The sequence below is a fragment of the Flaviflexus massiliensis genome, from assembly GCF_001375495.1.
GTDB lineage: Bacteria > Actinomycetota > Actinomycetes > Actinomycetales > Actinomycetaceae > Flaviflexus > Flaviflexus massiliensis.
In genome coordinates, this window is sequence record NZ_LN831058.1 from 1,499,034 (window position 1) to 1,556,704 (window position 57,671).

The following is a 57,671-nucleotide window of genomic DNA, read 5'->3' on the forward strand; positions in this document are numbered from 1 at the left end:
TGACCGAGATGCTGCTCGTCATGCTTGAAGACGGCGTCATCATGCCGAAGCAGAAGCTCCGCGATCCCATGCAGGCAATCCGGGACATCTCCCACGACATCACCCTGACCGCGCGGGTGGAGTTGGAAGATGGAGGGTACCGGACCGCTCTCGAGATCCAACGTGAATTCGCTGAGGCAGCTCACTCGCACTATGAGTCCCTCAACTACTTCACAGAACTCGACGAGACCCGAATATCGCTCGCAAACCTCTGGCTCGAGGCACTCGATGCGCTCGAGCAGCGCAACCTCGACAAGGTGTCGACCAAGCTTGACTGGGTGGCGAAACTTCACCTGCTTGACCGGTACCGGACCAAGGCCGGCACCGGATGGGACGATCCGAGACTGGCACGCCTTGAGCTCGCCTACCACGATATTTCACCCACCTCGGGACTCTTCCTCACCATGACAAACCAGGGCCTGCTCGACCGGCTCGTGTCAGAAGAGACCGCCCGCCACTTTGTTGACCACCCGCCCGCAACCACCCGTGCGGCACTGCGCGGCAAGTTCGTCAAGGCAGCGACCGATGCTCGCAGGGACTTCATGGTGGACTGGATGAATCTGCGCCTACTGGAGGCGGATGGGGCGCGCACCGTTGTGCTCAAGGACCCGTTCTCGGCGGTGGATGAGCGGGTGGATGAACTCCTGGAGCACGTGTGAAACGTGTCCTCGCCACACTCGTTCTAGCCCTGGGAGCCTGCTCCCAGGGACCGGGCGAGGAGCCGACTGATGATACCCCTTTCTCAGTCGAAACCGGGGGAGACCTCGGTTCCCCTACCATCACCACCGTGTCGGGAGAGCTCCCGAGCGAGCAAACCCGCCTCGTTGAGGAGGGAAGCGGGAGAGCCATCGCGGCCGACACAACCATCCTCTACACCGCAACTTCTTTTGATGACGATGGTCAGGTCCTTGCGGGAGGTGACATCATCCTCGGCCCAGCAGAAGAATCGCCCCTGGAGACGATCGGTGAGAGCGAGGGTACACGGATCATCGAGGTGAATCCCCAGGAGGGCGGAGCCGAAATCATTGTCCTCGACCTGCTCTACACCACCGCCCACGGCGAGGATCGCGAGATCACGAGCGAACCGGTGATCCAAGTAAACGAAGCCGGAGTGCCCGAACTGTCGGGCCCCGGCACAGTCAACTCTCTGAGCACCACAATCGCCATCCGAGGCACCGGCCCCCAGATTGCAGCGGATGACGAAGTTTACGTTCAATACTCCCTGTACGAGGCGTCCACGGGGGACCTCCTGGACTCGACCTGGGAGCAGGGCCCCATCCTGCTGGATCTGGAGGGAACCATGGAGGGGATCAGAACCGGGGTAACCGAAACACCGGTTGGTTCACGGCTTCTCATCAAGATCCCGGCCGGACAAGCCCAGGGCACACGCGATCTCATCGCGATTGTCGACCCCCTCGCAATCAACTGAAGCACGCAGCCTCACAAACCAAGTTTTCCTGAACTGTGGTGACAACGATCAAACGCTCGTAATGATAGTGGTCGATATTGTGCGAAACGGGCGACCCACCCATGTCGACGGAAGCGGCACGTCAAATCACTGGCAAAGTCCGAGTGAGCCAGTCAGGACGGATGTGACCAAACATAACCATCCACCAGATGGCCGAGAGGGCTTACCTGGGGCCCTGCGCGTTACCATGACGTGGCGAAAGGAGCCCCATGAGTGTGAAAACTGAAGACGTGGCAACAAAAGATCAGCCGATTGGCTGGAACGAGGTGATGCCGCGTCACGCGCTCATCACAATCGTCAGCCTGGGACTGGTGTACGGACTGTTTGAGATCACCGGCCATCACGTCAATGCCGTCGTGCTCGCCATCATTGCCATGGCCGCGCTCTGCCTCATCAAGGTTCCGGTCACGATCGCACTCCTGGTAGCTGCGATGCTAGGCGGTTTGCAGGCGGGCATGGGAGTTGAAGGCTCCCTGACTGCCTTCAACGACAACCTCCTTGTTGGCGCACAGGTTGGTCTCACCTACATCATGGTCGGTGCTCTAGCCGTTGCACTATCCCGCAGCGGACTGATCGAAATGTTCGCGACTTGGGTCTCGCGCAAGGTCGGAACCGACGAAGGAAAAACGTCGACCGGCGTGAAGTGGGCCCTGTACGGAATTCTTATTCTTGCCTCACTCCTGTCACAGAACCTCGTCCCGGTTCACATCGCCTTCATCCCCATCCTCATCCCACCCCTCCTCGGAGTGTTCAACAGATTGCAGGTTGATCGGCGTGCAGTTGCGTGCATCCTCGCTTGCTCGATGAGTGCCTCGTACCTGCTTCTTCCCACCGGTTTTGGTGCGATCTACCTGAACGAGATCCTGCTGGCTAACGTTAACGAGTTCGGTGCCAAACACGGCCTCACCGCCACCGCCACCATGGCTCCCAAGGCCATGTTCTGGCCCGTCATGGGCCTCGTGGCCGGCATGATCGTCGCCGTCACAATCAGCTACCGCAAGAAGCGCACCTACGAAGCACCCGTCCGGGGCTCCGTCGTGACGGAGGCTACCGAAACAACGTCGATCAGGCCGTTCCCGCTGATCATGACCGCGGCAGCACTTGCTGCCGTTCTCTACTTCCAGATCGCCTTCGACTCGCTCCTGCTTGGAGCCATGGTCGGCTTCATTCTGCTCAGCATCGGCGGCATTTTCCGGTGGAAGGAGCAGGATGATGTCTTCACTCAGGGCCTGCTCATGATGGCAACGATCGGTGTCATCATCACCGTTGCCTCCGGCTTCGCGGGCCTCCTTGCCGAGACCGGTGATATTGAGCCCCTCATTAGTGCCACCGCAGATTTTGTTGGTGGTAACAAGGTGTTCGGTTCCTTCCTCATGCTTGCCATCGGCCTCTTCATCACCATCGGCTTCGGTGACTCCTTCGCATCCGTTCCGATCCTCGCACCGATCTACATTCCGCTCGCACTCGAGCTCGGATTCAGCCCTCTGGCCACGATCTGCCTCCTCGGTGCAGCAGCCGCATTGGGTGATGCCGGGTCACCAGCCTCGACGATCTCCCTCGGAGTGACGGCGGGTCTGAATGCTGATGGGCGGCACGACCACATCAAGGACTCCGTTATCCCCACCTTCCTGCATTGCAACATCGGCATGCTTCTCTTCGCCTGGATCGCGGCACTGATGCTATAAAACAGTTCCCCTTCCTGTCCGTCAGTAGACAGGGGAATCGAGATGCTCGTGGGCCCGTCAATGACGGGCCCGCAGTCTTATCTCTAAGAACTTCTACGACTCAATCATCGCGAACCGGGTTCTGTTCAACCTGAGTATTCTTGAACTCTCACGAGTAAGGGAGCATTGTTCCTGGTATTTACCGGTTGGGGAGTGGGAGCCGGGCGCGCAGCTACTAATCGGAAATTCGAACACCTGGTTCGGATTACACAAATCGAAAACTGATCCCCCTGTTCGCCGTTTGTCAGGCGACTGGGGGATTTGTTTGTGACAGGCTCGGTCAACGAATTGTGTAACCTGCAAGCCAATCCCCAGTGATTTCGCAATCGCCCTATCGCAGTTTCTCTATCTGAGCCGAGCTGCGGACCGTAGCCTACTAATTGATCGCTTGGGCTTCGGAAGTGAGGTGCTGGTTGACGGGTACCGGACGGGGGTGGAGGGTGGAAATGCCCCAGGTGACCGTCATGACAAGCAGTGCCGCCAGCACCATGTGGACTGCAACGAGAGCCTCGGGAAGGTTCGTTGCGTGCTGAATATAGCCGACGATGCCCTCGAGGATCGTAACGGTGAGAATGCCGTACCAGGCTTTCTTCGCAGTCTCGACGTCTGTCGTGGGGTGAGTTTTCTGGTGGCGAATGATGAGAACGAGGCCGATGAGGGTGATGGCGGTGAAGAGCCATGCCGATCCGGAATGGGTGCGGGTGATGGCAACGGTATCCATCGCCCACCGGTAGGGAGCATTCTCATCACCCGAGTGCGGGCCGGCACCCGCGACGACAACACCGAGACTGACGAGCAGGGTCGCAGACAGGCCGAGAACAATGCTGAGCGGACGGGTGAAAAAAGCGAGCTGGATGGGCTTCGTATCGGGACTCTCAAGACGCCAAATCAGGTAGGCGGAGACCGCGACGAGAGCGAGGGAGATCAGCATGTGGCTACCAACAACGGCAGGATGCAGATCAACCCAGACGGTAACGCCGCCAACAACAGCCTGGAGAATGATGCCGGCAAGGGGCAACCACGACAGCTTCTTGATCTCGGGACGCGAAGCGGTTGGTTCTCTCTTGTAGACGGCAACAATGAGGAGCACGGCAATGATGCTGAGCACGAACGTGAGAAGCCTGTTGCCGAACTCAATGTACGGGTGGATGGTTAGTGCTTCGTGGAACTCTGGGGTGAAGCTACCGGGTTCGCACATGGGCCACTGGGAGCATCCCAGTCCTGAACCGGTGAGACGAACGAGTCCGCCGGTGAGAATAATGCCGATCTGTGCAATGAGATTCGCTATCGCGAGATTACGGGTGGTCTTGTCGACGTACATGTTTTCCTACTTTGAGTCCCACTGGAAGCGGGAGGCTGCGAGCAGACCCCCACCCACTGCCCATCCTGCCAGAACAACGAGATAGTTCAGGTATCCCTCACCGCTCGCAAGGGAGCGGAGTCCCTCACCAAGAGCGCCCGGGGGAGTGTAGCTCAGGACAGTTCCCCACCAGGACGGATACTCAGACAAGGGGAGGAGCAGTCCTCCGAGTCCGGCCATGACCACCCACAGCAGATTCGCGACAGCGAGCACAGCTTCGGGCTTCATCGTGCCGCCAATCAGTAGCCCGAGTCCGAGGAAACCGGCGAGCCCCAGAATGAGGAACAGGGCGCCGGGAGCAACCGCCCCCACATTGATCCCGAAGCCAAGGAACAGTCCGACGAGGGTGAGGATGGCGGCCTGGACGAGGGCGACGATGGTGATGGCACCGAACTTGCCGGCGAACAGGCCGCGGGCACCGAGTGGCGTTGTGGCAAGCATGCGGAGCACGCCCCAGCGCCGATCAAAAGCCACGGCAATCGCCTGCGAAGAAAACGCGGTGGACGCCCATGCGAGCGCCAGAGCCGAGGCGTATGCGAGATTGATGGGCAACGACTGCCCGCCGATGACGGGAACCTTGGTCAGAGTAACGAGAGCTGCAATGGGAAACAGAATGTTGAGAAGAAGCTGTTCCCCGTTGCGGAGAATCGTGGCTGTCTCAAACTTTGTTTGTGCGAGGACTGTCATACCGTCTCCACCAGGTCAAAATAGAGATCTTCAAGGGAGCGGGCGCGCAGGGCAACACTGACATCGAGGATGCCGTGATCGGTGAGAACGGCTGCTACGCGGCCGAGGTCTTCCGTGGTGGCGGCACCGTCCCGATACATTTCCAGATAGGAATCCCGAATCCGGGAACGGAAGCCCGGCAGGGCACCCGTGAGAAGCGATTCGATCTGAGCGGCTGAGTCCGACTCGATCCAAATGGAACGCCCACCGAGGAGACCGTCCGCCGGGCCATCAGCAATGATGTGCCCACCCCTCATGACAATCACCTGATCCGCCAGTGCCTCTGCCTCATCCATCTGATGCGTGGTGAGCACGACCGTGGTTCCAGAGTCAGCGAGATCCCGCACGATTGCGTGCATGGTGCGCCGCGAGGCGGGATCCATGCCGGCCGACGGTTCGTCAAGGAAGACAAGTTCAGGATTACCGACGAGTGCGCAGGCCAGTGAGAGCCGTTGGCGCTGACCACCGGAAAGGTGCCGCACCTTCGTGTTCGCATGTTCCCTCAAGGCAAGCAGGTCGAGGAGCTCGTCAACTGAGCGGGGGTTGCGGTGCAGGCGTGAGATGTGCGTGAGGACGGTACCGGCCTTGACTGCCTGGGGGAGTCCGCCATCCTGCAGCATGACTCCGACGCGCTCCCTAATCTCGGCATCCTCGCTGACTCTGTCACGCCCCAGCACCGTAATGGTTCCGGACGTGGGGGTGCGGAGCCCCTCACACGATTCAACGGTCGTCGTCTTCCCAGCCCCGTTCGGACCAAGGATCACCGCGATACGACCCGATTCAACGCTAAACGACACGTCATCAACGACAGTGCGATCGCCGTAGGTCATGACGAGGTTCTTGACCTCGAGTGCGTGCGTGAACATGACTCCCATTGTAGGACGTGCGGCAGGCAGTCTCGGACGGGGTGATCATCGCCTCATTAAACACTGATAGGACGGTGATAATTCTTCGTTCGAGACAGGCTCCACGTTCGGTATGCTTGCAATTACGTAAATAAGCAAGGAAACTGTTGTGTAAAGAAGTCGAGTGAAAGGAGGAGGTTATGACAGTCGTTCAGGAACCAGAATCCGGCACGAGAGACACAATTTTAGAGCTCATCGTTGAGCGAGGACCGATCACGGCCGCCAGTCTCGCAAAGATTCTTTACCTCACACCAGCAGCTGTTCGCCGGCACATCGGTGTGCTCGAAGAAGACAGCCTCATCGAGGTGCACGAAACCGGCCCCTCAACGAAGGCCCGCCGCGGACGCCCTGCCCGTCACTACGTTGCCACGAAGGATGGGCAACTGCAGCTGACCAACGAATACTCCGAACTTGCCGCCCACGCGCTCTCCTTTATCCGCCAGTCACTCGGTGACGACAAGGTCGAGAAGTTCGCGACCGAACGGAGTAACGAGCTTGAACGCCGCTACAGCAAGGACCTCAACCAGGTAGGCGAGGATCCCGCAGCGCGCGCCAAAGTGCTCGTGAAGAAGCTCTCACAGGACGGCTACGCAGCATCGCTCCGCAGCGTCGGCCCGAGGGGAATGGCGCTTCAACTCTGCCAGGGGCACTGCCCGGTCCAGCAGGTTGCTGGAGAGTTCCCGGAACTGTGCGAGGCGGAGACTCAAGCATTCTCACGACTGCTTGGCGTTCACGTCCAGAGACTCGCTACGCTTGCTGGCGGAGACCACGTTTGTACTACCCATATTCCACTGCTGATCCCATCCCGCTCCGCGGGAAAACCAACGCGTAACAACGCAACGGAAGGAAATCAATGACACAGACACGGCCTGATGCCGGTGTCGGCGAGCCGATGACACAGGAAGAGACGATCGCTTCGATCGGCAACTACAAGTTCGGCTGGCATGACTCTGATGATGCGGGTGCGAATGCGCGCCGCGGTCTGAACGAAGATGTGGTTCGGAGCATCTCTGACATGAAGGACGAGCCCGAGTGGATGCTCGAGCGTCGCCTCAAGGCACTGAAGCTCTTCGACAAGAAGCCGCTTCCCATGTGGGGTGCTGACCTGACCGATATTGATTTTGATCAGATCAAGTACTTCGTGCGCTCCACGGAGAAGCAGGCCACGTCGTGGGAAGACCTGCCGGAAGACATCAAGGAGACCTACGACCGTCTCGGTATTCCCGAGGCTGAGAAGCAGCGTCTCGTTGCAGGTGTTGCTGCTCAGTACGAGTCCGAAGTGGTTTACCACCAGATCCGCGAGGACCTCGAAGAGCAGGGTGTCATCTTCCTCGATACCGACACGGCTCTCAAGGAACACCCGGAGCTCTTCAAGGAGTACTTCGGCACCGTGATCCCTGCGGGCGATAACAAGTTCGCTGCACTCAACACCGCCGTGTGGTCGGGTGGCTCCTTCGTGTACGTCCCGCCGGGCGTTCACGTTGAGATCCCGCTCCAGGCCTACTTCCGTATCAACACGGAAAACATGGGTCAGTTTGAGCGCACTCTGATCATTGCTGATGAGGGCTCCTACGTTCACTACGTTGAGGGCTGCACGGCACCGATCTACAAGACCGACTCCCTGCACTCGGCTGTTGTCGAAATTATCGTGAAGAAGGACGCTCGCGTCCGTTACACGACGATCCAGAACTGGTCGAACAACGTCTACAACCTCGTCACCAAGCGCACCACGGTGGAAGAGGGCGGCACCATGGAATGGATCGATGGCAACATCGGCTCCAAGGTCACCATGAAGTACCCCGCTGTCTACCTCATGGGTGAGCACGCACGCGGCGAGACCCTGTCCATTGCCTTCGCGGGTGAGGGACAGCACCAGGACACCGGTTCGAAGATGGTGCACATGGCTCCCTACACGTCCTCGTCGATCGTGTCGAAGTCCGTTGCACGCGGTGGTGGCCGCGCCTCCTACCGCGGTCTTGTCCAGGTCATGCCCGAAGCCGAGCATTCGAAGTCGACCGTGCTCTGTGACGCGCTCCTTGTCGATACCGAGTCCCGCTCCGACACGTACCCGTACGTGGACGTCCGCGTTGACGATGTTGAGATGGGCCACGAGGCCACCGTCTCGAAGGTCTCGGAAGACCAGCTGTTCTACCTCATGTCGAGGGGCATGGAAGAAGCCGAAGCTATGGCAATGATTGTCCGTGGCTTCGTTGAGCCGATCGCTCGCGAGCTTCCCATGGAATACGCCCTCGAACTCAACCGTCTCATCGAGCTTCAAATGGAAGGAGCCGTCGGCTAATGACGACGAACTTGTCTACCGATCATTCGCGCGCCGTTTTGGCAAACGACGACCCGACGCTGAACAAGCAGGTTATCGGGACGTCCCGTGGCGACCGTGAATCCTCGTTCAACCTAGCCGACTTCCCGGTCCCCAACGGATCCGAAGAGGACTGGCGCTTCACTCCCGTACGGGAACTCGCCCCCTTCTTCGTTGATAAGCTCGAAGGCACCAAGCCCCAGGTAACCGCTGAAGGCGTCGAGCTTGAGATCGTGAGCCGCGACGATGCTCGCATCGGAACCATCCAGGCACCCGGCGACCGCTCCGCGGTCGTGGCCTGGAACAGCACCGAGCAGGCGCACGTCGTCACCGTTGCTGAAGAGGCTGAAGTTGAGGGTCTCATCAAGGTGACCGGCCAGGGCGGCGATCCCTCCGCACTGCACTTCCACATCGTGGCTGAGAAGAACTCGAACTCGACCATCGTCGTTGCTCACGAGGGTGACGGACAGCTGTCCGAGACCATCGAGATCGACGTCAAGGACGGCGCACACCTCACGTTCGTGACGGTGCAGGAGTGGGAGGATGACTCCATCCACCTCGCCAACAACCGCCTCCGCCTCGGCAAGGATGCTTCCATCCGCCACATCGTTGTCACCCTCGGTGGCAAGATCGTCCGCATCACAACCGATGGTGAATACACGGGCACGGGTGGCGACATGGAGCTGCTCGGCGCGTACTACACGGACGCTGGACAGCACCAGGAGCACCGCCTCTTCGTCAACCACAGCGTTCCGGACTGCCGCTCGAATGCCACCTACAAGGGTGCCCTCCAGGGCCAGGATGCTCACGCCGTATGGATCGGCGACGTCCTCATCGACGTTGCAGCAACCGGTACCGACACCTACGAGCTCAACCGCAACCTCGTCCTCACCGAGGGCGCGAAGGCCGACTCGGTTCCGAACCTCGAAATCAAGACGGGCGAAATTGAGGGTGCTGGACACGCATCTGCAACCGGCCGTTTCGACGACGAGCAACTGTTCTACCTGCAGGCACGAGGCATCCCGGAGGATATCGCGCGCCGCCTTGTCGTCCGTGGCTTCTTTGCCTCCCTCATCAACCAGATTGGTGTTCCCGCCATTCAGGAGAAGCTGATGGAAGCAATCGAAATCGAACTCGACCAGACAATGGCTGGCGTCGAGGCATGACATACCAGGTTGTGTGCCAAGAAACCGATCTTGAGCCGGGCGAAGTCGAACAGGTCACCATCAACGGGATGGACCTGGCGATCGCCCGCGACTCGGACGGTTCCTGGCACGCGCTCTCCGATCTGTGCACGCACGGCAACGTGTCGCTGTCGGACGGGGATGTGGAAGATGGGGGAATCGAGTGCTGGAAGCACGGCTCCATCTTCGACCTGCGCACCGGTAAGCCGCGTCAGTTGCCTGCCATCCACCCTGTGACCGTCTACGCGCTCAAGCTCGAATCAGGCAACGTGCTCGTCGACACCAACAGTCCTCTGAACTAAATCTTTAAAAACAAGAAAGGGACCCCCGTGTCCAAACTGGAAATTAAGAACCTCCACGTCTCGGTCGAGACAAATGAAGGCGACAAGCCGATCCTGCACGGCGTTAACCTCACCATCAACCCCGGTGAGATCCATGCCATCATGGGCCCCAACGGCTCCGGAAAGTCCACCCTCGCCTACGCTCTCGCTGGCCACCCCAAGTACACGATCACCGAGGGTGAGGTTCTCCTCGACGGTGAGAACATCGTGGAACTGACCGCTGACGAGCGTGCCCGTGCAGGTCTCTTCCTCGCCATGCAGTACCCCGTCGAGGTTCCCGGCGTGACCGTCTCGAACTTCCTCCGTACCGCCAAGACCGCCATCGACGGCGAAGCCCCCGCGCTCCGCACCTGGGTTTCCGACCTCAAGGAGTCGATGTCGAAGCTGCGCATGGACGACGATTTCGCACAGCGTGACCTCAACACCGGTTTCTCCGGTGGTGAGAAGAAGCGCAACGAGATCCTGCAGATGGAGCTCCTCCAGCCCAAGTTCGCAATCCTCGACGAGACCGACTCCGGCCTCGACGTTGACGCGCTCCGCATCGTCTCCGAGGGTGTTAACCGCGTGCACGAGGCAACCAACAACGGTATCGCTCTCATCACCCACTACACCCGCATCCTCCAGTACATCAAGCCCGACCACGTGCACGTGTTCGCCAACGGCAAGGTCGTTGACTCGGGCGGCGCAGAGCTCGCACAGCGCCTGGAAGACGAAGGCTACGACCGCTACCTGTGAAAGAAGTCCACATGACCACTCCCGTCCCGATTTCTGATTTCCCGATCCTGGCACGCCAGGGCAGGGGAGGGAATCGGCTTGTCTACCTCGATTCCGCAGCAACCTCGCAGCGGCCCATGCCGGTCATTGAAGCGGAACGCGAGTTCCTCACGACCGCGAATGGCGCTGTGAAACGCGGCAGCCACCTGCTGGCGGAGGAAGCGACCGAAGCGTACGAGAACGCTCGCGCCAAGGTTGCCTCCTTCATCGGGGCAGACACCGACGAAGTGGTGTGGACCAAGAACTCAACAGAGGGTCTCAACCTCATCGCCTACTCCCTGTCGAACGCAACGGCAGGGAGGGGTGGTGCGGCCACCCAGCGCTTCGCGTTGAAACCCGGTGACAACATTGTTGTCACCCGTTCCGAGCACCACGCGAATCTCGTACCCTGGCAGGAATTGTGTGCTCGCACCGGAGCCCAGCTCCGCTGGCTCGACGTCCTCCCCATGGGAGGACCGGACCAGGGCAGGCTCGACCTGTCCACCCTCAATGTCATCGACGAGAACACGAAGGTTGTGTCCTTCGCGCACGTCTCGAACGTGACCGGTGCGATTGCACCCGTGGACGAGATTGTTGCAGCTGCCCGTGCAGTCGGCGCCCTGGTCGTCCTTGATGCTTGCCAGTCGGTGCCGCACTTCCCGGTCAACATGACGGACCTGGGCGTGGATGCTGCCGTGTTCTCGGGCCACAAGATGCTTGGCCCCACCGGTATCGGCGCCCTGTGGGCCAAGGCCGAAATCCTTGATGCCCTGCCCGTTTTCCTCACCGGCGGATCCATGGTCGAAGTGGTCACCATGGAAGAAACGACGTATGCGAAGGCTCCTGCGAAATTTGAGGCGGGAACGCAGATGGTGAGCCAGGCAGTGGGCCTGGGTGCCGCTGTCGATTACCTGAATAAGGCTGGCATGCCGACCATTGCCGCCCACGAACACGCACTGACCGAGCGGATCCTTGAGGGGATCACGCACATCGACGGTGTGCGAGTCGTCGGACCTACGAGCGCTGAGGACCGTGTCGGTGCGGTTGCCTTTGTTGTTGAGGATGTTCACCCGCACGACGTGGGCCAGGTGCTTGATGCTCGCGGTGTAGAAATCCGTGTTGGTCACCACTGTGCGCAACCCATCCACCAGGTGTTCGACACCTTTGCCTCGTCACGCGCTTCCGTTGGCCCGTACAATACAGAGGCGGACGTTGACGCGTTCCTCGACGCCCTTACGGGTGTCCGTTCCTACTTTGGAGTGTCATGAACGAACTAGACCAGCTCTACCAGGCCATCATTCTGGACCATGCGAAAGCGCGCCACGGTCACGGAATTTTGGAGAACCCGGACGGTGAATCGTTCCAGGTCAACCCGACGTGCGGCGATCAGGTCACGGTTCAGGTCAATATGGATGGCGACACCATCTCCGAGCTTGTGTGGGACGGGAAAGGCTGCTCCATTTCCCAGGCCTCCATCTCCGTCATGTCACAGCTTGTCGAAGGAAAGACAGTTACGGAAGCAAACGAGCTTCTTGATCTTTTCTCAGAATTGATGAACTCGCGGGGTAAGGGGATCGACGACAGCAAACTGGACCGTCTCGAAGACGGATCGGCCTTTGTTGGGGTCGCCCAGTTCCCTGCACGTATCAAGTGCGCACTGCTTGGCTGGATGGCGATGCGCGATGCAACAATCAAGGCCAGCTCAATGAAAGGAGAAGGCCAGTGAGTGAACTCACCGTAGCCGAAATTGAGGAGGCTCTGCGAGACGTGATTGACCCCGAACTCGGTGTCAATATCGTTGACCTCGGACTCTTGTACGGCATCACCCTCGACGGTAACGCTGCCATCATCGATATGACCCTGACGTCTGCGGCATGCCCGCTGACCGACGTCATCGAAGATCAGGCAGTGCAGGCTCTCGAAGGGCTCGTCAGCGAAGTCCGACTCAACTGGGTGTGGCTGCCGCCGTGGGGTCCCGAGAAGATCACCGCGTCAGGCCGTGAACAGTTGCGTGCCATCGGCTTCAACGTTTAACCACATCGCCTCCCACGTGCTCGCACGCGGGAGGCATTGTCTTAGCTGTGGGCGGGACGAGAAATCGTTCCGCCCACACCCATGTCCGCCTCCTAGAACATCAAGACCTGGTCTCTTTTTAGATCTGAGGGACCGAACCCATGAACCGGCAGGAGGTCCAAAGAGGGAAGGTGAATCAGACCCTGAGACGCCTCGGCGCCATGCCAGGTGCTGGCTCCTTCTGAGAACCGTTCGGGTCCAGGAAGTGCTGTTCCCAGCTCACGTGCCAGCCGGCAACAAGCCTCTACCTCCATTGAGCCGATGTAACCCACAGCGCACGAGTGGTTCACCTTCAAGGCGGGGGAGGAACGACCTCGGAAGGGCACAGTGAATGCCGTGGTCGGGTTCGCTCAAGTGACAGATCTGCTGTTGACAACAGGGCACTGTGGCTAGGCACAGTACGGTAGCGGAGAGTCTCCACATCAGCTGTTGCGGTGCCGGAAATTCGGTTTTTTGGCGCTGCCGTAAGTAAATAAGACATGTGGACAGATGCTGATGGGGCGCTACTTTTTCCGAGGTAGGTATTTCGTCCCTTGCCCATTGCTGGCATCAAGAAAGCTGGACGAATTCGCCCTTTCGGAATAAACAGGTCACAAGGTAACGAGAAACACACGTTCACTTTCCGCCCAAGATCGCATGACTGAAGCCATTCACCAGGCGGTGGCAGCTCGAACTAGGCGAATTGATGACCTGTCGCTTATCACCGGTTGATGAGACTCACCACTAAATAAGCCGAAAAATCGGACAATCTAGACAGTGCTCAAACACGCCTTGTCGATTGGGAAACTGTTCAATGAGATCGAAGGCTCTAAAAGACCGTGTTTCACCGCTTTAATGTTGTATAGCTATGCAAATGACTACATTCCCCGAAACCGCATTTATCAGACACAGTGTCTGCAACTTACTTCTTGGTAAGAATGGTGTTAATATAAGTGGATTGAATCGCTGACCACATGCTTTGCATCTTTGAGTAAATGAGCTACAAAGCAATTGGTGGCAACTTTTGACCTATAGTTGTCAATTCAAGCAATTGATATTTTCATTCGGGGATGTAAAGCCATTCCTGCTGAAAAGCTACCGCTCTGCAATTGGTTGAGACCGTCCGGCAAAAACCTGGTAGAGTTTAACCGCAGGCGGTCTTACGATGAACTCCGTCTTACGATGAACTCCGTCGAAGCAGCCGGTTAATCAAACCTGCTGTTTTCCATTCTAGTTAAACCCCTAAGAAGATCCAGGAATCATTTTTTCATGAGAAAAATGCCCGTATTCGGGTGGCGTCAGCACTCCCATTTTTACCAGAGCCTTATTGCCTTGGTAATTTCCGTGACCCTTGTGGTGGTTTTTGCTGCCCAAGCGTTCGCGACCGGTGCTGACGATGTCGTTGATCCTTCGTCCACCTCGCCTACCGATGAGTCGGTAGCTTCTGCTGGCAATGATGAGGAACCAAGCGAGATAGCAGATTCTCAGTCTGGGGGAGATGCTGCTTCGACAAACCCGGAAACCGAACCAAGCGACGCCGTAAGCGAAGCCCCGGCCCTGATCCAGCAGCGCAAGGTGGAGACCGAGCCAATGTGCGAGCCCGGCTACTCATTCGGATTCGGACGCTCGGGACAATTACAGCAGGTTGCACCTGACGGCCAGATCACCAACCTTGGCCGGCCAGCTTCTTCCGGCACTGACTTTAATGGGCTAGGGATCGGTACTGAAGGCCACATCTACTCAATCCTCCGTTCATCAGATACTTCAGGTACGTCTCGTAATGCCAGGGTCTACTCCTACGATGTGAATTCTGGAACTTGGTCGTCTACAGGGGCAAGTACAGCGAACCTCAACGGACAAAGAAATACTGAAACTAATCTTGTTGCAGGTGCAGTCGACCTTTCCTCAAACCTCTACTATTTCGGAGGTTACACGAGCAACGGCAATTTCAAGGTTTACGAATACAATCCTTCCGCCTCTACGAAACTGAGGCTTAAAGGCACGGTTTCCACGAATGGTGGTAGCTCCTCGAACGGTGGTAGCCCCTTGAATGGTGACATGGCCTTTGACGGAGCTGGAAACCTCTACATTCTTCGTGGCGTAAATAACAACGTCACGATCTTCTCGGTGACCGCAGAGAATTTCCGTCAAGCCAACGGCGGAAAGATTCCGGCCTCACAATCAGCAAGCTTCAGGGCAATGGATAGTGTAAATGGCCTGGCATTCGACTCCGACGGCAAGGCCTACGTCTCGTCAAATAACGAAGTGCGGTCATACGATATGCCCGGCTGGGAGAATGGTAAGACTGTCACGAGTAATCTGGTGAACTCCGGTGACCTTGCTAGCTGCTCTTCGCCGCCTACGATCACGATCGAAAAGTACATTGATGGTGAGCGTGTGTCGAGCACTGACCAGTTCACCCTTACCCTGAGGCAGGGTAGCCGCACCATTGGTACGGCGACGACTGAGGGTAAGGCAAGTGGGATCCAGTCGGAACGCGTGGGTCCTCTCCCGACTGTGCGTGGTGTTCCACTGACTTTCAGCGAATCAATTTCATCGGGCGGAAACCTTTCGAACTACGCCTCGAGCTACCGCTGCTTTGTTGACGGCGTGCTCGACTCGAGTGCGAGTGGGAACGGCACGTCAGGAAGGATCACGATTCCCTACGGCGCAGACTCTGTTCTCTGCTCGTTCTACAACAAGCCGCTCGTTGCTGACATCACCATTGAGAAGCGCGTGGCTGACTCTTTGGGTGAGAATCCTGCGCCAGCAGGCGGATGGGATTTGACGACGAAGCTCAAGTCTTCCACCTCTGGCCGAGCAACCCTCGTCGGCACAGAGACCCAGAAGTCGTCGAGCCAGGGACACGCCAGCTGGTCGGTTCGTTTCACCTCGAATTCTGATCGAGCAACGATTTCAGTTTCTGAGCTCCAGCAGCCCGGATTTGAGTTTGATTCAGGCCAGTGCGTCATCACCCACCTGGATGGCTCGACCAACAATGTCGTACTCACGAGTGAGGCAGCCAAGGACCTGACTGGGATTGCGCCCGGTGACAGCATCAACTGCACGTATGTGAACGCACCAAAACCCGGCGTGCTAACGATCGACAACCTGTTTGACGAGTCTGTCCCGAACGGCTCGGGTAACATCCCCTTCTCCGGTGCTTACGCCTGTGTTCTCAACGAACAAACCGTTGCGAGCGGTACTTGGACCGTGAACGGTGAAGGCGGAGCAACGCTGGTGGCGGATGAGGGATCGCGAAGCCCAGACCGGATCCCGGCCGGGTCCGAATGCTCCATCACCCATGCCCCAGAGGGCGGTACCAGCGACGGGCTTCCTGATAAGTCTTACACCTGGAAACCGGGTGTTGCGGGACCTGCGGTAACAATTGCTTCCGGGACTACCTCGAACCTCACTGTCACGAATGCAGTTGATCGGGTGTACGGTGCATTTGCGATTCGTGAAGTCCTCCCGACCCATGGTTTCCCCGAATCAAGTGGCGGCGTTGTCGAGGGTACCTGGACGTGCACCGCCGGCAACGAGACCATCACCGGCTCCTGGGGCCCCCTTGCTCGCGGGGAAGTCTGGAGCTCGGAAGGGCAGCAGATCCCACTCGGAGCAACATGCGAGGTGGAAGCGAAGCGCATCGCCAACCCTGGTAATGGTTACGAATGGGACGGAGCCCCCAAGGTTACCGCGCCCGTCTCCGCAACGGATTTGGCAGACTTGTCCGATGCCACGATCGTCGTATCGAACGAGGTGCGCATCCTGCCCGGCACCGTCAGCTGGTCAAAGGTTGACCCGGATGGAAACCGTCTCTCGAATTCGGAATGGACGCTGACAGGACCCACGCAGTTCAACAACGGCCAACCTCTCACCATCCTCGACTGCTATGCGGGCGCCACCGAACTGTGCGCACAGACAACCGACACGAACACCAATAGTGGCGAGTTCACGATTACCAATCTTCCGTGGGGTGACTACACGCTGACCGAAGCGAAGGCACCGGCCGGCTACTACAAGCTGAGTAATCCCATCACATTCAAGATTGGCGCCAGCGAGCTGGTCATTGATCTTGTGGCCATCCCGAACACCCCCATGGCGTCACCCGAGTTGCCGCTGACCGGTGGGATCTCACGAGACCACTACACGATCACCGGGATGCTTCTGGCGGCCGTGGGAGCCACCTTCCTGTGGCGGACCAGGCGTAGGACAGCCAGGAGGTCATGACCTCGAACGTGCTGCCTCAACAAGTGCAGTGACCAAAGACGACAAACCTAGTCACTTTGGGTCGCATCCCGCGACCCGACCGAACAACCAACCCCAGTCCACCCCCAATAGGTTTCAACTATTCAACACCTTCGTTTCGTAGATCGGTGAATGCCGGTCACAGGAAACACAGAGATCGACCGCACAGGTCTCAAGAAAGGAATCGGTTTCATGACCGTTAAGAACATGCTGCGGAGGGTAACCGCAGGAACAGGTGCCCTCATGCTCGCGCTTGCAGGCGGAGTTGCTACCGGCACGGCAGCTTCGGCTGCCACCGCTGGCCCCGGCCAGCCCGGCGCACCTGATGCAGGTACGCTGACGATCAACCTCTACGAGGGTGGAACGGGCCAGGATCTTGAAGACCTCAAGGGCAAGGAAGGCCTATCAGATGTCGAGTTCACCGTGACCCAGGTTGGTCGCATGAACGGCGGCACCTGCGCACCCATTGACCTTACGAAGGCTGGCCAGTGGACCGGCCTTGACGCACTGTTTGCGTCCGCTCCGGCTGCGCCCGCTGGCGACTTCTGCGTGACCGACACGAAGCAGGTCAAGGCCACCAACAAAGCAGGCCAGGTTACCTTCGAGCTTGGTCTCGGTGTTTACTTTGTTGAAGAGTCCGGCCACGGTGACAACAATGTTGTCTCCGAAGTCCCGAACTTCTACGCCTCCATCCCCACCTCCGAAGGCACCAGTGGGAACGGCTGGAACTACAACGTCGTCGCCAACCCCAAGAACCAGCTCATGGGTAAACCAAGCAAGGTCATCTCGGAGCGGCCCAATGCTCTGACCGTTGGTTCCACTGTCAAGTGGACCATCACGATCCCCGTTCCTTCGCTGAACAATAACGAGACCTTCAACGAAGCCGTCATCACCGACTCGCTCGATTCTCGCCTGTCTCTCGTCAAGGGCTCAACCTCACTGACCGTTGGTTCGACCACGCTCACGGAAGGCACCCACTTCGACGTGTCGGGTAATGCGGTGTGGACGCTGAACGAGGCGGGCCGCCAGGTCCTCGATGAGAACATGTCCGGCACCATGACCCTCACCTTCGATACCACCGTCAACACAATCGGTGAAGATGGTGCGATCGCTAACACGACCGACAACTACTACACCACCTTCAACCGCACCACCGTGAACGGCAACACGAGCGCCTACACCTACTGGGGTCAGATGGAGATCAGGAAGGTCGATGACTCCAATGACCCGCTTCCCCTCCAGGGTGCAGAGTTCCAAGTTTACGAGCCGGTCAACAACCAGTGCTCGACCTCCGTTCCGGAGACCGGTCTCATCGCAACCGGTGTTTCTGGCGATGATGGTGTTGTTTCCTGGGATCACAACCAGGGTTCTAGCCTTGGCCTGTGGGTAGCGAACTCGAACCAGGGTCCGGCTGATCCGACCCCGACCAAGGACTACTGCGTTTACGAAACCATTGTCCCCGCGGGCCACACTGGCGTCGCAATCAACAATCCCGTGACCATCACCCCCGGTGAAAAGTCCATCAAGAAATTTGACGTTGTCAACGCAAAGACCGCGGGCCCGAATCTGCCGCTGACGGGTGCGCAGGGCACGATCCTCATGACAGTGGCGGGCATTCTCCTTGTCGTCGTCGGTGGCGGCGGAATGTACCTGGCTCGTCGCAAGAAGAGCTAGCATTCACCTGATGTAGCACAGTGAGGTGGTGCCGGGAGAACTCCCGGCACCACCTTGCACATGGAAGGCAATAATGGTTGAGAAGACAAAACAGGTAGAACCTGGTCAGGAACCAGCACGGGGGACCGACCCGGAAGGCCGGTGGAGTGTGCCGTGGATGCAGCTCATTGCCTCGATCGTGATCCTTGCCGGTCTTCTCGTCTTCCTCTATCCCTCAATTGCCTCCTGGTTTGCTCAACGGGAGCAGTCCCGAGCCATCGAGATTGCGCAATCCAGGGCCGAGTCACCACCCTTTGATGATCCAAAGGTCGTGTTGGAGGAACTGACAACAGCTCGCCAATACAATGAGCAGCTCGCTTCCGGCGCTATCTACGAGGCCAACGAAAACGTCGCAACCTCCGACATTGCAGAGGACGACATCCAGTCCGATGATCCGCTGGCCTACAACAATCTGTTGAACGCTGGTGATGATGGTTTCATGGGCAGGCTCCGCTACGAGGATCTCGACATCGATCTGCCGATCTACCACGGCACCGATGATGACACGCTCCGCCACGGGGTGGGGCATCTCGAGGGCACGTCCCTCCCCGTGGGAGGTGAAGGGACGAGGTCCGTGCTGACGGCTCACAGGGGACTTCCGGAATCCACCCTCTTCGACGAACTCGATCAGGCTGAAGAGGGAGATCTTATCACACTCTCCGTCATGAACGAAGTCCTCGCTTATCAGGTAAGGGAAGTCCGGGTCATTGAACCCGACCAGACCGAGGCGATCCTTCCCGAACAGAACCGTGACCTCATCACTCTCGTTACCTGTACGCCACTGGGCATTAATTCTCACCGCATTCTCGTCACAGCCGAACGCGTGTACCCGACCCCGGTGGAGGCGGAGGATGCTGCACGTGCTTCACCTAATCTCCCTCATTTCCCCTGGTGGCTTGTTATCCTCACCGTTACCGTCGCTACTTTGGGTTGGTCGATCTGGCGTGGAGGCAAGCGTCCAGGCGTAACGACAAATGATTCTCAGATCGAACCGGTTTCTCCGGCAACAAGCCGGGGACCTGAGCCAGAAGAATACAAGCCCCACCGCAACAAATCAGCGATTGGTACGAATTTAGAAATCGATGCGCAATCTCCAGCGGAGAGTGAGCAAGTGGCTGAAGTGAAGGACGAAGCACGAAATCGCGTCCGACGCCCCGGCCGCCACGCCAAGCCACCACAAAGCTAATTCGATTCACCTGTTCACCTGCGACTCCTGACGCCAAGACGATAGGTGAGTTCCGACAACTGGTTCGGGATGCTGTCGCGAGCCCCGAGTTTTGGCCATGAAAGTACTTTCCCAAAGTCCCGAGAGGCCATGAAAGCCGGTGATAGGGTGTTGTGCTAGTACCAGGAGGAGCGCAGGTGAGCATACTGTCAACCATTCATTCCCCGGCGGATCTGTCGCGGTTGAATGAAAAGAAACTGCAGCAGTTGTCCGAAGAAATCAGGTGCTTCCTGATCGACTCCGTCTCCGCCACAGGTGGCCACCTGGGTCCCAACTTGGGCGTCGTCGAGCTGAGTATTTCACTGCACCGGGTTTTTGATTCCCCGCGTGATTCGATTGTGTTCGACACGGGCCACCAGTCGTATGTTCATAAGATCCTGACCGGCCGCAAGGACTTCACCCAGCTGCGGTCCGAAGGTGGACTGTCAGGATACCCGTCGCGAGCCGAATCGGTGCACGATATTGTCGAGAACTCGCATGCTTCCACTGCCCTGTCGTGGGCACTTGGAATCGCCAGGGGTTATCAGCTCTCGGGTGAGGAGCGCAGTGTCGTTGCCGTTATTGGAGATGGTGCCCTGACGGGTGGGATGGCGTGGGAAGCGCTGAACAATATTGCCGAAGATGATTCACTCCCGCTCGTCATCGTTGTGAACGACAACGGCCGTTCCTACGAGCCGACGATTGGTGGCATGGCGAGACGTTTCGACCAGGTTCGTGTTTCTCGGAACTACGAAAATCTTTTGAGCTGGGGAAAGAAGACGCTCCGTGCCTCAGGCCCCCCCGGACGCCTCGCATACGATGCGATTCACGGCTTCAAAAAGGGTGTGAAGGACATTTTTGTCGATGCTGGCATCTTTGATTCCCTCGGCTTGAAATACGTGGGGCCCATCGATGGTCATGACATCACTGAACTGGATGCCGCGCTGCAGATCGCCAAGGACTATGGCGGGCCTGTTGTTGTTCATGCCATTACCGAAAAGGGTCGCGGTTATCAGCCGGCGGTCGATGATCAGGCCGATCATTTCCACGCGGTTGGACAAATTCATCCCGAAACCGGGCTGCCGATCGAACGAGCAGGGTTTGGGTGGACGTCGGTCTTCGCGGACGAGATCGTCAAGATTGCCGAGGCGAACGACAAGGTTATTGGGCTGACCGCCGCGATGCTCCGCCCCGTCGGACTTGGCCCATTCCGAGATCGGTTCCCGAACCGCGTGATCGACACGGGCATTGCCGAGCAGCATGCGATGACGGCAGCGGCGGGGCTAGCGTATGCCGGGTATCATCCCGTCGTCGCCCTCTACGCCACTTTCCTCAATCGTGCCTTCGATCAGTTGCTCATGGATGCGGCACTGCACAAGGCACCCTTGACCCTTGTCCTCGATCGCGCCGGAGTGACGGGTAATGACGGTGCATCCCACAACGGCATGTGGGACCTATCCCTCGCCGCCATGATCCCCGGATTGAGGGTCGCCGCACCACGTGATGAGGAGACTCTCCGCCAAGAACTGACCGAAGCGATCGCCGTGAGTGGCGGACCGACCTTGTTGCGCTATCCCAAGGGAACAATCCCGGATGAGATCAAGGCAGTCGGCAAGCACGGTGAACTTGACATTCTCGGCCGTTCGAACGGGACGGGCTCACGCATCCTGGTTGTGAGCGTGGGCGCGATGGCGAATGCGGCGCTTGCCGCGACAAGCGTGGACAGCGCCGAGGTCACGGTAGTTGATCCACGCTGGGTCCTCCCCATTTCCCAAGAGCTCGCTGATCTAGCGGAAGAGCATGATGCGGTTGTGACAATCGAGGATGGTCTGCGCAGCGGTGGTGTCGGTCAGCAACTTGCTGACCTCATCAGCAAGCCCGTCACAACACTCGGGATTGCACGCCACTTCATCGAACACGGATCTCGCAACGACATTCTGGCCAGAGAGAAGATGACCGGGGATGATGTGACCGCTGCCGTTCGTGCCGCCGCGGGACTCGGGCCTGCGCTCACGATTGCCAAGGACGCCTAACCCTGGAGCAATCGCCAACGATGCTTAGGTACAAGAAGGATGAGGTAACCAAGCATCCCCGTTGTTGAAAGCGGTACGCAGTTGCCCTTGGGATACCCTGATTTTCAACATCGGACTTTACGTGATTGGCGTTCAGGCCGCTTCTGAGTCTGAGCGGGGGAGTACGACCGCGACCTCTTCGATCTGCCAGGGCCGTGCACCCGCCTTGTAGAGGACTGAGACCATGTCGTCCAGCGACTTCCAGCCCTCCCACGCGAGGGTGCGTTGGATGAGGGGCTTGAGGAGTACATCTTGGCGGATCCCGAGAGTATCCGCACGGTTGAGAATCAGGGGCCGGATAAGCTCCCAGCGTGTGTTCTCCTCCGGGTGACGATGCTTCCAGTTACGTACGTCCGGCAACCCGTCCTTCGTCGGCGGAGTCTTGCTCGGCAGATCGTCAGTGTTGCGTCCGCGGTCAATCGCATCCCAGAAGCGTTCCGCGAGTGCCCGGCGCGTGCGGGTGCGGAGTGCGGACGATCTCTTGAGAGACTCGAGGGAGGTGGGGTGTGAGTCGGCGAGAGCACCGAGTGCCTTACCGGGGAGGACCTTTTCCGGTCCCAGATCCTGTTCCTGTGCGATCGCGTCGCGTTCCCACCAGAGTTCCCGCAACACAGCGAGGGTGCGGCGGTCACGAATGCGGAGAGTGGCGGCAATCTTCCGCCACGGTTCAGGGTTCGGTTGCTTGCGGGGAGCGGTGAGGAGATGTGCACACTCCTGCATTATCCACTCGTATCTGCCCGCCTCTTTCAAACGCTTGATCTGGGACTCGCGTGCCTCGAGGAGCAGATCAACATCGAGAGCAGCATACGACAGGCGCTCGGGTGCTAGCGGTCGCTGAGACCAGTCCGAATTTGAATGCTCTTTTGCGAGTTGAATATCGAGCTCGTGGGAGATGACAGCCTGGAGGGAGACCCTCTCATCACCCAGCAGGAGCGCCGCAATTTCCGTGTCCCACAGTTTTGGGGCCTGCAACCCTTCGTCATTCAGGCACGGCAGGTCCTGGTCTGCTGCGTGGAGGATCCATTCATCGGTGGCAAGCACTTCTGCCAGCTCCGGCATCATCTCCGACAGCGGAGGCGGGTCGATGAGAAAGAGCCCGGAACCTTCTCGCTTGATTTGGATGAGGTAGGCGCGGCCTGAATAGCGGATGCCCTGGGCTCGTTCCGTGTCGATTGCGAACGGACCTGTGCCTTTCTTGAGTGCGGCGATGGCGGTCGCGAAATCTTCGGGCGTAGAAGTAAGCGGCGGTATTCCGCCGCGGGGTTCATCAAGCTTCACAAACGATCCAGTGGGGTAATTGACGGTGTGTCCGGGTCAAGACCGCCCGCGGTGCAAGCGAATTCGGCCCAAGCATCAAGGTGATCTGACACGTTCTCGGTCGCGGGAGACCAGGAAGCCCTGACCTCGACCGTGACACGGGTACCGTCCAAGTGTAGACCACGAAACGTTTCATCGATCTGCCGGGTGACCGTTCCGTTCAACGAATGGTATTCCGCCCCGTGAGCATCAAGAGCTTCAGTCAGCCATGACCACACCACCTCACCCAGGAATGGGTCGTCTCCAAGCTCCGATTCGATCGGTGCGGACACGTGGCACACAATGCGGAACGTGGAATCCCAGGCCGGCTGGCCCTCGGGGTCGTGAAGGAGAACGAAGCGTGCTTCGGCAAGATAACCATCGGGGTCGAGTGCACCGCCGGAAGAATTGACCTCGGCGGCAAGTGCCGCAGCCCAGGGCGCGATCTTCTTGGGCGCGGGAATCTCCTGCAATCTGAACTCGCGGCGGAACGAATGGTTGCGCAAAGAGTCCAGGCTGGCAAGAAACAGCGGTGGTACGTCAGGCACACCAACACATTAACGAGGATGGAACGACCACCCCGTCAGGCGCGCCGGTGGAGTGGACCCGGCGGGTAGACTGGTCCCTGACCGAGCCCCTGACGGAAGAGGAATCATGCCGTTCACACGAATTGTCGAGCTGCAAAAAGGCGAGTTTATGTCCCGAGTGGGCACCGCCGGCGTGAATCTGCCGCTCGAACAGTCACCCGCCTGGGACCGCTATGACAAAGCAGTCGCGGGCCGTGAACCCTATGGTCGCTACGTGTGGCAGGTTGATGGCGAGGACCGCGCCTTCCTCTCACTCACGTCATTCCAAGGGACGGGGTTCTACTATCTGTGGGCCAAGCACGGCCCCGTGTGGACCTCTGCACCCACCGCGCGGGAAGAAGAACAGTTCCACAATGACCTGGCTGCTCTCCTGAAAAAGGACAGGAAGTACGCATTCGTGCGCCTCCACGCTCATCACACCTCGGCCAAGCTTCAGGACCTACTGCAATCCGTTCCTTTTGATCGGACCGTGGTCCTTGACCTGACGATGGATTCCGAGGAACTCATGGCGAGCATGAAGAAGCGCGGTCGGAGAGACGTTCGCAAGTCCTTGCGCAATGAGGACATGGTCGCACAAGACGAAACTGCCCATGCCCTCGACATCTTCGATGATCTTTACGAGCTCCTGAAAGAAACGGGGGATCGCGACGGCTTTGGTATCGCACCCAAGTCCTCCTACACCACGATGCTGAAGTCCCTGGGGCCCGAGCATGCGCGCCTGTTCACCGTACGGAACGGGAACGAGATCTATTGCTGGGGGATCGTCACCGTCAACGGTCCACTCGCCACCTACTATTACGCCGCCTCCTCGGCCGCTGGTCGCAGGGCGGGAGCTCCTGACCTGCTTGTCTGGTTCATGACAGAACAGCTCCGAGACAGCGGGGTGGAAACCTTCGACCTCATGGGGATTGATTCCGAGCGTGCTCCGCAGCTGGCCGGTGTGCGCGGTTTCAAAACAAAGTTCTCCGAAGAGATCACGGACGTTGATGGCGCGTGGGATCTGCCGCTGCACCGAGCCCGCTATCACGCACTCAAGCTCGCCCTCAAAACGAAGCGCACCGTGGTCAGCAAGATCGATGACCTTAAGAATTCCCGCAAGAACGACACCGAATCATCCAAGACAGAATCTGAACAGTAATCAGCTCAGTTGGAAGAACGTACTGATCGGACTCAAAGATTCCGAGGCATGGCCTAAGCGTGAATGAGATTCTTCCAGCCAAATAGTTAAGTAAGTGCGTGCCCCACCCGGTTCAAGACCAGGTGGGGCACGCGATGTCTGGTGGCAGTTTGCCTAGGAGCTTGTCAATTTACCGATGGGATGTTCCGAGCGGCTCCTAGTGGAGGATGGGGATGCTGAAGGGGTAGCGGTAGATCTTGCCCTTCGACGCTGCCATGGCACCCCTGATCGGGCTCCAGAGTATGAGGATGAATTCCAGAACCCAGAGGACGATGGCGAGCGGGATGAGGAGGAAAGTGAAGAAGCACATCCAGGCCACAATATTGAGGAGGAAGAGGGCAAGCGAGTAGTTGAAGGCTCGTGCGGATGCCTTTCGTACGAGTCGGCTCTTGTTTTTCTGGAACATCCAGATGAGTAGTGGTCCGAGAAAGCCCAGCCACCCGGCGGAGAAGATCGTGCCCGCGGGCGCTGATAGGTGAGCGAGGATCGCCCACGTCCGTTCGTCGTCACTGTAGCGGGGCTCGTTATTCCAAGCGTCGCTGCCTCGGTACGGGTAGGGTTCGTTCATGCTTCTATCATGGCTCATTGGCGAGTATTTGGGTATGTAAAGACCGATCCGTGTCGAATGTTGTGGGCAGAGAAACGCTGGGACATCAACCCTGTTTGAGTTCTCCGCTGGCCGGCTGACGAGTTGGGCCGGCAGGGAGTACCTGCCGGCCCAGAGGTCACAAAACTGTGTGAATTAACTGTTCACAGTTTGATATTGGATAATTGGATCTACATTTCCTTCAGAGCGTCCGGTGACTCGGGCATGATCTGGCCGCCATCGACAACGATGGCATGCCCGGTGACGTAGCGGGCGCCTGGGGAGGCAAGGAAGGCAACGGCGGCACCGATATCTTCCGGCTCACCCAGGTACCCGAGCGGGACCGCTGATGCCATTTCCTTCAGGTATTCCTCGCCGAGTGCCTTGAGTCCCGGGGTTGTGACGTTGCCGGGTTGGACGGCGTTCACGGTGATTGTGTGGGGAGTGAATTCCATGGCGGCCGAGCGCATGAAGCCGAGCTGCGCGGCCTTGGAGGCCTCGTAGTGGGACCAGCCTGGGTAGCCGGTGATGGGGCCGGTAATGGAGCTTGTGAGAATAATTCTTCCGTGCTCAGCCTCTTTGAGCGCTTCCTGGGCTGCCTGGACCATCCGTATTGTCCCGTAAAGATTGATCTGGAACATGAGATCAATATCGTCATCGGTCGTGGCTTCGAGCTTGGCCTGCGGATAAACCTCAGCGTTGGACAGGAACACGTAAAGTTTTCCGAAACGATCAATTGTTGCCTTGACTGCGTCTTCGCAGGACTGGGGGTTCCTCACGTCGAGCAGGAGCGCATCGACATCTCCTGACAGTTCTTTGCTGGCTTGAGCGAGTTCCTCATCGGTTAGGCCCGTGACCATGACCGAATAGCCTTCGGATAGGAGAACGCGTGCGATCCCCTGCCCAATTCCGTTCGTACCGCCCGTGACGAGTGCAACGCGTGCGCTCACAGTTTCCTTCTGTGATCTGAGGCATATGTGCGGATGCTTGGAGGTTATCGGCTTTCACGGATGTTTTGTCGGTTCAGCGAGGACGACGAGGGGGCGCAACCGTATCGATCGCGCCCCTCCAGAAAAGCTTGATTATCGGATAACGGCGAGCGCTCCCGGTTCCAGCGTGATGTCGTCAGTAATAGTGCCGTAGCTGAGGAGGAACTCTCCAGCGGGAACAGTCATCGGCTGATCGGACAGGTTGATGAAGAGCCGTGAGGAGTGACGGTGGAGGATGAGCTGGCGCTGGGCCGGCTTCTCAAGTTTCGTCGTGCTTCGATCTGATGATGCGAAGTTTGGCTCGGTTTTGCGCAGCTCGATCAGGCGGCGCACAAAGTCGAGCACCTCCGCGTTGCGGTCCTTTTCTGCCCAGTCGAGCTTCGATGATTCGAAGGTCTCGATTGCTTGCGGATCTGGCACCGTGAAGTCGCTTCCGTAGATCTCTTCCCAGCCGTGGCTACCAAATTCTGAGAGCCTACCCTGGGACACGAGCGGACCAAGCTCATCGTTGTGATCGGTGAAGAATGCGAACCGGCCCTTCGTGTTCCATTCCTGTCCCTGGAACAGCATCGGGGTGAACGGCGACAGAATGACGAGTGCTAGTGAGGAGAGTGCCTCGATCTCGGACAGGTGCTCCGAGGGCCTGTCGCCTACCGCCCTGTTTCCTACCTGGTCGTGATCCTGGTCGTAAACAACGAATGCGTGACCATCAATCTCGTCCGGGACCGGAGCTCCCCACGTCTTGTCCCGGAACGTGGAAAACGTGCCGTCATGGAAGAAGACTCCCGAGAAGACCTTCGACAGGGCATTATCGGAGTCGAAATCGGCATAGTAGCCGTGGGTTTCGTTCGTGAAGTAGGCGTGGATAGCGTGGTGCACATCGTCAGCCCACTGCATGTCCATACCCCACCCGCCTTGCTCGGTCGGTGTGATGACGCGAGCATCATTTAAATCCGACTCGGCAATGAGGCGCAGGGGCCTGCCCAGTTCACCCGACAGGGAGCGGGTGGCATCAGCAAGTTCGGCAAGAATGTGGACGGGGGAGTCGTCGATCATGGCGTGAATCGCGTCGAGCCGGAGCGCATCGATGTGGAAGTCAGCAAACCAACGCAACGCAGAGTACAGGAGGTGCTCACGCACCCCCTCATTGCCCTCGTCATCAAAGTTGAGAGCGGTTCCCCACGGGGTCTCGTGCTTGCCCGTGAAATAGGGACCGAACTCGGCCAGGTAGTTGCCGTCGGGACCGAGATGGTTGTAGACCACGTCGAGACAGACACCGATTCCAAGCCCGTGGCAGGCATCAACAAACTCGGCAAGGCCGGCCGGACCACCGTAGGCGTCATGGACCGCGGTCCAGCTCACCCCGTCATAGCCCCAACCTCGGTTGCCAGGGAAGGGGGCGATGGGCATGAGCTCCACCATGTCTACCCCGAGGTCCTTGAGGTGCTGGAGTTTCGAAATTGCTGAAGCAAAGGTGCCCTCGGGGGTGAAGGTGCCGACATGCATCTCGTAAATAACTGCTCCGCGAGCGTCCACTCCGTCGAATCGGTCATCCGACCACGTGAGTTGGACGGTATCGAAGTGTCGGGATGCTTCGTGCGGCCCCCAGGGCTGCTCTGGGCTGCGGGGGTCTGGGCGGAGCGGGCCACCGTCGAGCGAGAAACCGTAGGCAACGCCAGGCTCAAGGTCGGGAACGTCCCAATATTCGCCATCCCCGCTCAGTGGGACACGGGTGAGCGGATCGCCCGGCTGCCATTCGGTTGTGCCGAGCAGCAGGTCAACGGTTGTGGCTTTGGGTGCCCACAGCATTAACTGTCCTTTCGTAGGATCGCGGCAGGGAAGGTGCCCAGCAGGTCCGCGAGTTGAATCGCGCCCCCTTCGAGGCTGGTGCCGGTCAGGATCTCGGTCCACGTGCCCTCGGGCAGGACAACTGTGTGGTCACCGTAGCCGCCCGCGGCAGCAATGCCCGAATGGTGCCGTTCGGTCACGACCGCAACAGCCGGTTCACCATCGAGATTCCTCGTGTAGGCAAGCGCGTGACTGGTGGTCGTGGGAAGTGGCGCGTATCCGGATCGGGCCCCGACAAACACGTCCGGCATGTCTCTCCGCAAGCGCAGAATCGTGGACGTGAGCCACATCTTTTCCTGATCCAGGCTTGAAGTTGAGGGCTTGCCGTTCTCGGTGATCTTTTCCAGGAGCGCGGCAAGCTGATCGTAATCAACAAGCCGGCGATTATCGGGATCAACAAGAGAGTTGTGAAGGATTTCTTCACCCTGATAGTTGTCGGCGACACCCAGCACGGTCAATTGAATTGCCTTGGTGGCGAGCAATGCGGAACGGACCGATGGCCGCGTCAGGTTGAAGAACCCCGTCATCTTTTCATTCACCACCGGGTCGGTGAGAAGGAAGCGAGCGAACATGAAGAGAGCATTTTCGGCATCTTCGTTCACGTCCGTCCACGTGGTCCACAGCTTCTGTTCCCTGGAGGCTTTCTCCAGGTATTGGACGAGGCGATCGTGTTCGATCGGACCCTTCTCTGTCCAGGTACCGAAGATTGTCTGCCACAGGAGATTCTCGGTACGACCATTGAGCGAAGAGGGACGCTGCTTCTTCGAACGCTCGCGAAGGTCGTTGACGAGCTCGCGCCACTCGGTCGAATACTGGGAGAGAACACCGATTTGGGCACGCACGTCCTCGCCACGCTTCGTATCGTGCGTGGTTCCTGCGGTCATCGTGGCCGGCCAAGACTGCATGGTGCGATGCACCCAAGCATGGAACTGGTCCGCCGAATAGGTCGGAGTGACAGCATAGGAACCGACCTCGCACGAGGAGGTGAGCAGAGTCCACCGATAGAACGCAGTGTCCTCAATTCCCTTGGCCATGACTGGTCCGCACGTCTGCTGGAACCGCACAATGAGTTCCGCGCGTTGCGCCTCATGGGTGCGACCAGCCGAACCAATCTCCTCACCGAGGAGCAGTTCCACCACAATGTCGAGAGTTTCTTGCCGGTCCTCGTCGAGTACCTTACGGGCACGATCGGCGGCATCACGCAGTGCGCGCTCCGCAACCGGTGAGGGACGTTCACCGGGAACGACGTAGGCACGGTACCTGTCCATCTCCAACAGCAGAGCGACAATCACTTCCCGAAAGGCACGGAACGTGTGGTCGCGTAGTCGCACGTCCGCACGGCACAGTTGGGAGAGGATATCGGCGAGCCGGTCAACCTCGGTGAAGAGAGTATCCCGGATGATCTCGGCCTTGCCGTCACGAATGATCTGGGGCAAGTTCCCGGGTGTATCTCCCGTCAGCTCCGTGAGGATTGAGCCGAGGTCAACGAGGCCGGCGGGATCGGTTTGAAGTCCCTGGATCCGCCACGCGCTGTCGTAACCGGTTGTTCCGGCGATCGGCCAGTCACTCGGCAGCTCCTCATCACCGTCCAAGATCTTCTCTGCCGCAATCCACGCGCCGCCCGTCGCCTCGGAGAGCTGACGGAAGTAGCCACGAGGGTCTGCCAACCCGTCAGGGTGGTCGATCCGGAAACCATCGATGTAGCCGTCGTTGAAGAGGGAGAGGAGGAGCGCGTGGGTGTCATGGAAAACTTGTTCGTCCTCCACACGCACTGCGGCGAGCGTGTCGACGTCGAAGAACCTGCGGTAGTTCAGTTCCTCGTTGGCAACCTTCCAGTAGGCGAGCCGGTAGTACTGACGCTCTAGAAGATCGGCAAGCGGCAGTGCCTCGGTCTGTTCGCGGACGGGGAAGACGTGATCGTAGTAGCGGATCACGTGCTGTTCGCCCAGATCCTCCAGGCCCGGAACGATCATCGTGTCGAGCGTGAGCTCGCCGTTGGCAAGAACGTTGCCGATGCGGGAGCCGAGGACCGCCATGAGTAGCCCTTCCCCATCATCCTCAATTTCGATATCGAACCAGTCGTGGTAGTCGGACTCGGGACCGTACTTGAGGACGGACCAGAGTGCCTTGTTGAGGTAGAGCGGGGTGGGGACCGCCATGTGGTTCGGGACCACGTCAACGATCACTCCCAGCCCCAGTTTATGGGCGCTGTCCGCCAGCTCCCGGAACGCCGTCTCGCCACCCATGGGTTCCGAAATGGTCGAATGGTCCGTTACGTCGTAGCCGTGAGTGGAGCCGGGGGCGGCTTGGAGGATGGGGGAGCAGTAGATATCGGTGATCCCCAGCTCAGCCAGGTACGGAAGTGTTTTCTGTGCCTGCGCGAACGTGAAATCCGGGCCCAGCTGGAACCGGTACGTTGAGACGGGCAGTCTCCGTCCCTCGGGTGGTACGTGCGAATGGCTTGGCCTGTCGGTCATGAGTTGTCCTCCACGTCATCAGCTTCTTGCTGGTTCTCGGCATCACCTTCTACGTCCGGTGACGCACCATCGTGTTCTGTACGGGATTCTGCTCCATCGGTGTCTGCCTGCGGTTCTGTGGCCTCCTCAGCGGAGGCTGCGTCGTCGGCAGAGCCGGCTTCTTCGGCTGAGGCTGCCTCTTCGGCAGTGTGTGCCGCCTCGAGCTCTGCTTCGCGATCTTCAATCGTGCGGACGAGGATGACGATGGAGCGGCCTTCGACGGCCAGGATGTTGCCGGGACCGTACTGTCGTTCCTCAACGTCATCGTGAGCCGTATTAATGACCTCGTGCCAGGTGCTACCGTATTCCTTACCGGGGATACGGAAGTCGATCGCCTGGTCGTCAGCGGAGATGAGGATGAGAAGATCGTCGTCGATGACGGGACGGCCCCGCTCATCGGGTTCGGAGATCGCCGCGCCATTCAGGTAGATCATGACGGAACGAGCAAACGACGTATTCCAGTCTTCCTCCTGCATGCGTTCACCGCTGGGTACAAACCATTCGATCTCTCCCTGGTGAGATTCGCCGCCATGCCCCGAATCTCCTTCGATGAACCGCCTCCTGCGCAGGACCGGATGGTCCTTGCGGAAGTTGATCATCTTCTTCGTGTACTCGAGCAATTCCTCTTGGAATTCTTCGAGTTCCCAATCGACCCAGGAAATCTCGTTATCTTGGCAGTACGTATTGTTGTTGCCGTTCTGGGTGCGCCCTATTTCGTCACCGTGCGAGATCATCGGGACACCCTGAGAGATCAGAAGCGTGGTCATGAAATTACGAATCTGGCGCATGCGAAGCGCGGAAATATTCGGATCGTCGGTTGGACCCTCAACCCCGCAGTTCCAGGAGCGGTTGTGGGACTCGCCGTCGTTACCGCCCTCACCGTTCGCTTCGTTGTGCTTTTCGTTGTAGCTCACGAGGTCCTTCATGGTGAACCCGTCGTGCGCAGTCACGAAGTTGATGGAGGCCATGGGGCGACGTCCCGAATGTTCGTACAGGTCGGATGAGCCCGTAAGGCGAGAAGCTAGCTCAGAGAGCACGGACGGCTCACCGCGCCAGAAGTCCCTCACCGTGTCACGGTAATTGCCATTCCATTCGGTCCACAGGGGAGGGAATCCGCCCACCATGTACCCGCCCTCGCCAATATCCCAGGGTTCGGCAATGAGCTTGACCTGGGAAATGATGGGGTCCTGTTGGATGATGTCGAAGAATGTGGAGAGTCGGTCAACGGCGTGCAGCTCGCGAGCGAGCGTGGATGCCAGGTCGAAACGGAACCCGTCAACATGCATCTCCGTCACCCAATAGCGCAGCGAATCCATGATGAGCTGGAGCGAATGGGGGGAGGACATGTTGAGGGAGTTACCGGTACCGGTCGTATCGAAGTAATGCTCCTCATCGCCCGGCACCAGCCGGTAATAGGAGGCGTTGTCGATTCCACGGAACGACAGTGTCGGACCCATGTGGTTGCCTTCGGCCGTGTGGTTGTAGACCACGTCAAGAATGACCTCGATATTGGCTTCGTGGAAGGTGCGCACCATCGACCGGAAGTCATCAACCTGACCACCCCGGTAGCCCGCTGACGAGTACGTGTTTTGGGGAGCAAAATATCCGATTGTGTTGTAACCCCAATAGTTAAACAGACCGCGCTCCTGCAGGTGCGTGTCGTTAACAAACTGGTGCACGGGCATCAGCTCAATCGCCGTTACGCCCAGCTCTGTCAGGTGGTCGATGATCGCAGGATGTGCCAGCCCAAGGTAGGTGCCCCGTAGTTCCTCGGGAATGTCCGGGTGCTGCATCGTCATCCCCTTGACGTGCGCCTCGTATATAACCGAGTCGTGGTATTCGTGGCCGGGGGGACGATCGTGACCCCAGTCGAAGAACGGGTTAACGACGACCGAGATCATCGTGTGTCCAAGCGAATCGTCTTGATTGCGCTGGGTTGGATCATCAAATGAGTAGGAGAAGATCGCGGGATTGTTTTGGACGTGACCGTCGATCGCCTTCGCGTAAGGATCAAGGAGAAGCTTCGACGGATCGCAGCGATGCCCATTCGCGGGATCGTAAGGACCGTGTACGCGGTAACCATACAGCTGACCGGGACGCACTCCCGGCATGTAGCAATGCCACACGTGGGCGTCGACTTCCATTAGTTCGAAGCGTTCTTCGTTCTTATCATCATCGAGGAGACACAGTTCCACCCGCTCGGCGACGGAGGAGTAGATTGCGAAGTTAGTGCCGGCGCCATCGTAGGTGGCGCCAAGCGGGTACGGTTTTCCAGGCCAAATTTCCATGGCTCTAGAATCTCATGAACTGGCTCTCATTGCTGACATGTTGGGTCGTGTCCCTGTGAGTGGTGGAATTTCACTTCTTTGTGGGTGGGTCAGTAGTTGTAGTCTATGCGGATTTGATTCCGGGTGTGATTGCTTGTGGGGATTGGCCCGGGAGTTTCATTGAGTTCTCGCTGAAGTATCGTCTTTCAGTGGCTTCCCATTCATCGTGTTGCTCGATTAAGACATGGCCTGTCAGTCGCAAGAGTGCTTCCGGGTTGGGGAATGTTCCCACCACGTTCGTGCGTCGCTTGATTTCTTTGTTTAAGCGCTCGAGCGGGTTTGTTGACCAGATCTGCTGCCAATGTTGAGACGGGAACTCGGTAAAGGCGAGCAGGTTGGGCTGTGTCAAGAATCTTGAACAGTCGTTAGTGTTTTTCTTCTTTCACGCTGCCGTGGCAGCGAGGTCTTTCTCGTGGTCTTGCCAGGTCTGGACCGGGGTGCGGTAGCCGAGAGCGGAGTGCCGACGCTGGCGGTTGTAGAAAACCTCGATATAGTCCATGACCGCGAACCTGGCACGGGCCCGGGTGGTGAACACCTGGTGGTAGTACATCTCGTTCTTCAACGAGGCAAAGAAACTTTCCGCAACCGCATTGTCCCAGCACACCCCAGTCCGGCCTACCGAGGGGCGAACCTTGACCTTCTCGCAATATTTCTGAAATTCGCTCGAGGTGTACTGACTTCCTTTGTCCGCATGGAACACAGAATTCGGCGCGATGCGTCCGTGGTCGATGGCCATCCCCAACGCGTCGATCACCAGCGAGGTGCGCATGTGGGAAGCCATCTGCCAGCCCACCACCATCCGGGTGGATAGATCAATCACGGTGGCCAGGTACAGCCACCCTTCCCCGGTGCGCAGGTAGGTAATATCACCAACCAACGCGTGCCCGGGGGCGTGGGCAGCAGGATCGAAATTTCCCTCCAGCAGATCCGGAATCACCACCGGCTCCTCACCGACGATAGTGGTGCGCCGATAAGCACGTGGTTGAATCCCCGCTAACCCGAGCTCGCGCATGAGCTTGGCCACCAACCCCACCGACGCAGGGTAGCCGCGGTCGTTGAGTTCAGCGGTGATGCGCCGGCACCCGTACGTTTTGCGGTGCTCGTGGTAAATTTCCTGGATCAGGACCTTCAGCACCTCCCTACGGGCAGCCGAGGCGCTGACCTGATTCACCTGGGTACGCCAGGCATAGAAACTCGAGCGCGCCAGACCAAGTTGCGTGCACATCCACGCGATCGGATAGTTGTCCTTCTCCGCTTCGATCAGGGCAGCCTTCTCGGCTACCCCTGCTCCCGGGCGAAGAAGGCCGCGGCTTTTTTTAGGAACTCATTTTCCATCCGCAGCCGCCGATTCGCCTCTTCCAACTCCGCCAGCCGTCCGTAGTCGGCCGGGGTCATCTTCTTGGCCGGCTCTGGATTATCTTCCCGATACTTCTTCACCCAGTTCCCCAACGTGCCTGCATTGATCCCGAGCTCACCGGCAACCTCCACAATCGGTCGCTCGGACTGGATCACCAGTTGCACAGCCTCAGCTTTGAACTGCGCACTAAACTTACGCCTCGATGTTGAACCCATACCTTTGATTCTCCCTGATCAATGACTGTCCAACATCTTTAGTACACCCCAGGTCATCTTTGGCTTCGTCACGAATTCGAGCCACAGTAGGGTGACTCTTGGCGAGCATGGCAACGACGTCTGTGAACTGGGCGTGCACGAGCTCTCGTTTCCCACGGGGCACAAAGATCGTCCGGATAATTGCCGCAACCATTTGGGAGGCAACCTTCGGGACCCGAGCAAGTACGTTCCGCATGAAATGTACCCGGCAACGCTGCCATGCAGCGCTCTGGAAAGCGACCTGGATCGCCCGGACCAGGCCAGCGTGTGAGTCACTGATGACTAACTGCACCCCCGATAGGCCCCTGGCTTTGAGATCACGGCAAAACTCGGTCCAAAACGGTTCCGACTCGGTGTCCCCAACCTGGAAGCCGAGGACCTGCCTGCGTCCGTCTGCTGCGATGCCGATCGCGATCACGATCGCCTGGGAGACGACCCTGGCGCCGACTCTGGCTTTGCAATAGGTTGCGTCAACAAACACGTACGGGTAGGTGGTATCACTAAGACTGCGTCCTTGGAATTCAGCCACGTCCTGGTCGAGGTCTTGACAGATCCGTGACACTTCTGATTTAGAGATCCCACTATCTGCTCCCAGGGCGCGGACCAGATCATCAACTTTCCGGGTTGAGACACCATGGACGTAGGCTTCCATCACCACCGCGAACAATGCCTTATCAACACGCCGGTGGCGTTCCAATAGTGAGGGGAAGAATGATCCCTGGCGAAGTTTCGAGATACGTAGTTCAAGATCACCGGCAGTCGTTGAGAGGGTCCGGGGCCGGGTCCCGTTACGCTGGGTGGCCCAGTCGTTGGAGCGTTCATAACGGCCAGCACCGATCACTGCTGTCGCTTCGGCGTTGATGAGTTCCTGGAAGGCGCGCTCGGTGAGAAGTCGAATACGTTCAGTTGTTTCAGTGAGTTCGAGTTCCTTTAAAAGCTCGATCAAGGCAGACTGGTTGAGAGCCATCGTGGGATGTCCTTTCGTGAGTAACTTGGTCGTTCTCACTGACCATCCCACGATGGCTCACTCGCCGATCACGACGACACACAAGCCCCAGAAATTACACCACCACACGAGACGCGACCGACATGTTGAGTCACGGGCGAATAATGTTCACATTCCGAATGAAATCCAGATAAGGATTCCCGCCACCTTTCGCCCGCAACACATAGGAACTTCCGTATCTTCGTAGTGCGCATTTCGACCACGGCATGCCCCAATTCAATGGGGAAGCAGCGTCTTGCAAGAACTGAAGCCTGCCACGGAAACCGGGAAATTCGGATGTGACCCGTTGAGTAAGCGAATGCCACTCGTCAAAAAACCCGCATGGCCGAACTTCGTTCTGATGAAAGCGGGCCGACAAATCACGGAGTAAAGCATCAAAAAACCGAAACTGTCCCAACCTCAAATGGCCCATACGCCGCGCCATGATTCGCACCAGCCACAGTGATCGGTCCGAAGAGAGTAAAAGTAAAGGAGACGAATAGGAAGCAAAAGAAAAGGCCACCGTCTGAAACGGTGGCCTTGGTGGTGGGCGATACTGGGTTCGAACCAGTGACCTCCTCGGTGTGAACGAGGCGCTCTACCACTGAGCTAATCGCCCGCGAGCTAAAAGCTTGCGTCTTGAAGGATATCTGATCGCTGAGGTTTGGGCCAAGTAAACATGCGGTGTCGGACAAGAAAACGAAGGTGATGCTTCCTACACTCAGCCAGTTGGACAACCGGAGAAGAAAATGACTATATTTATTGAGCACCGCCGGGAAGCCGGAAGGTATCGCGGATGTAGCTCAGTTGGTAGAGCATCACCTTGCCAAGGTGAGGGTCGCGGGTTCGAATCCCGTCATCCGCTCCGGGAAGTCTGAAGACTTCACACGGTGGGTTGGCCGAGAGGCGAGGCAACGGCCTGCAAAGCCGTGTACACGGGTTCGAATCCCGTACCCACCTCGCAAGAGAGGGCGATTGGCGCAGCGGTAGCGCGCTTCCCTGACACGGAAGAGGTCACTGGTTCGAACCCAGTATCGCCCACAAGATAGGGTCCGAGAATTATCTCGGACCCATTCCTTTTTCTGCGCGGGCCAGGTCGAGGCCTGAAGATCAAACTCGGCCTTGATCTAAGGCTCCTCATTTCTAATCTGGTAGTCCTATCAGCTCTGACTTTCTACGGCCAATAGCTAATTTTCTGAATCTCACTTTTGCAAAATGTGTCACGTACTACGCTCATGGCGTCCTGCTAGAGACTGGAATTCTTCGTAATTCCACTTCAGCACCATCCTCGCCGCCTCATGAGTTGTAACGTGTGTCTCACCTTGGGAGGAATTATGGATTTTTCAGATGGCACGCCGTGTTGGAGGCAGGTGAACTTTCATGACCTGGACACCGGAACTGAATTCTTTCGACAAACAGCAGGATGGGAAATACCCCCGGGTGACCCCGACCTTGATGGCTATGCACTAGCCTCCGTTGCTGGGCAACCGGTCAGTGGGGTGTAGCCCATTCCAGAGTCAGACTCGCAGCCAGACAGCATTGACGTGTGGCTAAAAGTTTCCAACATGGAAGAATCACTTGAGCGGATGCGGGAGCACGGGGCGCAGCCCGAGTCCTTTGACGGTGAAGAAATTCTAACCGTCATGACCCTCGGCAAGCAGGCACTCCTGACCGACCCATCCGGTGTCTGGATTGGACTATGGGAACCCATCACTTTCCCCGGCATTGGCATCATGATGGTTCCGGGAGCACCCTTCTGGTTCGAGCACATGAGTCCCGACCCTGGTGCGGCTGCGCAGTTCTACGCAGACTGTTTCAGACTCGACGTGGTGAATCACGGCGACGAATATTGGACGATCCAGGTGCCAGGATCCGGTCAAGACGCTTATGGATTCTCGTTCCCACGCGACCGGGGCGATGCTCGCGCAACCTGGTTTGTCTTGCTCTTGACGAGTGACCTCGACACTTCTGCGGCCCTCGTGGGGGAGAACGGTGGCACCGTGGTTGGGGACTTTATTGAGATGGACGACATGGGCAGGTTCACCTACGCTGCTACGCCGGCTGGAGTCGCCTACGGCCTCTGGGAGGCCGACTTCAGCGAAACAGAGGAATAGGAACGCAAGAATTGGTCGAAGCGAAGGGGGGTTGGTCATGCAACATCCGCTCCGGCCCATCTTCAAGTTGCCCTCTAGCCCTTAATTGGGGTGACTGGCAGACCGGCGGCATTAAGTCCGGACTGAGATGTTCACCCCGGTGGCGCGGTGCCTATACAGCCTTGACCGAGGGTGATGGTTGTTGGTTGGAATAGTATGCCGGATCTCGATTGCGCCACTGAAGACTCCGAAATCTTTACACCAACATCCTCATTTTGATTCCGCCGTTTCCTTCACTGACAAGTCACTTATTTTTGCGTCTCACGCTATTTCTCAAGCGTTCGTGATGAAGGTAGTTTCTTTATGCATAGCGGCTTGAGACTGTGAGATTTTGTTTCGGGCCTGTCTTTATACTGGTCTCACTGCGGCAGTCCGCCTCAAAGATGAGGGACTAACCGAATCCAGGCAGGAGATAACTCGATTACTTGCGTGCATTGCGATAAGTAAGGGAGAAGTCTGTCTTCCTGGTCGGGGGTTGTGTCTCACATCCGATCTTGGTGTGGCGAAGTGTCGGGGATCCAATGAACGCATGCCGTTGCGGGAAGCATTCAGGAAGTCCCTTTGGAGCCTTGGCTTGCAGACAATGCATGACTAGTTGAAGTACGCGTACGGAGTGGAGTCCGTGCGACCAAGCTATCGGAGTAAAGATGAAAAGCTTTGCGGGTAAACGTCCCCGATCTCTCTTCGCCATGATCGCAGTGGCAGCTGTCGCTCTCGTTGGTGCCTGCTCTGAAGACAGTGATGATCTGACGATGCCGGACGTCACCGGCGTGACGCTCGATATCGCCAAGAGTGACATTGAGCGAGCTGGCTATGGCGGTGACCTTGAGATTATTGGTGGCGGAACCTTCGGAATTATCGATGAAGGGAACTGGACTGTCTGCACCCAACTGCCAGAAGTGGGTGAACCGATCGATGCGGAGCCACGACTGACTGTAGAACGAGACTGCGGCACCGATGAGGACGATGTTGAATCCGAAGAGCCAACGGAAGAGCCCAAGGAAGAAACAACCGAACCTGAGCCTGAGCCGACCGAAGAGGAGACAACTGAGAAGCCGGAACCCGAACCAACTCCCGAACCTCAGCCTGAGCCGTCCGAAGAGGTTGAGGAGCCCGCGGCAGAATCCGGCAAGTCCGGATTCAATGCAGACGAAGTCGTTGAGACGTACCTCTACCACTTAGGGCCCGACTACGAGAGCTTCTACGACATGTGCGGCGCCTTTGGCGAGTGGGATCACTGGGGTTGCTTCTACGAGAGCGCCGAGAACACGTCGTCGTATCTGCGGGTGAATTTGATAACCGATGGCGGCTGGTCCGAAGGCGATCTCAACCTTTTGGCAGAGAACACGGGACGCCACTGGTTCAACTTTATTGGTTGCGATTTCCCGGACCTCAACACAATCGTGGTCAACATTAACGGGATTGATCACAACACCTATCGCACCGACTACATCGATATCTGCTAATAAAATGGCTGGTCGAGTCATCTGACACTTCATTATGGAGTGTCAAATAAGCGTAGAAGATGGGGCGGCGGAACGGACCATAAGGTCTGCTCCACCGCCCCTAAACATTTACTTCCAGCCCTTGCTGGATTCAGTTCTTTGGCTGCCTAATCCTCGAGTGTTGAGAGATCGCCTTCGTCCTGGCCGAGGGCTCGTGCGCGAAGCACTCGCCGCATGATCTTCCCGGATCGTGTTTTTGGAAGTGAGTCGGTGAAGGTGATCTCGTCGGGCTTGGCAATGGGGGAGAGGTGAGTTGAAACGTGAGCCCGAATCTCCTCGGTGAGTTCCCGGTTGCCCGTGTGTCCCTGGTTGAGGACAACAAAGGCATGGATGGCGTTGCCCTTGACCTCGTGGGGCAGCCCGATAGCTGCCGATTCTGAGACTGCCGGGTGGGAGTTGATGGCGGACTCGACTTCCGCGGTGCCGAGCCTGTGGCCCGAGACCTTGATGACGTCATCGGTTCTGCCGATCACCCAGAAGTAGCCATCCGCATCACGCTTCGCAGCATCCCCGGTTGTGTACCTGCCCGGATAGGTGCTCCAATACGTGTCAACGAAACGCTGATCATCGCCGTAGATGGTGCGGGCCATGGCCGGCCAGGGATTCTTGAGGGTGAGGAAACCTTCCTGCCCATCAGGCACCGGATTGCCAGCCTCGTCGAGGATCTCGGCTTCCTGCCCGAAGACGGGGCGGCCGCCCGAGCCCGGCTTCTGTGGCATTGCCGGTACTCCCGCGATTTGGAACATGCCGGTCTCGGTCTGCCACCACGTGTCCATGAGCGGTGCCTTACCTCCGCCGATCACGTCGTAGAACCAGTGCCAGGCAGCCGGATTAATCGGCTCGCCTACGGATCCGAGCAGGCGCAAGGAGGAGAGGTCGTGGCGGGTTGCCCACGCATCACCAAACCTCATGAGGGAACGGATTGCGGTGGGTGCCGTGTAGAAGGTGGTGATTCCGTAGTGTTCGATGAGTCGCCACCACCGATCGGGGTGAGGGAAGGTGGGTCCGCCCTCGTACATGAAGGTCGTGGCGCCGTTGAGCAGGGGGCCGTACACGAGGTAGGAGTGGCCTGTCACCCAGCCAGCATCAGCCGTACACCAGAACCTGTCATCTTCCCGAATGTCGAAGGTGTACTTGAGGGTCGTGTAGGTGCCGACCATGTACCCGCCGTGGGTGTGGAGGATCGCCTTGGGTTTACCAGTGGACCCTGAGGTGTAGAGAATATAGAGCGGGTCTTCGGCATCGAGCTGCACGGTCTCACAACGGCCCCGTGAAATGGGGAGGTTTTCCAGGTCGTGGTACCAGTGGTCGCGTGTCGGGTCCATCGTGACCTCGGTGCCCGTGCGCTTGACTACGATGACGTTCTCGACCGTGGGGGAGAACCTCACCGCCTCGTCCACAATGTCTTTCAGTGGGAACACTGATCCGTTGATCCAGGAGCCATCGGCGGTGATGACGAGCTTGGATTCGGAGTCATCGATGCGGGAGGAGAGAGCATCTGCGGAGAAACCAGCGAATACAACGGAGTGGACGGCGCCGAGCTTGGCGCAGGCGAGCATGGCGAAGAAGACTTCGGGAATTCGGGGGAGGTAGATCGTGACGCGATCGCCCTTATTCACACCCATCGCCCGAATAATGTTCGACATCTTCTCCACCTCGCGATTGAGTGAGAAGTAGGAGAAGGTCCGAACGGTCTTGCCGTCTTCGGATTCCCAGATGAGGGCAAGTTTGTTCTTATGGGGGCCGGTCACGTGCCGGTCGACGGCGTTCGTGACGATATTGGTTTTGCCGCCCACGAACCACTTGTAGAAAGGTTTATTCGAATCGTCAACAACCTGGTCCCACCGCTGTGACCACACGAGTTCGGAGGCGCGTTCCTCCCAGTACGTGTACGGGTCGGCTTTGGCTCTTGCTTCGATCTCTTCCCAGTTCTCGGCCCACGATCCGGCTACTGCCTCGGGGTACGGGCGGTAGATCTCGGACTCTGACGATTCGGACATGTGACTCCCTTCATAGTTGGGAATAACCTTGCCACAGCTCGTGACGGAAGTCTCATGGCGGCTGCGTTTACCCGGAGTTTGGAATGCAGGTCGGAGAGCCTGGATGGTTGCAATGCTGTCATTCTTCGGGGCCTGTGGGATGGCCAGCGGGGTTACACGAATTATGAGGTCAATTCCATTCTGTGAACATACAGTGAATTCTTTAGCCCCTTTTTGTTTTCTCTTCGAGAGTCATCGGCTGTTCACATTCGTTTGTGTCTCGGTCATCTCCCCGTAACTGTTCGCCCCTAGTCTGGCTTCGTCATTGGGACAAGACAAAGGATGCACATGAGTATGCCGGTGACGAACCAGCATAGCTATAGAAGACGATTAACAACGATGGTGGAGGGGCGGTAGCGGCAGTGTTGTCCGTGACGCTTGCCGCCGCACTGCCCGCAGTAGCAGACGACTCTGCACCATTCGATCTCGTCAAACAGTTCATTGGAAGCGAGCTCAACACTACACACAACAAGTCGAACGACGCCTACGGCAATGCCTCCCCGGGCGCTGCCGTTCCGTTTGGCATGGTCCAGGGCAGCCCCACCACAAACAAGGTTGGCGAATCAAACGATCTCGTTCGCGAAAAGGGTGGCTACGCGTACACTGCCAACAGGATCCGCGAATTTGGGTTGACTCGTCACGAAGGCAGTGGCTACCACGGGCGCTTCGGCGGCTACGAGGTTCCCACGATCCCGTACGCGGGGGAGATGACCGACGGTGGGCTGCCTACGCTCCCATCACCTGCGAACATCAACTCCTACTACCTCGACTTCGATCACCCGAACGAAGTGGCCGAACCCGGGTTCTAATCGGCTGTGGATGGGATCCACGCGGGTGAATTTGATGGTGATGGCAAGGACAGCTTCGCAGCGCGCCGTGGTAGCGCCTTCCTCATCAGCAATGTCCTCGAAGGCGGCCCAGCCGAAACCACGCTCCGCTGCGGCAAGGCCGCCGATGACATCCTCGTCGGCGACTGGGACGGAAACGGAACGGACACCCCCGGCGTCAACCGCATCCGATAAACCATAGGACCAGGCACGGACCAGAATCAGGCACTCGTGCCTAGGGGCGAGACACCGTCTCGCCCCTCCTGCCATCCCCACCACGTGGCTGATTCTGACCGCCCTGCTCTCCACCCACATTCCATAAAACCGGTTCTCATAGATGCCGGATGTATGGAGAACGGTTGCCTTGTCGTGGACTTATCGTGGACAGATAGCTGACAGGCTCTCTTCCGCTGAATACCTGGCTGGTCTTCCTGGCATGTGAACAATCCGGAGGGAAGGCCTCCTGGTTGGGAGGAGTGATGGCGGGGATGGGTATGATGTTCGCGTGCGCACCGTCGTATGTGCGGACAGAACCGAATGGAGAATAATCGTGCCCACGCTCGTGATTGACGGCTCAACAGTTGAACTCAATGAACCCACCACCGGCATTGACCACTTCCGTAATTCCCGCAACATCATTGCACTGCGGATCGATGGGGAGCTGAAAGATCTCGACACGGACCTGACGTCCCTTCCCGAGAACACCACCGTTGAAGGCGTCGATATCAACGAGCAGGATGGGCTCGACATCCTCCGCCACTCCGCCACCCACGTGCTCGCCCAGGCAGTCCAGCAGATCAACCCGGACGTCAACCTCGGCATCGGCCCCTTCATCACCGACGGCTTCTACTACGACTTCGGAAACATCGACCCGGTCACCCCTGAAGATCTGAAGGCGATCGAGAAGATCATGAAGCAGATCGTCAAGGAAGGCCAGTCCTTCAAGCGCCGCGTCGTCACCGAAGAAGAAGCCCGCGCCGAGCTCGCAGACCAGCCCTACAAGCTTGAACTCCTCGGCATTAAGGGACACTCCGAAGCTGAAGAGGCCGCCGAGGGCGCCTCAGTTGAGGTTGGTGGAGCCGAGCTCACCATCTACGACAACGTGCGCCGCAACGGCGAAGTTGCCTGGAAGGATCTCTGCCGCGGACCACACGTCCCCACCACCAAGGTACTCGGCAACGGATTTGCTCTCACCAGAGCCTCCGCAGCCTACTGGCGTGGCGACCAAAATAACGATGGTCTGCAAAGGGTCTATGGCACGGCCTGGCCCACAAAGGACGAGCTAGTCGCCTATCAGACCCGCCTCGCCGAAGCGCTCAAGCGCGACCACCGCAAGCTGGGCACCGAACTCGACCTCTTCTCGTTCCCTGACGAGATCGGCTCGGGACTGCCTGTCTTCCACCCCAAGGGTGAAATGGTACGAATGGTCATGGAGGACTACTCCCGCAAACGCCATCTCGAAGCCGGCTACTCCTTCGTCCACACCCCGCACATCACGAAGAAGAACCTGTTCGAAACCTCGAAGCACCTCGAATGGTACGCGGACGGCATGTACCCGCCCATGCACATGGACGAGGAAGTCGATGCTGACGGCAACGTCACCAAGCAGGGCCAGGACTACTACCTCAAGCCCATGAATTGCCCCATGCACAACCTCATCTACCGTTCACGCGGCCGCTCCTACCGCGAACTCCCGCTCCGCCTCTTCGAGTTCGGTACCGTCTACCGCTACGAAAAGTCCGGCGTCGTGCACGGCCTGACCCGCGCTCGCGGATTCACCCAGGACGATGCTCACATCTACACGACGAGGGAGCAGATGAAGGAGGAGCTTGCGAGCCTCCTCAAGTTCGTTCTTGACCTGCTCAAGGACTACGGCATGGCCGACTTCTACCTTGAGCTCTCCACCCGTGACCCCGAGAAGTCCGTTGGTGACGAGCAGACGTGGGAGGAAGCAACCCGCACATTGGAAGAAGTGGCGCACGAGACCGGCCTGGAACTCGTGGCCGACCCGGGTGGTGCAGCATTCTACGGCCCCAAGATCTCCGTCCAGGCGAAGGACGCGATTGGCCGCACCTGGCAGCTCTCCACCATCCAGCTCGACTTCTTCGAACCCGAACTGTTTGAACTCGAGTACACGGCACCCGATGGTTCGCGCCAGCGCCCCGTCATGATCCACCGTGCCCTCTTCGGTTCAATTGAGCGTTTCTTCGGTGTTCTCGTCGAGCATTACGGAGGTGCCTTCCCCGCCTGGCTCGCACCGGTCCAGGTCACCTGCATCCCCGTCGCCGAAGCCTTCGAAGGCTACCTCGAAGAGGTCGCCGGCAAGCTCCGTGCCGAAGGCATCAGGGTTGAAATCGACCGGAGCGATGATCGCTTTGGTAAGAAGATCCGTAACGCCGCGAAGGAGAAGGTCCCCTTCGTCCTCATCGCCGGCGGTGAGGATGCCGAATCGAATGCGGTTTCGTTCCGCTACCGTGACGGTTCCCAAAATAACGGTGTTCCGATTGATGATGCGGTGGCGGAAATCGTCCGCCAGGTCCGCGAACGCGTCAACCAGTAGGAGAAACGATGCTGAGTAGATCGGGACGGCCCCTCTTCCAGGTCCTCTTCGGTCCCGTCGCACGCCTGTTTGTCAGGATGGGAATCTCGGCCGATGCCGTGACGATCACGGGCACGATACTTTCGTGTGCGATTGCGCTCTGGCTTATCCCCACGGATCATTTGACGGTGGCGGCGTGGGCGATCTTCGCGGTCGTCATTTTTGACAACCTCGACGGTCAGATTGCCCGCCTCACGGGCACCACCTCGAAGTGGGGGGCGTTCCTCGATTCGACGATGGACAGGTTTGCGGACGGGGCGATCTTTCTCGCGGTTGCCATCTGGTCCATCCTCCACGCGGACGAGTCGCTCGCCAACTGGACCGCGCTTGGGGCAACGATTGCGTTGCTCATGGGGGCGATCGTCCCCTACGCGAAGGCCCGAGCCGAATCCGTTGGATTCACGGCGAACGTCGGGATAGCGGAGAGAGCCGACCGACTCACCGTCATCCTCGTTGGCGTGTTCTTCGTGGGACTTGAATGGGGAGACTGGTGGCTGACGCTAGCGACCTGGCTCCTTGTCGTTCTCAGCTTTTACACCGTTATCCAGCGCATGTGGACCGTCTACCGTCAAGCCAAAGCCGAAGAGGCTGAACTTGCGGGACAGGCCGCGAATTTTGCCGGGGGAGTAGGCGAAGCTCGAGAAGAGGGCGACGCGGGAGAGGCGGGAGAACACAAGGCTACGGGCCAAGAATGCGCGCGTCGGGATGGTGACCTGACCTAGTGGGTAAAGGCTTCCAGGTGGACACGTTCACGCTCTTCCAAAAGGCCACGGCCTTCGTCGAAAAGGCACCCGAGCCCATCGGTAGGTTCCTGTTTGACGCCATCGGTGTTGGCAGCGCGCTGGCGAACATCAAGGGCGTCAAGCAGCTGAAAAAGAACTATCGGCGGATCGACCCGGACCTCACGGGACTGAAGCTGACCGGTGCTGCTGTGACCGGCATGCGTAACTACATGCGCTACTACTATGAAATGTTCCGCACTCCCGCCTGGTCCGATGAGCAGCTCGCTCAGCGCGTGAGGCTCATCCCGGACGAGTACATGAGAGGAGAGTTCGCGGCAGGTAGAGCCGTCCCTTCGGCACTGATGCACACCGGGAACTGGGATCTTGCCGGAGCCTGGTCGGAGAAGTACCTGGCGCACGTGGTGACCGTGGCAGAGAACCTCGGCGACCCCCGCATGGCCCAGGGATTCATTGATTACCGCACCGGGCTTGGCATGTCGATCTACCTGGCAATTCAGGGACAGAACGTGTTCGAGCATCTCATTGACGAAGCCAAAGAACCCGTGCTCGTTCCACTGCTTGCGGATCGGGACCTGACCGCCTCCGGCGTGCAAACCACCCTCCTCGGCCACGACCTCATGCTTGCGCCGGGGCCGGCTCTGCTCGCCCAACGCACCGGCCGCCCCTTCGTGCCGCTCATGATGAGGCACATCAAGCTCAGGGGATCCGAACGCAAGAAGGCCGGATCGAAGTGGGCCATGATCATTGACGTGTTCCCACCAATTGCTGCCGAGGTGGGGCCTGATGCTCCGCGAGAAAAGCGAGAAGCCGACGTTGCCCGCATGTGCCAGGAGTGGATGGATGCTGTTGGTCCCTGGCTGCGGAAGCACTACGTGCACTGGCACATGTTGCAAAAGGTGTATGTTGACGACCTGGACATGGCACGATTGAAAGCACGACGAGCGGAGACAGAGTGAAAATTGGTATCGCCTGCCCCTATTCTTGGGATGTTCCCGGGGGAGTGCAGTTCCATATTCGAGACCTGGCCGAAGAACTCATCGGCCGCGCGCACTCCGTGTCTGTGATCGCTCCCGCTTCCGAGGGAACCGAAGTTCCCGACTTTGTTGAAGCAACCGGCGCAGCCATTCCCATTCCCTACAACGGTTCCGTCGCGCGCCTCGCCTTCGGGCCCCGCGTTAACTGGCAGGTACGCAAGTGGCTACAGAACGGCGACTTTGACGTCCTGCACGTCCACGAGCCGTTCACTCCGTCGCTCGCCATGCTGGCCCTCATGAATGCCGAGATCCCGGTCGTCGCCACCTTCCACACGGCAATGGACCGCTCCAAATTCCTCTCCATCGCCTCCCCTCTTCTCGTCCCTGTTCTGGAAAAGACTCGGGCACGGATTGCCGTGTCCGAAGAGGCACGCCGCACCGCCGTGGAGCACCTGGGAGGAGATGCCTACGTCATTCCCAACGGTGTGAGTGTCGACAGCTTCACCGTCTCGGGCCCGGACCCGCGCTTCGCCGGAACGCCGGAGCACCCAACCATTGGGTTCCTGGGTAGGATCGACGAACCCCGCAAGGGACTTCCCATCCTCGCAGCAGCCGTCCGCCAAGTCCGTGCCGCCTATCCGGGAGCAAAGTTCTTTGTCGCCGGCAGGGGTGACAACGATCGGGCTCTCGAGATCCTGGGTGAGGATGCGCAGGCCGTGACATTCCTCGGGAGCGTCTCGGAAGAAGACAAGGCAGCCCTGCTGTCATCGGTCGACATTTACGTGGCACCCCAGACCGGAGGTGAGTCCTTCGGTATTGTCCTCATCGAGGCGATGAGTGCGGGATCCTTCGTTGTCTCCTCTGATATCCCGGCCTTCCAGGCGGTGCTCGATCACGGCACTTACGGAGATCACTTCCGCAGTGAAGACAGCGATGATCTTGCTCGTGTCATCATCAACGCGCTCGGCGAACCAGAACGCAGGGCCCAAACCATCGCCGCGGCGAAGGAACGGGCATGGCGGTACGACTGGTCAACAGTTGCCTCCCAGATCCTGTCCGTCTATTCCATCGCAGTTCGAACAGCGGGCCGTAATGTGGAGGGGTGGGGTAAATGAACTGGGGAATCTTCACCTTCGTTGTTGTTGGGATCATCATTGTCATCCTCGCCCTCATCTGGATCCTCAACGCACGTAGGCTCGACCGGCTGCACCGCACCGTCATCCAATCCCGGCTCACCCTCAACGAGGCACTAGCACATCGTGCGACGATAGCCTCGGACTTCGCGGCGAGTGAGGCATTGGACGTGGCGGGAGCGATCCTGCTCGCCGAGGCCTCCCAGGTAGCGCTCGGTCAAACCCACACCCCGCTGTCAGAAGACGGCCTCGAGGATGGGCCTGGTCACAGGCGACAGTCCCGCCACTATGCCGACGACCGGAGCGTCGTCGAATCGAATCTGTCCCGCACCCTCCGCCTCGTACTCGATGGGCTGGAGCTTTCGGAACTGGATGAGTGGCAGCGCGGTCGGTATGACCTTCTCCAGGAAGCGCGCGATGATGTGAAGCTCGCGCGTCGCTTCCACAACGCATTCGTTGACCAGGCACGCAGGCTCCGCTCGAACTGGTTCGTGCGTGCGCTACGCATGGCAGGTGGCGCCCCTATGCCGCAACCGGTCGATATGGACGACGAATAACCAAGCCTCTTAAGTCAGCAGAAATCTGTTACGTGCACCCACCCGCAAGGGTGGGTGCAGTCGTTTCCAGAGTCTAGCTGTGCTGCAGGGCCCTGGCCGCCGCTGTTCTGCTAGAGCTTGGCTCTCGTTGTCCTCCTGGAAACTGGATATGGTTGTCTCGCTGGGGAGCGGACGTCGTTCTCCTGTTTAAGACCGTCCGTGTCATTGGAAAGCAACCCCTGCTCTCGGCGGGTGTGACTTTGGGGCTGGGGAGCTGGTACCGCACGTCTCGGCCGGGAAGAGGTTCATTGTTCGCTAGTGTGGAAGTCATGTCCTACCCCACTTCGCAGGGCCAATACGGTGCAGGCTACGCGCCGGGTCACGTGCAACCCGCAGATAATCAGCCGGCGAACTATACGCGCGCACAGGAACGCCCCTGGGTCCCACAACAGAACCCGACACGGGTCGGGCACCACATGCCGTGGAGGATGCCGAAACGTCACTCGGTTGGCTTCTATGTCATGGTGATCGCCCTTGCCGTCCTGGGTGTCATCGGCTTCCTCATCATCCTGCCGATGCTGACCGAGAGCGCCGGGGTCCGGGGCGCAGTATCGGCCGGCGTGGTCGCACTGATTCCAGTCATAATTGTCTCTGCCTTGGTCTGGTGGATTGACTCGTGGGAACCGGAACCCAAGTGGCTCATGATCGCCATGTTCCTGTGGGGCGGTGGGGTTGCTGTCGCAATCTCGGCATGGCTCAACACGGCGTGGTCTCAGAAGGTGTACCTCGAAACCGGAAACATGAACAAGGGCGAAATCTGGGGAGCCATTGCGTCAGCCCCGATCGTCGAGGAGTTCGCCAAGGGACTCGGAGTTGTCCTGCTGTTCGTGTTCTTTAAACGCTACTTCAATGGCCCGATCGACGGCATCTGCTACGGCGCCATGTCCGGCCTTGGCTTCGCATTCGTGGAAAACATCCTGTACTTCACCCGGTTCTACGACGATCTGCAAGAGATCGCACTCCTGCGGTTCTCCTCCCCGCTTCTGCACCCGCTGTGCACGGCCACGGTCGGCCTCTTCCTCGGTTTCGCTGTCTATGCTCGGTCGCGGTGGATGGCAATCCCGCTTCTTGTGCCGGGCTTCTTTATCGCCAGCTCCATCCACTTCATGCACAACGGGTGGGCGGTTATTACCGATGTCGGGATCCTCCTCAACGGCGAAGGTTCCCTCGGCTTCCTGTTCTGGGTGATCCAAATCCCGAGCTACATTGCGGCACTCATCCTTGTTCTCTGGTTCCGTAAGGATGAAGAGAACATCATTCGGGAGCGTCTCTTCGAATATCAACGGGCAGGTTGGTTCGCTCCTCACGAGGTTGCGATGCTGACGAGCCTGGACGGGAGACGGCAGGCACGAAGCTGGGCCGGGTCGCGGGGGCCGGATGCGAAGAGGGCGATGAAGCAGTTCCAGGAGGAATCTGCTCACCTTGCGCTCAACAGGCAGCGGGCTGCGCTGCAGCTCTTGCCCGTCCACAAGGCGCAGCGGGAAGAGGCACGGACCCTCGCCTCCATCACCGCCGCCCGTCAGGTTTTCATGGCTGGAGTCCGCCGGTGACCACTCCCAAACACGAAAAGGGTGACAGCCAAAAACCCAACTCGAAGAAGATGGGTGAAACAGTTGAGCACCAGAGCGAAACAGCTGAGCCCCAGAGCGAATCCGTTGAACAGGGAGCAGAGGGACGGTATGCCGATTCGGAAAGCGAATGGGTGCCGGGAGCCGATGGGATCGTCGAACGGACGGCTTCACGGGTGGTGCTTATCGATCCCGAGGGCAAACTCTTCCTCATTCGTGGTCACGACATTGAGGACCCGGAACACGGCTGGTGGTTCACCGTAGGGGGTGGAATTGGTGCGGAAGAAGACCCGAGTGACGGGGCGGTGCGAGAACTCTTTGAAGAGACCGGACTCGACGTCGAACCATCACGCCTTGTTGGTCCGGTCCTGGAGCGCACCGCACTCTTCCACTTCACCTACCGCACAAGGCGCCAATACGAGAAGTTCTTCCTCCTCTACGTCAGTGGTGACGAGGCGGAAGCAGTCAGTTCCTGGAATCAGGACAACCTGACAGACCTCGAACGAGACGTGCTTGATGAGGTGGCATGGTGGGATCCTGCCGACATCATCCAAGCCGATCGCGAGGGCACCAAGATCTACCCCCTCGGTATCGGACAGATGGCATCTTCCTGGTATCCGGAATGGGATGGCAAGGTGCTGACCGTCAGCGAAAGCTAGGGACCTAGCAAAAGGGCTACAATAGTTCAGAAAGATTATCGGTAGCGAGGAGAACAACCCCGTGGCGGGACATTCAAAGTGGGCAACCACCAAGCATAAGAAGGCCGCGCTTGACGCCAAGCGCGGGAAGCTTTTTGCGCGCCTCATCAAGAACATTGAGGTGGCTGGACGTACGGGCGGCCCCGACCCTGCCGGTAATCCGACACTCTACGATGCGATCCAGAAGGCAAAGAAGAACTCCGTTCCATCGGACAACATCGATCGCGCACTCAAGCGCGCCTCTGGTGAGTGTTCTGACGGCGTCCAATACGAGTCGATCATGTACGAAGGCTATGCCCCGGGAGGGGTCGCGGTCCTCATCGAGTGTCTGACCGATAACCGTAACCGGGCAGCATCCGAAGTGCGCGTGGCACTGAGCCGCAATGACTCGACCCTGGCCGACCCGGGCTCGGTCTCCTACATGTTTGCTCGCAAGGGTGTTGTCGAGGTCGCGAAGGCCGATGGCGTATCCGAGGATGAGATTCTCATGGCGGTGCTTGATGCGGGGGCTGAAGAAGTCAACGACGAGGGCGAAAGCTACGAGATCCTGTCCGAACCCAACGATGTTGTCGCTGTGCGTACCGCACTGCAGGATGCGGGCTTCGACTACAACTCGGCCGAAGTCCAGTTCGTCCCATCCATGAAGGTTGAAGTGGACAAGACCGGAGCCGAGAAGGTTCTCAAGGTCATTGACGCACTTGAAGATCTTGACGATGTGCAAAACGTTTTCTCTAACCTCGACATTCCAGACGTAGTTCTCGAAGAGATGAACGCCGAAGAGTGACTGGACTCGCCACGCTACTCATGGCAGTGGCGGTGGTTTTCGGAGGCGTACTCCAACGAATATCGGGAATGGGGATGGGACTTGTCCTGTCCCCATTTCTCGCTCTCCTGCTCGGCGCCAATGTTGGCGTCACCGTCACCAATGTCGCAACGGTCCTGAGCTCGTTCCTAATTGGATTTGTTCTGAGGTCGGGGGTGGACCGGCGCAGGTTTGCGATCATCGCGCCCGCCGGACTCCTCGGCACAGTCCCCGGCGCCTACCTCGTCAAACATCTGGATGGGAACTGGCTGTCCGTCATCGTCGGCACCGCCGTCCTCATCGCACTGACCGTCACCCTCACATCGGGACGAGTTCGCACCCTCCCGCATCTCACAGGCCCCTGGTGGCTTGGTCCCTTCGCGGCCCTCGGGGCTTTCCTCAACGTTGTGGCAGGAGTCGCGGCACCCGCGCTGGTCATCTACTCCTTGCTGAGCAGATGGGAACAGCGAAGCTTCGCGGCAACCCTGCAGCCCACCTTCCTGTGGTTTGGGCTCACCTCCGTCATCACCAAGATTGCCATCGGTGCGACACACTTCAACGCCCTCCCACCAGCTTGGGTCCTGCTCGTCATCACCGCAGCCATTGTGCTTGCGATCGCCCTGGGCGGAAGGCTCTCACTCCGCGTGAGTCCACAGCAGGCACGAAGAATCGGTATTGCCGTGGCCGGGCTCGGGGCCGTGTCGGCAATCATCCGGGGCCTTGTCGGTGCGCTAAGTTAGGTGCGGAGGAACGCATGAAAATCTTAGGAGTCGACCCCGGCCTCACCCGGTGCGGTATCGGAGTGATCGAAGCCGGTGCGGCACGCCACGTGGATTACGTGGATGTAGCCGTCGTGCGTTCGACCGCCGACATGGCTCCCCATCGCCGCCTGGAGATCATTGCCGACGGGATTGACGAGATGATGGGCAAGCATTCCCCGGATGTTGTGGCCGTAGAACGCATGTTCGCGGAGGACAATGTTCGATCCATCATCAGTACGGCCCAGGTTGCGGGGGTGGCGATGCTGGCAGCCTCGCGTGCGCACCTGCCGCTCGCTCTCTATTCGCCCTCCGCGGTGAAGGCGGCCGTGACGGGGGACGGGCGGGCAGAGAAGCGCGCAGTCCAACTCATGGTCCAGCGGATCCTCCGCCTCAAAGAATTGCCGAAGCCCCCGGACGCTGCGGATGCTCTTGCGCTGGCGATCACCCATGCGTGGCGCGGTGAAACCATCGACAGGCAGGGAACCGCCCAGTCTGCGCAGCACGGTGGTTCGGCCATGCCGAGCGAAGGTGCGGGGATGACGGCGGCTCAGAAGGCCTGGGCTCAGGCTGAGCGCACAAGTCGCATGTCCGGCATTGTGGCACAGCAGATGAGTGCGAATGCGCGCTCCACGCGCAAGCGCTGATACGATGGAACAAATGTTCGGTTCCAGGGAGGTTCTATGATCTCGCTCCTGAGGGGCACTGTTGTTGCCCTGTCAGCCTCGTCCGCGACGATTGAGGTTGGGGGTATTGGGTTCAAGGTGCTGGCAACGGCCACGACACTATCGGAGCTTCGAGTCGGTCAGGAGGACCTACTCCACACCTCCCTCATCGTTCGTGAAGACTCGCTGACCCTCTACGGGTTTGCTGACGAAGACGAGCGGGATACCTTTGACATTCTTATTTCGCTCACCGGTGTCGGCCCCAAGATCGGCCTTGCCGTTCTATCGGTGCATACCCCGGATATTCTGCGGTCCATCGTGGAACGAGAGGATATTCCCGGACTCGTTCAGGTCCCGGGGATCGGCCGCAAGGGCGCACAGCGCATTCTGCTTGAACTGGGCACCAAACTTGGGCCGGCACGCTCGCAGGTGGAGGTTGCGACCCCGGCCTCCGTTGCCGGTGACGTGGTTGCCGCTCTCGTGGGGCTGGGCTGGTCGGAGGATGCGGCCGGGAAGGCCGTTCTTGCCGTGGAGGAAGAGCACGGGTCGATGCCCGTCTCGAACATGCTCCGCCTCGCCCTCCAGAAGCTCGGCGGTAAGTGATGGACGACTTTTCGGTCATGGACTCGAACGCCCCGGCCTCCGAACGAGCCGCGGAGGCCGCGCTCCGTCCGAAAATGCTGGACGAGTTCGTCGGTCAGGAAGTGGTTCGCAACCAGCTTTCCCTCGTCCTGCAGGCAGCGATTGCTCGGGGAACCACCCCCGACCACGTTCTCCTATCGGGACCTCCGGGCTTGGGTAAGACGACGCTCGCGATGATCATTGCTGCCGAGGTTCAAGGAGCACTCCGGCTCACGTCGGGTCCCGCGATCCAGCACGCCGGTGACCTTGCGGCCGTGCTGTCTTCGCTGCAGGAAGGTGACGTTCTCTTCATCGACGAGATTCACCGCCTGGCTCGGCCCGCCGAGGAAATGCTTTATTTGGCAATGGAAGACTTCCGCGTCGATGTCATGGTGGGGAAGGGGCCGGGAGCCACCTCGATCCCGCTTCCACTTCCGCCCTTTACCGTGGTGGCGGCAACGACGCGTGCGGGCCTGCTGCCTGCCCCGCTTCGTGACCGTTTTGGATTCACTGGTCACCTCGAGTTCTATTCCGCGGCCGAGCTTGCCCAGGTTGTGACGCGTTCGGCGGGCCTGCTCGAAGCCGAACTGACGAAGGACGCGGCCATGGAGCTGGCGAGTAGATCTCGGGGCACCCCGCGCATCGCCAACCGCCTGCTCCGCCGAGTGCAGGACTGGGCGCAGATTCGCGGCACCGGCATCCTCGACCTCGAAGCCGCTCGGGCCGCACTTTCCGTGTTCGAGGTTGACGAGCTCGGTCTGGACCGGTTGGATCGGTCGGTTCTGGAATTGGTCTGTACGCGTTTTGGTGGGGGCCCTGTGGGATTAACCACCCTCGCCGTGTCCGTGGGGGAGGAACCGGAGACCATCGAATCGGTTGCGGAACCTTTCCTTGTCCGCGAAGGACTACTGGTTCGCACGCCCCGGGGGAGGATGGCCACGCGGGCCGCCTACGAGCATCTTGGCCTGCACGTTCCCGATGGGACCCTCTTCGACAGCTAGGTATTCTGCCGTATACTCGTCTCTGATTGACCTTCGGAAAAGAGAGTTCCCGTGGAATTTATTATTCTTCTCGTCATCTTTGGCGGTTTTATGTTGCTCATGTCTAGAGCTAATAAGAAGATGGCTTCGACCGCCGCTACCCAGCGTGAAAACGCCCTTGTTGTTGGCAACACTGTTGTGACCTCCACGGGCATGATCGGTGTCATCGTCGATATTGACGGTGGGGTGGTGACCCTCGAGTCTGCTTCAGGTGACGAAACCCAGTGGCTGTCGACCGCGATCAGCTCCGTCATCGAGCCCCCGTACGAGCACACCTACGAATCCGATGAGGATGAGGACGAGCTCGAATCCTACGACGGCATCACCCCGCGTGATGACCATGATGGGCTTGCGGGCCGGTAGGTGAGTACATCTCGAGAGGCGACCGAACGGTCGCCTCGCTCGCGTCTTGTTATTTTTACCCTGCTCGTCATCGCCCTCGTGGCAACCCTGGTGACGGGCACCATGACATCCGACAACAACAGGATGTCACCCGATCTCGCCCTCGACCTTGAGGGCGGAACCCAAATCATTCTTGCTCCCGTCGTTGACGACGGCTTCGAGGTCACCGACGAAGACATTGCGCAGGCGATCGAAATTATTCGCCAACGCGTCGATGCCTCCGGTGTCTCCGAAGCGGAGATCACCTCGCAGGGCGGCGCCAACATCGTGGTTGGACTGCCCGGTAACCCGAGCGAAGAAACCCTCGACCTCGTGCGTACCTCGGCCGTTCTTGGGCTCCGTCCCGTCATCAACTACACCGATCAGGTGCTCGCCAGCCAGGGGCTTGCCCCCGTCTACTCGCAAGACGGCAGCGCGCTGACCGACGAGCAAATCGCCACGGCGAAGGCCATGGCCGACCTCGACGGTGACGGTGAGCTCTCGTCTGAACCTTCAGGGACGCCGGAGTCGGGCTCGGACGATGCCTGGATCACGGAAGAGGTTCTCTTCCAGGGGCTGACGATCAACTGCTTGGCAGCTGATTCTCGCCTCCAAAACACCTACGTCGAACCCGATACGTCGATCGTGTCGTGCGATCTCGAAAAAGGCACCTCCTACATCCTGGGCCCCACGGAACTGGACGGTCGGGACCTGTCGGATGCGAACTCGGGTCCGCGCGTCAACAAGCAGGGACAGACCGTGGGTGGCTGGCAGGTCAACCTCGAGTTCACGAGCGAAGGTGGCGACAAGTTCGCCGAGGTCACGACGAGACTGTCGGGTTACCCCTATCAGTCGGCAAAGAACCTCTTCGCCATCGTCCTCGATGGGTCCATCATTTCCGTCGCCTCCCTTGAGGAACCGATCACGGGTGGATCGGCAGCGATCTCGGGTAACTTCACGGCCCCCGAAGCCGCGTCCCTTGCTAACCAGCTCTCGTTCGGTTCACTGCCACTCACTTTTGAGGTGCTGTCCGAAGATCAGATCTCGGCCACCCTCGGTTCCGAGCAGCTGACGAACTCGCTCATCGCCGGTGCGATCGGTGCCGCCCTCATCGTCCTCTACCTCCTGTGGCAGTACCATGGCCTCGGAGTCTTGGCCGTTACGTCGATCGTGGCTGTCACGGGGCTTTCCTACCTGCTGATCTCGCTCCTGTCGTGGATGATCGGGTACCGACTATCCCTTGCCGGGGTCATCGGTCTCATCATTTCGATCGGTATCTCGGCCGACTCCTTCATCGTCTACTTCGAGCGCATCAGGGACGAGATCCGGGACGGTCGTTCCCTTAAGGGCGCCGTTGAATACGGTTGGCGTAGGGCACGGCAAACGATTCTCATGTCGGATGCCGTCAACCTCATTGCCGCGGTCGTCCTGTACTTCCTGGCTGTGGGTGGCGTGCGCGGCTTCGCGTTCACCCTCGGTCTCACCACAATCATTGACGTCATTGTCGTCATGCTGTTCACGTATCCGATGATGCAGATGCTGGTCCGGACCAAGTTCTTTGGTCAGGGGCATCGCCTCTCTGGCATGTCCTCCGCATCGCTTGGTGGGGAACCCATTTACGTGGGCCGCGGCAGGCTCCGCGAGCCGGCCCCGAAGAAGACGGAGCGTCGCGTCCGCAACGAAGGCCCGGATCTGGAACTCGATGCGGACGTCATGGAAGAACGGCCGCAGAAGAACACCCAGACAGCGGTTGCCGATAGCCCGGCTAATTCTCGTCCCTCAAAGAAGCAACGCAAGAAGCAGCGTGAAAAGGAAGCGCGGTTGGCCGCCGAATCAAAGAATGCGGAGACCGAGGCCGAGGATGTTTCCCCGCAGCCGGTCTCACGCGAGGACGATGGGCGGGGAATGACCCTGGCGCAACGCCGGGCAGCTGAACGCCGTGCCGCACAGCGGGAGGAAAACTAATGTCCATGTACTCCCTAGGTAACGACCTGTACTCGGGTAAGAAGAGCTTCAACATCATTGGGAAGCGGAAGATCTGGTACACGATTTCCCTTGTCTTTGTTGCTCTCACCGCGATCTTGTTGATGGTCAAACCCATCAACCTCGGCATCGACTTCCGTGGTGGAAGCCAGTTCACGATCTCCGGCACCACGAACTCCTCCCAGCAGGATGCGATCGATATTGTTGCCGAGTACTCGGGTGAGGATAATGCTCGCGTCTCCGAGATTGGTGCGAACTCGATCCGCGTTCAAACCGGTGAACTCTCGAACGAGGAAACCCAGGAGGTTCGGAGCGGCCTCGCGGAAGCCTACGGTGTCCCGATCGACGATGTGGCCTCCACCTTCATTGGACCCACGTGGGGTGCTGACGTGTCGAAACAGGCACTGCAGTCCCTCGTTGTTTTCATCATCCTCATTTCGATCGTCCTGTGGATCTACTTCAGGACATGGACGATCGCGGTGGGAGCGATCGGCGCTCTCCTGCACGACCTCATCATCACGGTCGGCGTATACGTGGCCTCGGGCTTTGAAGTCACCC

The 57,671-nt window shown here is 58.8% G+C and carries 47 protein-coding genes, 4 tRNA genes and 2 pseudogenes (2 of these 53 cut by a window edge); 38 read left to right on the forward strand and 15 right to left on the reverse strand.

Features of this window, described 5'->3' with window-relative positions:
- The 3 genes from pafA to BN1241_RS10870 all read left to right on the forward strand — a co-directional run.
- Window positions 1-698 carry the 3' portion of a Pup--protein ligase gene (gene pafA, locus BN1241_RS10860; RefSeq protein ID WP_230198313.1) on the forward strand. It extends 685 nt beyond the left edge of the window, so only the last 698 of its 1,383 coding nucleotides appear in the window; the start codon falls outside the window, past its left edge; the stop codon is at window positions 696-698.
- On the forward strand, window positions 695-1,468 hold the full coding sequence (locus BN1241_RS10865) for an FKBP-type peptidyl-prolyl cis-trans isomerase (protein ID WP_054953588.1): 774 nt from the start codon (window positions 695-697) through the stop codon (window positions 1,466-1,468). The genes pafA and BN1241_RS10865 overlap by 4 nt, the downstream gene beginning before the upstream one ends.
- Before the next feature lie 248 nt (window positions 1,469-1,716).
- Window positions 1,717-3,192 (forward strand): Na+/H+ antiporter family protein, encoded by a 1,476-nt coding sequence (locus BN1241_RS10870; protein WP_077138370.1) that lies wholly within the window; start codon window positions 1,717-1,719, stop codon window positions 3,190-3,192.
- A gap of 415 nt (window positions 3,193-3,607) precedes the next feature.
- Here BN1241_RS10870 and BN1241_RS10875 read toward each other — a convergent pair whose 3' ends face one another.
- From BN1241_RS10875 to BN1241_RS10885, 3 genes are read right to left on the reverse strand one after another with little or no spacing between them, the layout of a single operon-like run.
- A complete protein-coding gene (locus BN1241_RS10875; protein ID WP_054953589.1) occupies window positions 3,608-4,552 on the reverse strand; it encodes a COX15/CtaA family protein in 945 nt (314 codons plus the stop codon).
- A gap of 6 nt (window positions 4,553-4,558) precedes the next feature.
- Window positions 4,559-5,278, reverse strand: coding sequence for an ABC transporter permease (locus BN1241_RS10880; RefSeq protein ID WP_054953590.1), 720 nt, complete (start codon window positions 5,276-5,278; stop codon window positions 4,559-4,561).
- A complete protein-coding gene (locus tag BN1241_RS10885; RefSeq protein ID WP_054953591.1) occupies window positions 5,275-6,183 on the reverse strand; it encodes an ABC transporter ATP-binding protein in 909 nt (302 codons plus the stop codon). The genes BN1241_RS10880 and BN1241_RS10885 overlap by 4 nt, the downstream gene beginning before the upstream one ends.
- A gap of 179 nt (window positions 6,184-6,362) precedes the next feature.
- Here BN1241_RS10885 and BN1241_RS10890 point away from each other — a divergent pair, with 179 nt between their 5' ends.
- The 12 genes from BN1241_RS10890 (at window position 6,363) to dxs (ending at window position 22,067) form a co-directional block, all read left to right on the forward strand.
- Window positions 6,363-7,079, forward strand: coding sequence for a helix-turn-helix transcriptional regulator (locus BN1241_RS10890; protein ID WP_054953592.1), 717 nt, complete (start codon window positions 6,363-6,365; stop codon window positions 7,077-7,079).
- On the forward strand, window positions 7,076-8,521 hold the full coding sequence (sufB, locus tag BN1241_RS10895) for a Fe-S cluster assembly protein SufB (protein ID WP_054953593.1): 1,446 nt from the start codon (window positions 7,076-7,078) through the stop codon (window positions 8,519-8,521). The genes BN1241_RS10890 and sufB overlap by 4 nt, the downstream gene beginning before the upstream one ends.
- Window positions 8,521-9,705 carry a Fe-S cluster assembly protein SufD gene (gene sufD / locus BN1241_RS10900; protein WP_054953594.1) on the forward strand — a complete coding sequence of 395 codons (1,185 nt, stop codon included), beginning with the start codon at window positions 8,521-8,523 and terminating at the stop codon, window positions 9,703-9,705. Before sufB ends, sufD begins: the two co-directional genes overlap by 1 nt.
- Complete coding sequence (locus BN1241_RS10905; protein ID WP_054953595.1) at window positions 9,702-10,025, forward strand: non-heme iron oxygenase ferredoxin subunit; 324 nt, start codon at window positions 9,702-9,704, stop codon at window positions 10,023-10,025. Before sufD ends, BN1241_RS10905 begins: the two co-directional genes overlap by 4 nt.
- A 27-nt stretch (window positions 10,026-10,052) precedes the next feature.
- A complete protein-coding gene (gene sufC, locus BN1241_RS10910) occupies window positions 10,053-10,799 on the forward strand; it encodes a Fe-S cluster assembly ATPase SufC (protein ID WP_054953596.1) in 747 nt (248 codons plus the stop codon).
- Between the two features lie 11 nt (window positions 10,800-10,810).
- Window positions 10,811-12,085: a SufS family cysteine desulfurase gene (locus BN1241_RS10915; RefSeq protein WP_054953905.1), complete on the forward strand. Its 1,275-nt coding sequence runs from the start codon at window positions 10,811-10,813 to the stop codon at window positions 12,083-12,085.
- Entirely contained in the window at window positions 12,082-12,543 is a 462-nt protein-coding gene (gene sufU / locus BN1241_RS10920; protein ID WP_054953597.1) for a Fe-S cluster assembly sulfur transfer protein SufU, read from the forward strand. Before BN1241_RS10915 ends, sufU begins: the two co-directional genes overlap by 4 nt.
- Entirely contained in the window at window positions 12,483-12,851 is a 369-nt protein-coding gene (locus BN1241_RS10925; protein WP_230198343.1) for a metal-sulfur cluster assembly factor, read from the forward strand. The genes sufU and BN1241_RS10925 overlap by 61 nt, the downstream gene beginning before the upstream one ends.
- Before the next feature lie 1,362 nt (window positions 12,852-14,213).
- A complete protein-coding gene (locus tag BN1241_RS10930; RefSeq protein WP_054953599.1) occupies window positions 14,214-17,099 on the forward strand; it encodes a DUF5979 domain-containing protein in 2,886 nt (961 codons plus the stop codon).
- Window positions 17,100-17,309: 210 nt separating this feature from the next.
- Window positions 17,310-18,791 carry a SpaH/EbpB family LPXTG-anchored major pilin gene (locus BN1241_RS10935; RefSeq protein ID WP_054953600.1) on the forward strand — a complete coding sequence of 494 codons (1,482 nt, stop codon included), beginning with the start codon at window positions 17,310-17,312 and terminating at the stop codon, window positions 18,789-18,791.
- A 73-nt stretch (window positions 18,792-18,864) separates the two neighbouring features.
- Window positions 18,865-20,016, forward strand: coding sequence for a class C sortase (locus BN1241_RS10940; RefSeq protein WP_077138371.1), 1,152 nt, complete (start codon window positions 18,865-18,867; stop codon window positions 20,014-20,016).
- A 176-nt stretch (window positions 20,017-20,192) separates the two neighbouring features.
- Window positions 20,193-22,067 (forward strand): 1-deoxy-D-xylulose-5-phosphate synthase, encoded by a 1,875-nt coding sequence (dxs, locus tag BN1241_RS10945; protein WP_054953601.1) that lies wholly within the window; start codon window positions 20,193-20,195, stop codon window positions 22,065-22,067.
- A gap of 132 nt (window positions 22,068-22,199) precedes the next feature.
- On the opposite strand, the gene BN1241_RS10950 is transcribed toward dxs, so the two are convergent.
- Together BN1241_RS10950 and BN1241_RS10955 are read right to left on the reverse strand one after the other, a co-directional pair.
- Complete coding sequence (locus tag BN1241_RS10950; RefSeq protein WP_054953602.1) at window positions 22,200-23,384, reverse strand: HRDC domain-containing protein; 1,185 nt, start codon at window positions 23,382-23,384, stop codon at window positions 22,200-22,202.
- Window positions 23,381-23,950 (reverse strand): DUF3000 domain-containing protein, encoded by a 570-nt coding sequence (locus tag BN1241_RS10955; protein ID WP_054953603.1) that lies wholly within the window; start codon window positions 23,948-23,950, stop codon window positions 23,381-23,383. The genes BN1241_RS10950 and BN1241_RS10955 overlap by 4 nt, the downstream gene beginning before the upstream one ends.
- Window positions 23,951-24,056: 106 nt before the next feature.
- Here BN1241_RS10955 and BN1241_RS10960 point away from each other — a divergent pair, with 106 nt between their 5' ends.
- A complete protein-coding gene (locus tag BN1241_RS10960; protein WP_054953604.1) occupies window positions 24,057-25,127 on the forward strand; it encodes a lipid II:glycine glycyltransferase FemX in 1,071 nt (356 codons plus the stop codon).
- A 196-nt stretch (window positions 25,128-25,323) separates the two neighbouring features.
- On the opposite strand, the gene BN1241_RS10965 is transcribed toward BN1241_RS10960, so the two are convergent.
- From BN1241_RS10965 to BN1241_RS11005, 9 genes and pseudogenes are all read right to left on the reverse strand, one after another.
- Window positions 25,324-25,734 (reverse strand): DUF4870 domain-containing protein, encoded by a 411-nt coding sequence (locus tag BN1241_RS10965; RefSeq protein WP_054953605.1) that lies wholly within the window; start codon window positions 25,732-25,734, stop codon window positions 25,324-25,326.
- A 209-nt stretch (window positions 25,735-25,943) separates the two neighbouring features.
- Window positions 25,944-26,702, reverse strand: coding sequence for a 3-oxoacyl-ACP reductase FabG (gene fabG, locus BN1241_RS10970; RefSeq protein WP_187117634.1), 759 nt, complete (start codon window positions 26,700-26,702; stop codon window positions 25,944-25,946).
- Between the two features lie 132 nt (window positions 26,703-26,834).
- Entirely contained in the window at window positions 26,835-28,550 is a 1,716-nt protein-coding gene (treZ, locus tag BN1241_RS10975; RefSeq protein ID WP_054953607.1) for a malto-oligosyltrehalose trehalohydrolase, read from the reverse strand.
- Window positions 28,550-31,066 (reverse strand): malto-oligosyltrehalose synthase, encoded by a 2,517-nt coding sequence (gene treY, locus BN1241_RS10980; protein WP_054953608.1) that lies wholly within the window; start codon window positions 31,064-31,066, stop codon window positions 28,550-28,552. The genes treZ and treY overlap by 1 nt, the downstream gene beginning before the upstream one ends.
- Complete coding sequence (gene glgX, locus BN1241_RS10985) at window positions 31,063-33,393, reverse strand: glycogen debranching protein GlgX (protein ID WP_054953609.1); 2,331 nt, start codon at window positions 33,391-33,393, stop codon at window positions 31,063-31,065. The genes treY and glgX overlap by 4 nt, the downstream gene beginning before the upstream one ends.
- 103 nt (window positions 33,394-33,496) lie before the next feature.
- A pseudogene (locus BN1241_RS12435) lies at window positions 33,497-33,769 on the reverse strand (transposase); the annotation flags it as partial.
- 45 nt (window positions 33,770-33,814) lie between these two features.
- Window positions 33,815-35,004 (reverse strand): IS3 family transposase gene (locus BN1241_RS10990; protein ID WP_390617993.1). Its coding sequence is split into 2 segments (ribosomal slippage): window positions 33,815-34,752 and window positions 34,752-35,004, totalling 1,191 coding nucleotides; the frame shifts between segments, so codons are not numbered across the junction.
- Between the two features lie 34 nt (window positions 35,005-35,038).
- Window positions 35,039-36,010: pseudogene (locus BN1241_RS11000) on the reverse strand (IS256 family transposase); the annotation flags it as partial.
- Between the two features lie 562 nt (window positions 36,011-36,572).
- Window positions 36,573-36,647 (reverse strand) — tRNA-Val (locus tag BN1241_RS11005).
- A gap of 173 nt (window positions 36,648-36,820) precedes the next feature.
- On the opposite strand from BN1241_RS11005, the gene BN1241_RS11010 reads away from it, so the two are divergent.
- The 5 genes from BN1241_RS11010 to BN1241_RS11030 all read left to right on the forward strand — a co-directional run bounded on the left by BN1241_RS11010 (window position 36,821) and on the right by BN1241_RS11030 (window position 39,647).
- A tRNA-Gly gene (locus BN1241_RS11010) sits at window positions 36,821-36,893 on the forward strand.
- A 24-nt stretch (window positions 36,894-36,917) separates the two neighbouring features.
- Window positions 36,918-36,988: transfer RNA gene (locus BN1241_RS11015), tRNA-Cys, on the forward strand.
- 9 nt (window positions 36,989-36,997) lie between these two features.
- A tRNA-Val gene (locus BN1241_RS11020) sits at window positions 36,998-37,069 on the forward strand.
- Window positions 37,070-37,593: 524 nt separating this feature from the next.
- A complete protein-coding gene (locus BN1241_RS11025; protein WP_147599423.1) occupies window positions 37,594-38,142 on the forward strand; it encodes a VOC family protein in 549 nt (182 codons plus the stop codon).
- Between the two features lie 686 nt (window positions 38,143-38,828).
- Window positions 38,829-39,647 (forward strand): PASTA domain-containing protein, encoded by an 819-nt coding sequence (locus BN1241_RS11030; protein WP_054953612.1) that lies wholly within the window; start codon window positions 38,829-38,831, stop codon window positions 39,645-39,647.
- A gap of 146 nt (window positions 39,648-39,793) precedes the next feature.
- Here the strand turns inward: BN1241_RS11030 and acs are convergent, their stop codons facing one another.
- A complete protein-coding gene (acs, locus tag BN1241_RS11035) occupies window positions 39,794-41,686 on the reverse strand; it encodes an acetate--CoA ligase (protein ID WP_054953613.1) in 1,893 nt (630 codons plus the stop codon).
- A gap of 401 nt (window positions 41,687-42,087) precedes the next feature.
- Here acs and BN1241_RS11040 point away from each other — a divergent pair, with 401 nt between their 5' ends.
- The 17 genes from BN1241_RS11040 to secF all read left to right on the forward strand — a co-directional run.
- Entirely contained in the window at window positions 42,088-42,534 is a 447-nt protein-coding gene (locus tag BN1241_RS11040) for a hypothetical protein (protein WP_054953614.1), read from the forward strand.
- 6 nt (window positions 42,535-42,540) lie between these two features.
- A complete protein-coding gene (locus tag BN1241_RS11045) occupies window positions 42,541-42,747 on the forward strand; it encodes a hypothetical protein (protein ID WP_054953615.1) in 207 nt (68 codons plus the stop codon).
- Window positions 42,748-43,099: 352 nt separating this feature from the next.
- The gene (gene thrS, locus BN1241_RS11050) at window positions 43,100-45,112 is read left to right on the forward strand and encodes a threonine--tRNA ligase (RefSeq protein WP_147599481.1); all 2,013 of its coding nucleotides are present in this window, start codon (window positions 43,100-43,102) and stop codon (window positions 45,110-45,112) included.
- An 8-nt stretch (window positions 45,113-45,120) separates the two neighbouring features.
- The gene (gene pgsA / locus BN1241_RS11055) at window positions 45,121-45,873 is read left to right on the forward strand and encodes a phosphatidylinositol phosphate synthase (protein ID WP_077138373.1); all 753 of its coding nucleotides are present in this window, start codon (window positions 45,121-45,123) and stop codon (window positions 45,871-45,873) included.
- Window positions 45,873-46,850 (forward strand): phosphatidylinositol mannoside acyltransferase, encoded by a 978-nt coding sequence (locus BN1241_RS11060; RefSeq protein WP_082418337.1) that lies wholly within the window; start codon window positions 45,873-45,875, stop codon window positions 46,848-46,850. The genes pgsA and BN1241_RS11060 overlap by 1 nt, the downstream gene beginning before the upstream one ends.
- Entirely contained in the window at window positions 46,847-47,983 is a 1,137-nt protein-coding gene (locus tag BN1241_RS11065; RefSeq protein ID WP_054953616.1) for a glycosyltransferase family 4 protein, read from the forward strand. The genes BN1241_RS11060 and BN1241_RS11065 overlap by 4 nt, the downstream gene beginning before the upstream one ends.
- A complete protein-coding gene (locus BN1241_RS11070) occupies window positions 47,980-48,558 on the forward strand; it encodes a hypothetical protein (RefSeq protein WP_054953617.1) in 579 nt (192 codons plus the stop codon). Before BN1241_RS11065 ends, BN1241_RS11070 begins: the two co-directional genes overlap by 4 nt.
- Window positions 48,559-48,866: 308 nt before the next feature.
- The gene (locus BN1241_RS11075) at window positions 48,867-50,147 is read left to right on the forward strand and encodes a PrsW family intramembrane metalloprotease (protein ID WP_054953618.1); all 1,281 of its coding nucleotides are present in this window, start codon (window positions 48,867-48,869) and stop codon (window positions 50,145-50,147) included.
- Complete coding sequence (locus tag BN1241_RS11080; protein ID WP_054953619.1) at window positions 50,144-50,824, forward strand: NUDIX hydrolase; 681 nt, start codon at window positions 50,144-50,146, stop codon at window positions 50,822-50,824. Before BN1241_RS11075 ends, BN1241_RS11080 begins: the two co-directional genes overlap by 4 nt.
- Before the next feature lie 61 nt (window positions 50,825-50,885).
- A complete protein-coding gene (locus BN1241_RS11085) occupies window positions 50,886-51,647 on the forward strand; it encodes a YebC/PmpR family DNA-binding transcriptional regulator (RefSeq protein WP_054953620.1) in 762 nt (253 codons plus the stop codon).
- On the forward strand, window positions 51,644-52,405 hold the full coding sequence (locus BN1241_RS11090; RefSeq protein WP_222704447.1) for a sulfite exporter TauE/SafE family protein: 762 nt from the start codon (window positions 51,644-51,646) through the stop codon (window positions 52,403-52,405). The genes BN1241_RS11085 and BN1241_RS11090 overlap by 4 nt, the downstream gene beginning before the upstream one ends.
- Before the next feature lie 14 nt (window positions 52,406-52,419).
- Window positions 52,420-53,070: a crossover junction endodeoxyribonuclease RuvC gene (gene ruvC, locus BN1241_RS11095; protein ID WP_054953621.1), complete on the forward strand. Its 651-nt coding sequence runs from the start codon at window positions 52,420-52,422 to the stop codon at window positions 53,068-53,070.
- A 36-nt stretch (window positions 53,071-53,106) separates the two neighbouring features.
- Window positions 53,107-53,691 carry a Holliday junction branch migration protein RuvA gene (ruvA, locus tag BN1241_RS11100; protein WP_054953622.1) on the forward strand — a complete coding sequence of 195 codons (585 nt, stop codon included), beginning with the start codon at window positions 53,107-53,109 and terminating at the stop codon, window positions 53,689-53,691.
- Complete coding sequence (ruvB, locus tag BN1241_RS11105) at window positions 53,691-54,710, forward strand: Holliday junction branch migration DNA helicase RuvB (protein ID WP_054953623.1); 1,020 nt, start codon at window positions 53,691-53,693, stop codon at window positions 54,708-54,710. The genes ruvA and ruvB overlap by 1 nt, the downstream gene beginning before the upstream one ends.
- Before the next feature lie 51 nt (window positions 54,711-54,761).
- The gene (locus tag BN1241_RS11110; protein ID WP_054953624.1) at window positions 54,762-55,112 is read left to right on the forward strand and encodes a preprotein translocase subunit YajC; all 351 of its coding nucleotides are present in this window, start codon (window positions 54,762-54,764) and stop codon (window positions 55,110-55,112) included.
- A complete protein-coding gene (secD, locus tag BN1241_RS11115) occupies window positions 55,113-57,095 on the forward strand; it encodes a protein translocase subunit SecD (RefSeq protein WP_054953625.1) in 1,983 nt (660 codons plus the stop codon).
- On the forward strand, window positions 57,095-57,671 hold the 5' portion of the coding sequence (secF, locus tag BN1241_RS11120) for a protein translocase subunit SecF (protein WP_054953626.1). The gene runs 425 nt beyond the window's last position; 577 of the gene's 1,002 nt are visible here — the first part of the coding sequence; its start codon is at window positions 57,095-57,097; its stop codon lies beyond the right edge, outside the window. Before secD ends, secF begins: the two co-directional genes overlap by 1 nt.

Excerpts from the sequence above, each read along its gene's own strand:
- BN1241_RS10870 (WP_077138370.1), top strand. The coding sequence starts at position 1,717 with ATGAGTGTGAAAACTGAAGACGTGGCAACAAAAGATCAGCCGATTGGC.
- BN1241_RS10875 (WP_054953589.1), bottom strand. The coding sequence starts at position 4,552 with ATGTACGTCGACAAGACCACCCGTAATCTCGCGATAGCGAATCTCATT.
- BN1241_RS10880 (WP_054953590.1), bottom strand. The coding sequence starts at position 5,278 with ATGACAGTCCTCGCACAAACAAAGTTTGAGACAGCCACGATTCTCCGC.
- BN1241_RS10885 (WP_054953591.1), bottom strand. The coding sequence starts at position 6,183 with ATGTTCACGCACGCACTCGAGGTCAAGAACCTCGTCATGACCTACGGC.
- BN1241_RS10890 (WP_054953592.1), top strand. The coding sequence starts at position 6,363 with ATGACAGTCGTTCAGGAACCAGAATCCGGCACGAGAGACACAATTTTA.
- sufB (WP_054953593.1), top strand. The coding sequence starts at position 7,076 with ATGACACAGACACGGCCTGATGCCGGTGTCGGCGAGCCGATGACACAG.
- sufD (WP_054953594.1), top strand. The coding sequence starts at position 8,521 with ATGACGACGAACTTGTCTACCGATCATTCGCGCGCCGTTTTGGCAAAC.
- BN1241_RS10905 (WP_054953595.1), top strand. The coding sequence starts at position 9,702 with ATGACATACCAGGTTGTGTGCCAAGAAACCGATCTTGAGCCGGGCGAA.
- BN1241_RS10915 (WP_054953905.1), top strand. The coding sequence starts at position 10,811 with ATGACCACTCCCGTCCCGATTTCTGATTTCCCGATCCTGGCACGCCAG.
- sufU (WP_054953597.1), top strand. The coding sequence starts at position 12,082 with ATGAACGAACTAGACCAGCTCTACCAGGCCATCATTCTGGACCATGCG.
- BN1241_RS10935 (WP_054953600.1), top strand. The coding sequence starts at position 17,310 with ATGACCGTTAAGAACATGCTGCGGAGGGTAACCGCAGGAACAGGTGCC.
- BN1241_RS10940 (WP_077138371.1), top strand. The coding sequence starts at position 18,865 with ATGGTTGAGAAGACAAAACAGGTAGAACCTGGTCAGGAACCAGCACGG.
- BN1241_RS10960 (WP_054953604.1), top strand. The coding sequence starts at position 24,057 with ATGCCGTTCACACGAATTGTCGAGCTGCAAAAAGGCGAGTTTATGTCC.
- BN1241_RS10965 (WP_054953605.1), bottom strand. The coding sequence starts at position 25,734 with ATGAACGAACCCTACCCGTACCGAGGCAGCGACGCTTGGAATAACGAG.
- treZ (WP_054953607.1), bottom strand. The coding sequence starts at position 28,550 with ATGCTGTGGGCACCCAAAGCCACAACCGTTGACCTGCTGCTCGGCACA.
- treY (WP_054953608.1), bottom strand. The coding sequence starts at position 31,066 with ATGACCGACAGGCCAAGCCATTCGCACGTACCACCCGAGGGACGGAGA.
- glgX (WP_054953609.1), bottom strand. The coding sequence starts at position 33,393 with ATGGAAATTTGGCCTGGAAAACCGTACCCGCTTGGCGCCACCTACGAT.
- BN1241_RS11025 (WP_147599423.1), top strand. The coding sequence starts at position 37,594 with ATGGAAGAATCACTTGAGCGGATGCGGGAGCACGGGGCGCAGCCCGAG.
- BN1241_RS11030 (WP_054953612.1), top strand. The coding sequence starts at position 38,829 with ATGAAAAGCTTTGCGGGTAAACGTCCCCGATCTCTCTTCGCCATGATC.
- acs (WP_054953613.1), bottom strand. The coding sequence starts at position 41,686 with ATGTCCGAATCGTCAGAGTCCGAGATCTACCGCCCGTACCCCGAGGCA.
- pgsA (WP_077138373.1), top strand. The coding sequence starts at position 45,121 with ATGCTGAGTAGATCGGGACGGCCCCTCTTCCAGGTCCTCTTCGGTCCC.
- BN1241_RS11070 (WP_054953617.1), top strand. The coding sequence starts at position 47,980 with ATGAACTGGGGAATCTTCACCTTCGTTGTTGTTGGGATCATCATTGTC.
- BN1241_RS11075 (WP_054953618.1), top strand. The coding sequence starts at position 48,867 with ATGTCCTACCCCACTTCGCAGGGCCAATACGGTGCAGGCTACGCGCCG.
- ruvC (WP_054953621.1), top strand. The coding sequence starts at position 52,420 with ATGAAAATCTTAGGAGTCGACCCCGGCCTCACCCGGTGCGGTATCGGA.
- ruvA (WP_054953622.1), top strand. The coding sequence starts at position 53,107 with ATGATCTCGCTCCTGAGGGGCACTGTTGTTGCCCTGTCAGCCTCGTCC.
- ruvB (WP_054953623.1), top strand. The coding sequence starts at position 53,691 with ATGGACGACTTTTCGGTCATGGACTCGAACGCCCCGGCCTCCGAACGA.